The following is a 55,159-nucleotide window of genomic DNA, read 5'->3' on the forward strand; positions in this document are numbered from 1 at the left end:
TCACGGCGGGGCGCGTCTAATGCCCGTCCCAGAGCGCCTCAGTGCCAGTTCAGCTGCAGCGCTTCCTGCCAGGCGAAGCGTTCGAAGTGGCTGGCCATCACCTCCTTGAGTCGTTCCAGGCTGACAGCGTCTTCGGCTTCTACCCGAAGCGTCAGGCCGCCGGCCTCGGCCTGGAGCAGGCCGAGGCCGATGTCGAACTGGATGCGCCCCTGCTGTTCGTCATGGCTGACGGGGATGCGGTGGGCGAAGTGCTTGCACAGCCGGCTGATGTAGCGGGCCGGGGTTTCGGTGACGACGTGGGTGGAGGCGACGAGGGTCATTGAGGGACTCCTGAACGGTGGAAACGGGAGCAGGTCGCCGGAAAAACCGGCGACCTGATTGGGTAACGCAGGGCGGGCACCCGGCTTCAGTAGCCGACGGTGAAGCGCTTGTGCAGGTGCTGGGGGTTCTCCAGCTCGTCGACGATGGCCACCGCCAGGTCGGCCACGGTGATGCGCGCCGGGTGGTCGCCGTCCATCAGCAGCTCGTTGCCGCCAATGCGGAAGCGGCCCGTGCGCGCGCCCGGCTCCAGCAGCGCCGGCGGGGAGAGGAAGGTCCAGTCCAGGTCGGTCTCGGCCTGGATCAGGTTCAGCGCCTGGCGTGCGCCCTCGGCGCCTTCCTTGTACTCGGCGGGGAACTGCGGGGTGTCGATCAGTTGCAGGCCCGGCGCGACGTACAGGCTGCCCGCCCCGCCCACCACCAGCAGGCGACGGACACCGGCCTGGCGCACGGCGTCGAAGATGGCGCGGGTGCCCTGGATGAACTGCTCGCGGATGTCGGGGTTGCCCCAGCCGGGGTTGAAGGCGTGCACCACGGCGTCGTGCCCGGCGAGGACGGCGGCGGTGGCGGCCACGTCGTGGATATCGCCCTTCACGGCGGTCAGGCGTTCATGGGCCGGCAGTTTTTCCGGGTGGCGGACCAGGGCGGTGACCTGGTGGCCGCTTTGCAGGGCTTCCTGGACGACGGCGCTGCCGACGAAACCGGTGGCACCGAGGATGGCGATCTTCATGGCTGTCTCCTGTTGAGAATCGTTTGCGACGGTCGCCATCTTGCAGCTGGATAATCAGCGGAAAAAGTGGCAAAAACCGCTTTCACAATTAAGCAGGGCTTACGAATGGAGCAGCTCAAGCGCATGGCGGTGTTCGCCACGGTGGTGGAGAAGGGCTCGATGGTCGCCGCCGGCGAAGCCCTGGGCATGAGCGCGTCCGCAGTCAGCCAGCAGATCCGCAAGCTGGAGGACGCCACCCAGGTCAGCCTGCTCCACCGCACCACCCGCAAGCTCACCCTCACCGAGGCCGGCGCGCTGTTCTACCGCAACTGCGCCCAGGTGCTGGAACTGGCGCAGCAGGCCGAACAGCGCCTGGCGGAGCTGCGCGATGCGCCGGTGGGCGAACTGCGCATCGCCGCCCCGGTGGGCTTCTCCGATCGCATGGTCACCGAGGCACTGGCGCCCCTGCTGGCCGCCCACCCCGGGCTGACGCTGCGGCTGTTCTTCGACGACGAGCAGATCGACCTGGTGGAGCGGCGCATCGACCTGGCCATCCGCGTTGGCCGCCAGGATGACTCCAGCCTGGTGGCGCGGCACCTGGGGGACTGGCCGTCGCTGCTCTGCGCCGCGCCCGGCTACCTGGCGCGGCTGCCGGCCATCGTCCGTCCCGAGCAGCTGCTGGAGCTGGACTGGGTGACCCTGCATGCCGAGCGCGCCCTGGGGCCGATCACCCTGGTCGGGCCCGGTGGCGAGGTGCAGCGGCTGCGCATCGAGAGCCGCGTCAGCTGCAACAACATCCTCTCCGCGCGCAGCTTCACCCTGGCCGGCGCCGGCCTGTCCCTGCAGCCGGAACCGGAGATCCGCGAGGAGCTGGCCAGCGGCCGGCTGCTGCGGGTGCTGCCCGACTGGCGCCCGCCGGAGATCGGCCTGTACATCGTCACCCCACGGCGCGACGCGCAGCCGGCCAAGGTGCGCTATGCCATCGAGGCCTTGCGTCACAGCCTGTCGCGGCGCTGATGGTCCTGTCGGCGCGCATGCCGTATAAAGTCGGACCATTCCAGTCCCAACCCATTTTCCCGAGGAACGCCGGCAAGGCATGAAGACACCCAAGCGCATCGAACCCCTGGTGGAGGATGGCCTGATCGACGAAGTGGTCAGGCCGCTGATGAGCGGTAAGGAAGCATCCGTCTACGTGGTGCGTTGTGGCAGCGAGTTGCGCTGCGCCAAGGTCTACAAGGAGGCCAACAAGCGAGGCTTCCGCCAGGCGGCCGAGTACCAGGAAGGGCGCAAGGTGCGTAACAGCCGCGACGCCCGGGCCATGGCCAAGGGCTCCAAGTACGGGCGCAAGGAGCAGGAAGAGAACTGGCAGAACGCCGAAGTGGCCGCCCTGTTCCGCCTGGCCAACGCCGGCGTGCGGGTGCCCAAGCCCTATGACTTCCTCGATGGCGTGCTGCTGATGGAGCTGGTCACCGACGGCTACGGCGACGCCGCCCCGCGCCTCAACGACGTCGACCTGACCCCCGAGGACGCCCGCGAATTCCACGCCTTCATGATCGGCGAGATCGTCAAGATGCTCTGCGCCGGCCTGGTCCATGGCGACCTGTCCGAGTTCAACGTGCTGCTCGACCCCTACGGCCCGGTGATTATCGACCTGCCCCAGGCGGTGGACGCCGCCGGCAACAACCACGCCTTCCGCATGCTCGAGCGCGACGTCGGCAACATGGCCGCGTACTTCGGCCAGTTCGCCCCCGAACTGCGCTACACCCGTTACGCCAAGGAAATGTGGGCGCTCTACGAGGACGGCAAGCTGACCCCGGATACCCGGCTCACCGGCCAGTTCACCGAGCCCGAGGAAGCGGCCGACGTGGATGCGGTGATGCGCGAGATCAAGGCCGCCCTCGCCGAGGAGGAGCGCCGCCAGGCACTGCTGAAGGACACCAGCGACGAACCGCCGACCCCGCCCTGGATGAAGGAGTGAGGGTGTGGCATCGGGCTGCTTGACCGGGCGGTTCCCGAGGACGACCATTGCGCCCTCGGATCACCGCGTTTGCAGGGGAGAACACAGATGAAAGGGCAAGCGGAAGTCGTCGAATACCTCAAGGATCTGCTGCGAGGTGAGCTGGCCGCACGCGACCAGTACTTCCTGCACTCGCGCATGTATGCCGACTGGGGCTTCACCAAGCTCTACGAGCGCATCAACCACGAGATGGAGGAAGAGACCGAACACGCCGATGCCCTGTTGCAGCGCATCCTCTTCCTGGAAAGCACCCCGGACATGACGCCCAAGGCCATCCACCCCGGCGCCACCGTGCCGGAGATGCTGCGCTCGGACCTCAACCTCGAATACGAAGTGCGCGCCGCGCTGAGCAAGGGCATCACCCTGTGCGAGCAGCATGGCGACTACGTCAGCCGCGACATCCTCGCCCTGCAGCTGCAGGACACCGAGGAAGACCACGCCTACTGGCTGGAACAGCAACTGGGGCTGATCGACCGGGTCGGCCTGCAGAACTACCTGCAATCCCAGAGCTGATCGGCCTCGCAACCGTTCATGTAAAAGCCCCCGGAGAGATGCCTCTCCGGGGGCTTTTTCGTGGCGGCGGGCCGGTCTTCTGTTGCGGCCCTGTACGGTCCTGTAGCCGCCCCTGTATCCCCCGAATCCCCGGAATCTGTATCCATACAGCCTCCCTGTGACCTGCTAGCGTGGCCCACCCGCTCCCGGAATCCCTGCCATGCCGTTGCCGCACATCCTCCTTGCCCTGCTGGTCACCCTGGTCTGGGGCGTGAACTTCGTCGTCATCAAGCTCGGGCTCGGCGAGTTTCCGCCGCTGCTGTTCTGCGCCCTGCGTTTTGCCCTGGCGGCGACGCCCTTGCTGTTCCTGCGCGGGCCGCTGCCGGCGCCGTTGTGGCGGATCGTGCAGATCGGGCTGCTGCTGGGGGTGTTCAAGTTCGGGGTGCTGTTCATCGGCATGAAGCTGGGCATGCCGGCCGGGCTGACCTCGCTGGTGCTGCAGAGCCAGGTGTTCTTCACCGTGCTGATCGCGGCGCTGGTGCTGGGCGAGCGGCCCACGCTGCGGGCGTTGGCGGGCCTGGCGTTGGCGGCTTCGGGGCTGGTGCTGATCGGCCTGGAACGGCCCCTGGGCGACAGCCTGCTGGCCTTCGTGCTGGTGCTGGTGGCGGCCCTGGCCTGGGCCTTCGCCAACATCGCCACCAAGCGCGCCGGTGCCAGCGACATGCTGCGGCTGATCTGCTGGGTGAGCCTGGTGCCGCCCTTGCCGCTGCTGGCGCTGTCCTGGGTGTTCGAGGGGCCGCAGGCGATGGCGGCGGCCTTTGCCCACGCCAGCCTCACCGGCTACCTGTCCCTGGCGTTCGTGGCCTTCGGTGCCACCACCCTGGGGTTCGCCCTGTGGAGCTTCCTGCTCAGTCGCCACCCGGCGAGCCTGGTGACGCCCTTCGCCCTGGCGGTGCCGATTTCCGGGCTGCTGTCCGGCTGGTTGCTGCTGGGCGAGGCCCTCAGCCCGTCGGCGCTGGCGGCCTGTGCCCTGGTGTTCGTCGGCCTGGCGATCACCGTGTTGCCGAAGGACCTGCTGGGGCGCCTGTTGCCCCGCAGCAACCGCCCGATGCCAGGTCCTTGAGGATCGGGCAATCGGGGCGGTGATCGCCCTGGCAGTGGTCCACCAGCTCCTGCAGGGTGTCGCGCAGGCCCACCAGCTCGGCGATGCGCTGGTTCAGTTCGTCGATGTGGGCATTGGCCAGGGCCTTCACGTCGGCGCTGGCACGGCCCCGGTCGCGCCACAGGGTGAGCAGGCGGCCCACTTCCTCCAGCGAGAAGCCCAGGTCCCGTGAGCGGCGGATGAAGGCAAGGCTGTGCAGGTCCTGCTCGCTGTACTGCCGGTAGCCGCTGTCGCTGCGGCCGGCCTCGGGGAGCAGGCCGATGGACTCGTAGTAGCGGATCATCTTCGCGGTGAGCCCGCTCTTCTTCGCGGCCTGGCCGATGTTCATGCAGCTGTCCTCTTGGGTTGAGGTATCCGGGCGCCCCTTGTGGGGCACTTGGCGAGTGGATTTGCCCCTGCCAGAACGGCGTCCTGGCATCAGTCTTCCGTGTGTTTCTCCCCGGCCGGTTTCCAGGTCTTCAGCAGGAGGGCGTTGCTCACCACGCTGACGCTGGAGAGGGCCATCGCGGCGCCGGCGACCACCGGGTTGAGCATGCCGGCGGCGGCGAGCGGGATGCCCACCAGGTTGTAGATGAAGGCCCAGAACAGGTTCTGGCGGATCTTGCCGTAGGTGCGCCGGGCGATGTCGAGGGCGGCGGGGACCAGGCGCGGGTCGCCGCGCATCAGGGTGATGCCGGCGGCGTGCATGGCCACGTCGGTGCCGCCGCCCATGGCGATGCCCACGTCGGCGGCGGCCAGGGCGGGGGCGTCGTTGATGCCGTCGCCGACCATCGCCACCACCGCGCCGCCGGCCTTCAGCCGGGCCACCTCGGCGGCCTTGTCGGCGGGCAGCACTTCGGCGTGCACGTCGTCGATGCCCAGTGCTTCGGCCACCACCCGGGCGCTGCCGCGGTTGTCGCCGGTGATCAGGTGGCTGGCGATGTGGCGTCCGCGCAGGGCCTGCACGGCATCGCGGGCACCCTCCTTGAGGCTGTCGCCGAAGGCGAACAGGCCGAGTACCTGTGCCTGGGGTTGCAGCGCCAGCAGCCAGGACAGGGTGCGGCCCTCGGCTTCCCAGGCCTGTGCGGAGGCCAGCAGGGCGCCGCCGTCGAGGCCGTGCTCGTCCAGCAGGCGGCGGTTGCCCAGGGCCAGCAGGCGGCCCTCGACCCGGCCCTGGATGCCACGCCCGGTGAGGGACTGGCTGTCGCCCACCTCGGGCACCGCCAGGCCGCGCTCGTTGCAGGCATCCAGCACCGCCTTGGCCAGCGGGTGCTCGCTGCCGCGCTGCAGGGCGCCGGCCCAGGCCAGCAGGTGCGCGTCGTCGCCATCGGCAGCGGCGAGGTGGGTGATGCGCGGGCTGCCGGAGGTGAGGGTGCCGGTCTTGTCGAAGGCCACGGCGGTGACGGCGTGGGCCACCTCCAGGGCTTCGGCGTCCTTGATCAGGATGCCGTGGCGGGCCGCGACGCCGGTGCCGGCCATGATCGCCGTCGGCGTGGCCAGGCCGAGGGCGCAGGGGCAGGCGATCACCAGCACGGCGACGGCGTTGATCAGCGCCGTCTCCAGCGCCGCGCCTGCCAGCAACCAGCCGCCGAGGGTGGCCAGGGCGATCAGCAGCACTGTCGGGACGAACACCTGGCTGACCCGGTCCACCAGCTTCTGGATCGGCGCCTTGGCCGCCTGGGCGTCTTCCACCAGGCGGATGATCCGCGCCAGCACCGTCTCGCCGCCGAGGGCGGTGGTGCGCACCCGCAGGCGCCCCTCGCCGTTGATGGCGCCGCCGGTGACACGGTCGCCCGGGGCCTTGGGCACCGGCAGGCTCTCACCGCTGATCAGCGCCTCGTCGGCGTGGCTCTGACCTTCCAGCACCTCGCCGTCCACCGGGAAGCGCTCGCCGGGTTTCACCAGCACCTCGTCGCCCAGCTGGAGTTCGGCAATGGCCACGTCTTCCTCGCGACCGTCGCGCAGGCGGATGGCACGCTCGGGGCGCAGGGCTTCCAGGGCGCGGATGGCGGCGCTGGTCTGGCGCTTGGCGCGGCTCTCCAGGTACTTGCCCAGCAGCACCAGGGCGATGACCACCGCCGAGGCTTCGAAATACAGGTGCGGCACGTGGCCGGGGTGGGCGGTGGCCCACTGGTAGAGGCTCAGGCCGTAGCCGGCGCTGGTGCCGATGGCCACCAGCAGGTCCATGTTGCCGGCGCCGGCGCGCACGGCCTTCCAGGCGGCGCGGTAGAAGCGCGCGCCGAGGATGAACTGCACCGGCGTGGCCAGGGCGAACTGCACCCAGGCCGGCAGCATCCAGTGCAGGCCGAAGGGTTCCACCAGCATCGGCAGCACCAGCGGGGCCGCCAGCAGCAGGGCCAGTGCCAGGGCCAGGCGCTCCCGTTGCAGCGCCTGGCGGGCGCGGGCCTCGCTGTCATCGGCGTGCTCGGCCTGGTGCAGCCGCGCCTGGTAGCCGGCGCGGGTCACGGCCTGGATCAGCGCCTGGTCGTCCACCCCGTCCAGCCGCTGCACGCTGGCCCGCTCGCTGGCCAGGTTGACGCTCACCTCCAGCACCCCTGGCACCTTGGCCAGGGCACGCTCCACGCGGCCGGCGCAACTGGCGCAGGTCATGCCGCCGATCTCCAGTTCCAGGCGCCCCTGGGGCACCTCGTAGCCAGCCCGCTGCACCGCCTCGCGCAGGGCGGGCAGGGCATCGGCGGGAGCCTGGACCCGGGCCTGCTCGCGGGCCAGGTTGACGCTGGCGGACTCCACGCCAGGCACCTTGGCCAACGCGCGCTCCACGCGGCCGGCGCAGCTGGCGCAGGTCATTCCAGTGATGGGCAGGTCGAACGATACGGTCATGGCTGATCCTCCTCGTGGGGCACAGGATCAACCTTGACCCCGTGGCAAGGTCAAGAGGGGAGAGGGCTGCTGAGGAAAAGCCGGTGGGTTTTCGATGGCGATGTTCCAGTGCCCTGTTTCAACGCCAAGCTGGTTATCGAGTTCTGCGGATGTTTCTTGTTTCGCCCTCCCGGGCGAGCCCCTTTTGGCAGTCGCCCCAAAAGGAGCCAAAAGGGCTTGCCCCTGCATACGGGTCCCGCGTTGCGGGACTCCCCTCGCTCCATCATCGTTCCAGGGGCCCGCGCTGACGGGCCATCCCTGGCCCGGCAGCGCTCTCGCGACATCCATGTCGCTCAACCCCTTCCACGATGACTTCGCTCGGCCTCCTGAAGGGGCGGCTTTCCCCGCCTCACCTTTCTCGACCAGGCATGAATCCAGAGTGCGCTCGAAAATTGCTCATCGAGCGAGAGCAGTCTGCAGGTCTGGTTCTAGAACGGCGGAACAGAACGTCGTTGAGTGCCCTTTCCAAAGACGTGTCAGGGCAACGGCACCGACGGAATCAGATACAACCCATGGTCGTTCATGCCCAGTTCATAGCGGCTGACCATTCCGGCCTGCAGGGTGATGGTCTGCGGCTCCTGCACGCCCATGCCGGCACGGCAGGGAGCGGCGTCGAGCAGGCCGAGGCGCACCGAAACCCGGCCCGGAGGCAGGTTCAGCTCCACCGACTGGCCCTGCACCAGGCGCGCAATGAGACGGTCCTGAACGTAGAGGGCCACGTCGCAGCCGGTGGCCAGCTGCATCCGCTCGCGGGAGACCACGAGCATGCCGTAGTTGAGCGGCGCTTCCGCACGGGCCAGGCCGGGCAGGGCGAGCAGGGCCGCGAGCAACAGGGTGAGGGCTTTCATGACAGGGCTCCGGAGGGGCAGTGGAGCAAGTGTAGGTGCGCGGGGCTTGACCTTGCCACGGTGGCAAGGCGGACACTGCGGGCCGTTCATCCAGCCATCACGAGGAGTCGATCATGCAAGTGTTCAAGGTCCAGGGCATGTCCTGTGGTCATTGCGTACGCGCCGTCACCGAGGCGGTGCAGGCCCGCGACGCGGCGGCGGAGGTCCAGGTGGACCTGGGCGCCGGTGAAGTGCGAGTGGCCAGCCGCCTGGCGGCCGAGCAGGTACTGGAGGCCATCCGCGAGGAGGGCTACCCGGCAGAGCTGGCCTAGCGTTCAAAGCCCCCGAAAACTGCCTGTGTTGTCATCGCTGCGTTGCGCTGATGACCTCGACCAGGTTTTCGAGCCCCTTTAGGCCGACGCGCTGCGCAGCACTTCATCCCAGTCACGGATCAGCCCACGGAACACCGCGTCCAGCAGCGGCGCGGTGTCCTGCTGCGGGTCGAACAGGGAGATGTCGCGGGTCCAGTCGGTGAACAGGCCGAGGATCTGTGCATGCAGCCCGCGCGAGGCCAGGCGCGGGGTGAGCCCCGGGTGCAGGCGCTCGACGCAGCCGGGCAGCGCGAACAGTGCCTCGCACAGGTCGATGAACTGGTTGACGAAGGCGTTGTGGCGGTCCTCCGCCTCGCGCAGTTCCTCGGTGAACTCGCAGCGGTGCAGGAGGATGGTGAAGATGCGCTTGCGCTGAGCGTCCACCGCCAGTGAGGTGATCGCCTCGATGGACAGGTTGCGCAGCGACAGCAGCGCGTCGCGGCCGCTGTAGCCGCAGAGGCGTTCGGTCATCTGCTCCGGGGGCAGGCGCACCTGGTTGAGCATCTCGTGGAACAGGTGGGCCTTGTTCTGGAAGTGCCAGTAGACGGCGCCCCGGGTCACGCCCGCAGCCCGGGCGATCTGTTCCAGGGAGGTATGGGCCACGCCGTTCTCGAGGAACAGCAGCTCGGCGGCGGCCAGGATGTCGGCGCGGGTTTTCTCCGCTTCTTCTTTGGTTCTGCGCATAGCAGTCAGGTGAATAGTGTCTAGGCTTCTTCTCGGGAGTCGGATTCTAGCGACATTGCTGCCGCCCCGGCGCTTCGGCTTCCCCTCTTTTCGTCCTCTCAATCGAAATGCCATTCCACCCGTCCTGGCAGGAATGGCCGTGGAGAATCGCCATGCCGCTCGCTCGCCGCCTGCCCTTGCGCCACGCCCTGCCGGTCGTCGCCTGCCTGCTGTCCGGTCCCCTGGCCGCGGCGGACGCCCCCGCCGGAGGGGGCGCACCGGCGCCCGAGGTACTGGTGGAGACGGTGCGCGAGGGGCCCCTGCCGCTGGTGCTGGAGTACGCCGGGCGTACCGCCGGCTACCGCGAGGTGGAGGTGCGCGCGCAGGTCAGCGGCATCCTCCAGGAGCGCACCTACCAGGAGGGCGCGCGGGTGCAGAAGGGCCAGGTGCTGTTCCGCATCGACCCGCGCACCTACCAGGCCGCCCTGGGCAGCGCCAAGGGCGCGCTGGCCCAGGAGCAGGCGCGCTACCGGCAGACCGAGCGCGACCTCCGGCGCGTGCGCGAGCTGCAGAAGAAGGGCTTCGCCAGCGAGAGCGAGCTGGACAACGCCATCTCCAACTTCGAGCAGAGCAAGGCCAACGTGCAGGCCGCCGAGGCCAACGTCCAGGCCAAGCAGATCGACCTCGACTACACCACGGTGAAGGCGCCCATCAGCGGCATCACCAGCAAGGAGACCCGCTCCGAGGGCAGCCTGGTGGTGGCCGGCGACCCAAACTCCAGCCTGCTGACCCAGCTCACCCAGCTGGACCCGCTGTACGTCAACTTCGGCTACCCCGACACCGAGGCCGAGCGCCTGCGCGAGGGCGTGCAGAGCGGCCGCCTGACCTTGCCGGCCGACGGCAAGCTGACCGCCGTGCTGAAGTTCGGCGACAGCTCCACCTACCCGCTGGAGGGCCGGGTGGACTTCACCGACAGCTTCGTCAACACCGGCACCGGCACCGTCAGCGCCCGCGCGGTGGTGCCCAACCCCGAGCAGAAGCTGCTGCCGGGCCAGTTCGTGCGGGTGCTGATTAAGGGCATCACCCGCCCCGGTACCATCACCGTGCCGGAGCGCGCGCTGTCCCAGGGGCCGCGCGGCACCTTCGTGTTCGTGGTGGACAAGGACGGCGTGGCGCGCATGCGCGAGGTGAAGACCGGCGACACCACCGAGGGCCGCTGGGTGATCCTCTCCGGCGTCTCCGCCGGGGACCGGGTGATCGTCGAGGGCCTGCCCCGGGTGCGTCCGGACGCGCCGGTGAAGGCGGTGGAAGCCCCCGCCGATGGCACCCCGCCGAAGCAGTCCTGAGGAGGGCGCGCCGTGATCTCGCGATTCTTCATCGACCGGCCGGTGTTCGCCGCGGTCATCTCCATCGTCATCATGCTCGGCGGCCTGGCCGCCATGCGCGCGCTGCCCATCGCCCAGTACCCGGAGATCCTCCCGCCGCAGGTCTCGGTGACCGCCAGCTACCCCGGCGCCAGCTCCCAGGTGATCGCCGAGACGGTGGCGGCGCCGCTGGAGCAGGGCATCAACGGCGTGCAGGGGATGATCTACCAGCTGTCCAACTCCGACAGCAACGGCGCCATGAGCCTGACCGTGTACTTCCAGGTGGGCACCGACCCGGACCAGGCCACCATCGACGTCAACAACAAGGTCCAGGCGGCGCTGGCGAAGCTGCCCGAGGAGGTGCGCCGGCAGGGCGTGAAGGTGGAGAAGAAGTCCTCCGACATCCTCCAGGTGGTGACGCTGTTCTCCCCGGACAATTCCCGCGACCCGATCTACATCAGCAACTACGCGCTGATCAACGTGATCGACGAGCTCAAGCGCATCCCCGGCGTCGGTGATGCCAGCCAGTTCGGCTCGAAGAACTACTCCATGCGCATCTGGCTGCGGCCGGACAAGCTGGCCCAGTACAACCTGACGCCCACCGACGTGGTCAAGGCGATCCAGGAACAGAACTCCCAGTTCGCCGCCGGCAGCTTCGGCAAGCAGCCGCTCAACCAGCCCCAGGACTTCACCTACACCGTCACCACCCAGGGCCGCTTCACCGACCCGAAGGAGTTCGAGAGCGTCATCCTGCGCACCGACGCCACCGGCGCCAGCCTGCTGCTCAAGGACGTGGCGCGGGTCGAGCTGGGGGCTCAGGACTACTCGCTGATGACCTCGCTGAACGGCCAGCAGAACGCTGCCTTCGGCATCTACCTGCAGCCCGGCGCCAACGCCCTGGACACCGCCGAGGCGGTGCGCCAGACCATGGACCGCCTGGCCAAGCGCTTCCCCCAGGGCATCGACTACAAGATCCCCTACGACACCACCAAGTTCGTCAAGGTCTCCATCGAGGAGGTGATCCACACCTTCGTCGAGGCCCTGGTGCTGGTGATGCTGGTGGTCTACCTGTTCCTGCAGAACTGGCGCGCCACGCTGATCCCGGTGCTGGCCATCCCGGTGTCGCTGATCGGCACCTTCGCCGGCATGTACCTGCTGGGCTTTTCCATCAACCTGCTGACGCTGTTCGGCATGGTGCTGGCCATCGGCATCGTGGTGGACGACGCCATCGTGGTGCTGGAGAACGTCGAGCGGGTGATGCGCACCGAGAAGCTCGGCCCGCGCGAGGCGGCGATCAAGGCCATGGAGGAGGTGACCGGGCCGATCATCGCCATCGTGCTGGTGCTCTGCGCGGTGTTCGTCCCGGTGGGCTTTCTCGGTGGCCTGGCGGGGCAGATGTACAAGCAGTTCGCGATCACCATCGCGGTGTCGGTGGTGATCTCCGGCATCGTCGCGCTGACCCTCTCGCCGGCGCTCTGCGCCCTGCTGCTCAAACCCACCCATGAGGAGCCGGCAGCGCCGTTCCGCTGGTTCAACCGGGCCTTCGACCGCGCCACCGACGGCTACACCGCCGGGGTGCGCTTCTTCCTCAAGCGCAGTGCCATCGGCTTGCTGCTGTTCGGCGGGATGATCGCGCTGATGGTCATGCTGTTCGGCCGGGTGCCCGGCTCCCTGGTTCCCGACGAGGACCAGGGCTACGTGATCAACGCCTACTTCCTGCCGCCGGCCGCCTCCCTCACCCGTACCGAGGAAGTCACCAGCGCCGTCACCGAGCAGCTGATGAAGCACCCGGCGGTACAGGACGTGGTCACCTTCGCCGGCTTCGACGTGCTCACCTTCGGCACCCGCAGCAACGCCGGGGTGTCGTTCATCCCGCTGAAGGACTGGAAGGAGCGCACCACCGCGGACCTCGACGCGCGCAACCTGCCGCGCGCGTTCATGGCCATGGGCGCCGGGCAGAAGGACGGCGTGGTGATGACCTTCAACCCGCCGCCGATCACCGGCATGAGCACCACCGGCGGCTTCGAGGCCTACCTGCAGGACCGCTCCGGCGGCTCCATCGCGCAGCTGCAGGCGATCGTCGGCAAGTTCATCGCCGCCGCCGCCAAGCGCCCCGAACTGGCCGGCGTCAGCACCACCTTCAATGCCAACGTGCCGCAGTACTTCCTCGACCTGGACCGCACCAAGGCCCGCGCCCTGGGGGTGGCGGTGAACGATGTGTTCACCGCCATGCAGTCCACCTTCGGCAGCTACTACGTCAACGACTTCACCCTCTACGGACGCACCTGGCAGGTGAGCCTGCAGGCCGAGGCGGACTTCCGCCGCAAGCCCGAGGACCTCAGCCAGGTGTACGTGCGCTCCGCCTCCGGCGACCTGGTGCCGCTGTCGTCCCTGGTGCGGGTGCAGCGCATCCTCGGGCCGGACTCCTACGCGCGCTTCAACGTCTACCCGGCAGCCAAGATCCTCGGCGGCCCGGCGCCGGGCTACAGCTCGGGGCAGGCGCTGGCGGCCATGCAGGCGGTGGCGGACGAGGTGCTGGGCGAGGACTACAGCCTGGGCTGGGTCGGCTCGGCCTACCAGGAGCTGGCCACCCAGGGCTCGGGGGGCACCGCCTTCCTGTTCGGGCTGATCATCGTGTTCCTCATCCTCGCCGCCCAGTACGAGCGCTGGACGCTGCCCATCGCGGTGGTCACCGCCGTGCCCTTCGCGGTGTTCGGCGCCATCCTCGCGGTGTGGCTGCGCGGGTTGTCCAACGACGTGTACTTCCAGGTGGGGCTGGTGACGCTGATCGGCCTGGCAGCGAAGAACGCCATCCTCATCATCGAGTTCGCCGTGCTCTGCCGGCAGCAGGGCATGGGCATCTTCGAGTCGTCCCTGGAGGCGGCGCGCCTGCGCTTCCGGCCCATCGTGATGACCTCCCTGGCCTTCATCCTCGGCTGCGTGCCGCTGGCGATCAGCAGTGGTGCGGGCTCGGCGAGCCGACATTCCATCGGCACCGGGGTGATTGGCGGTATGCTAGCGGCCACGGTGCTGGCAACCTTCCTCATCCCGATGTTCTACCTGCTGGTGGAATCCGCTGCCGACAGGTTGGGGCGCAAGAAGAAGGCACCGGCCGCCGAGTGACGTCCGGCGCCCTCCGGACATCGAACCGCACGCCCGCTCCACGGTCTCTTTTGCAGTCAACGGCGCCGCCCTCGGGGCGGCGCCCTGTTTTCAGGTGAACCATGAATTTCCGCATCCTGCTGATCCTGGGGGCGCTGAGTGCCTTCGGCCCCATGGCGATCGATTTCTACCTGCCCAGCTTCCCGGCCCTGGCCAAGGCGTTCGCGACCGACGTCGAGCACGTCCAGCTGAGCCTGGCGGCCTACTTCGTCGGCCTGGCCATCGGCCAGTTGCTCTACGGGCCCATCGCCGACCGCTTCGGCCGGCGCCCGCCGCTGCTGGCTGGGGTGACGCTGTTCACCCTGGCCTCGGTGGCCTGCGCCCTGGCACCGAGCCTGGAGTGGCTGATCGCCGCGCGCTTCATCCAGGCCCTGGGTGGCTGTGCGGGGATGGTGGTGTCGCGGGCGGTGGTGCGTGACCTGTGCGACCCGGTGTCCTCGGCCAAGGTGTTCTCCCAGCTGATGCTGGTGATGGGGCTGGCACCGATCCTCGCGCCCCTGGGCGGCGGGCTACTGCTGGAGAGTTTCGGCTGGCCGTCGATCTTCTACGCGTTGACCCTGTTCAGCGCGCTGGTGCTGGCCGGGGTCTGCGCCTGGCTGCCGGAAACCCTCACCCACGGTGACGAGCGCCCGCCGTTGCGCGGTGCCCTGGGGCAGTACCGGCGCCTGCTGGGGGACGGGGTGTTCATCGGCTATGCGCTGTCCGGCGGGTTGGCCATGGCCGGCATGTTCGCCTACATCGCCGGTTCGCCCTTCGTCTTCATCCAGCTCTATGGCGTGCCGGCCGAGCACTACGGCTGGTTGTTCGGCAGCAACGCGCTGGGCTTCATCCTGGCGGCCCAGGTCAACGCCTGGCTGATGCGCTTCCACGGCCCGGCCTATTGGCTGCGGCGGATGGTCTGGGTGCTGCTGGGCTTCGCCGTGGCGATGCTGGTGGTGGCCCATGCCCACACCGAGGCGCTGTGGCCGCTGCTGGTGCCGCTGTTCTGCGCCACCGCCTGCCTGGGCTGCATCATCCCCAACGCGTCGGCCTCGGCCATGGCCGGCCAGGGTCGCCACGCCGGCAGCGCCTCGGCGCTGATGGGCAGCCTGCAGTTCAGCGTCGCCGCCGGTGCCGCGGCCCTGGTGGGCGTGCTGCACGACGGCACGGCGGTGCCCATGGCGACCGTCATCGCGCTCTGCGCAACGGGGGCGGTGAGCGCGTCCACCTTCACCTGGTGGCGGACGCGCGGGCAGCCTTCAGTGCTGGGCTAGCAGTCTCAGGGGTCAGCCGACGGCTCGTCGGGGCTGTTCGGGCAGGACGTGGGGCGCCTTGAGGCGGGCCTCCAGCACGGCGACGAAGCGTTGCGCCTCGGCCTCGGTGCGGAAGCTGACGGCGTGCTGATCGATGCACACCTGCCAGCTGGGGCCCTGGGCGGTACGGGTAGGACGGACGAGCACTTTCATGGTGGTCACCTCCCTGGTTCGAAAAATTCGAGCACCCAGTGTAGAGCGCGGAGATGGCCCGGAAATGACATCGGTCAATGGCCCGACTGGCGGTCGGGCCATTGACCATCGAGGCGACCGACGGGCACCCCGGTGACAGGGTGCCCGGCGCGGCCTCAGAAGCCTTCGAGCACGATCTTGCCCTTGGCCTTGCCGCTCTCCAGCAGGGCGTGGGCGCGCTTGAGGTTGGCCGCCTCGATGCGCCCGTAGTGCTCGCCGAAGGTGGTCTTCAGCACGCCCTGGTCGATCAGCTCGCTGACGCGGTTCAGCAGCTTGTGCTGCTCGATCATGTCGGCGGTCTCGAACATCGAGCGGGTGTACATGAACTCCCAGTGCAGCGAGATGCTCTTGCGCTTGAGCTTGAGCACGTCGAGGCCGGCCGGGTCGTCGATCAGCGCCAGCTTGCCCTGGGGCGCCAGGGCTTCCACCAGTTGCTCCAGGTGCTGGTCGGTCTGGGTCAGGCTGGCGACGTGGGTGACGCTGTCGAGGCCGATGCGCTTGAGTTCGGCCGCCAGCGGCTGGCTGTGGTCGATGACGTGGTGGGCGCCCAGCTCGCGGGCCCAGGCCTGGGTTTCCGGGCGCGAGGCGGTGCCGATCACCGTCAGCCCGGTGAGCCGGCGGGCCAGCTGCACGAGGATGGAGCCGACGCCACCGGCCGCGCCGACCACCAGCAGGCTCTGGCCCTGGTCAGCCTGGCCCTCGGCGATGCCGAGGCGGTCGAACAGCAGCTCCCAGGCGGTGATGGCGGTCAGCGGCAGGGCGGCGGACTTGGCGAAGTCCAGGCTCTGCGGGCGCTTGCCGACGATGCGCTCGTCCACCAGGTGCAGCTCGGCGTTGCCACCGGGGCGGGTCAGGGCGCCGGCGTAGAACACCTCGTCACCGGGCTGGAACAGGCTGACGTCACCGCCCACCGCCTTGACCACGCCGGAAACATCCCAGCCCAGTACGCGGGGCTGGCCGTTCTCGGGGGCGGCGTTGCGGCGGATCTTGGTGTCCACCGGGTTCACCGAAATGGCGCGGACCTCCACCAGCAGGTCACGCGGGCCCGGGGTCGGCTCGGGCAGGTCGATGTCCTGCAGGGCGTCGGGGTGGTCGATGGGCAGGTTCTGGAAATAGGCAACGGCTTTCATCGGGGGCTCCTGGGTTCAGGCGAGGTGTTCGAGAAGGGTGAGGGTGACGCCCTTGAGGCGGCTGCCGTGGGCATCGCCGAAGTGGCGGTAGTGGGCGGTGGCCTGGTGCGCAGCGAGTGCGGCGTCGTCGCGCCAGGTCTCCAGCATGACGAAGCGCAGGGCGTCGGCACGGTCCCGGTGCAGGTCGTACTGCAGGCAGCCGGGTTCGCTGCGGCTGGCGGCGACCAGCTCCCGCAGCGCGGCTTCCACGGCCTCGGCCTGGCCGGGTTGGGCGTCGATGTGGGCGATCAGGTGCAGGGGCGAGGTCATGGTGGCTCTCCGGGAACGATGGCGCATAGGTTGGGCTATTTCGCGGCGTGGAGAAATCCGCTAGAAGGCGACAGTCTTTCAAAGGAATTTTGAAAATGCTGCGCCTCGACGACCTCAGCCTGTTCGTCTGCACTGCCGACCGGGGCAGCCTCTCCGCTGCAGCCCGCGAGCTGGACATCTCCCCGGCCGTGGCCAGCGCCGCCCTGAAGCGCCTGGAGGCCAAGCTGGAGACGCGCCTGCTGATCCGCTCCACCCGCAGCCTGCGCCTGACCCCGGAGGGCGAGCAGTTCCTGGTCCACGCCCGCGAGGCGCTGCGCAGCCTGGAGGAGGGCCGGCGGCAGCTGGCCGGCGGCCGCGAGGGCATCAGCGGCACCCTGCAGCTGTCGGCACCCTCGGACTTCGGCCGCAACGTGCTGCTGCCCTGGCTCGACGCCTTCCAGGCCGAGCACCCGCGCCTGGCCCTGCGGTTGTACCTGAGCGACCGCACCGCCGACCTGTTCCGCCAGCCGGTGGACATCGCCCTGCGCTACGGCGAGCCGGAGGACTCCAGCCTCGTCGCGCTGCCCATCGCCCCGGACAACCGCCGGGTGCTCTGCGCCGCCCCTGAATACTTCGCCCGCCACGGCCGCCCGGCCCAGCCCGAGGACCTGACCGGGCACACCTGCCTGCTCTACCTGCTGGGCGGCCGCGCCCACGACCGCTGGAGCTTCGAGGACGGGCGCCGCACCCACCTGGTCAGCGTGGCGGGCGACCGCCTCTGCGACGACGCCGACGTGGTGCGGCGCTGGGCGGTGGCCGGGCGCGGGCTGACCTACAAGTCCTGGCTGGACGTGGCCGGCGACGTGGCCGCCGGGCGCCTGCAACTGGCCCTGGAGCGCTACCGGGGCGAGCCCACGCCGCTGAACCTGGTGTGCGCCCACCGCGACCAGCTGGGCAAGCCGGTGAAGCTGCTGCGGGAGTTCCTCCGCGAGCGCTGCGACGAGCTGCTGCGCCGCGCGCCCTGGACGCGCTGACGGAAAGCGCGCCCGCAGGGTTGCTCATGGCCCGGCTTCGGCTATCGTGGGCGCCTGCAGGGCACTTCCAGACGTGGCTTGCCGGGTGAAACACGGGCTCGTGCGCGAGTCCGATCAACATGCTCATCGACACCGCGTAAACTGCACTTTTTTCGCTTGTTTGATCTTGCGCTGACCGGCTCGCCTACCTTTTCAAAGGCGCCCTGCAGCGCCGCGACTGCACCCAGGGAGACCTCCTTGCTGCCCCCCGATCCCCGCCCGCCCTCGCGAGGTTTCCCGCTCGACCTGACGCCACCCCGGCTCGGTCTCCACCTGCTGGTGCTCTTCGTCGGCTACCTGCTGCTCGCCCTCGGGGCGGCGTGGCTGTCCCGCCAGCCGGGCACCATCTCCACCCTGTGGTACGCCAACGCCTTCGGCATCGCCTTCCTGTGGAACCAGTCGCCGCGCCGCTGGCCCGTCCTGCTGGGGGTGATGGCGGGCGCCAACGTGCTGGCCGGCAGCCTGATCGGCGACACGCCGCAGATGTCCGCCTGCTTCGTCCCCGCCAACCTGCTGGAGATGAGCCTGGCCGCCTGGCTGCTGCGGCGCACCGGGGTGGCGGTGTACATGGACCGCAGCCCCCTGGCCTTCCTGCGCTTCATCCTGCTCGGCGTGCTGGTGCCGCCGCTGTTCAGCGCACCGCTGGCGGCCGGCCTGCTGCAATGGGCCGATTACGGCAGCTTCTGGCGCACGGCGCTGTCGTGGTTCGAGGGGGCGGTGCTCGGCACCGTGTCGATCCTGCCGTTGATGGTGCAGGTGCAGCTCCACGGCCTGCGCTCCCTGGATATCCGCCGCCGCCCCCGCGAGTTCGGCCTCTACTCCCTGGCGGTGCTGGTGATGACACCGGTGACGCTGCTCTACGTGCCGTTCCCCTTCGTCTACCTGTCCCTGCCGCTGCTGCTGGCGGCGGCGCGCCTGAGCTTCGGTGGCACCGCGCTGCTGGTGGGCTGCATGTCGCTGCTGGGCGGGCTGGTGATCGCCGCCGGCGAGCTGGATGCGCCGCGGGTCGACGGCGTGGCCCGCGAGCTGGCGATCTACCTGCCGTTGCTGCTGTCGCTGTTGCCGCCGCTGCTGCTGGCGGCGGCGGTGGAGCAGGGCCGGCGGCGTCGCCGTGACCTGGCGGCCAGCGAGGCGCGCTTCCGCTCGGCCATGGACGAGTCCGCCATCGGCATGGCCCTGGTGGACCTGGACGGCCGCTGGCAGGGGATCAACCGTGCCTTGTGCGAGATGCTCGACTACAACCGGGACGACCTGCTGCGGCTGTCGTTCCGGGAGATTTCCCACCCCGACGACCTGCCCCGGGACCTGGCCCTGCTGGACGAGCTGCTGGCCGGGCAGCGCACCAGCTATCGCCTGGAGAAACGCTACCTGCGCCGCGACGGCCGCGAAGTCTGGGCGCTGCTGGCGGTGTCGCTGGTGCGCGACGACGAAGGGCGGCCGCAATACTTCATCGCCCAGATCGAGGACATCGACCGCCGCAAGCGCGCCGAAGCCCGCGAGGCCGACCTGCTGCGGCGCTATTCCCTGGCCACCGAAAGCAGTGGCGTGGGCGTGTGGGAGTGGTACCTGGCCAGCGACCGCATCATGTGGGACGACAGCCTGTTCCGCCTCTACGGCCTGGCGCCCCGGCCCGGCGCGGTCAGCTACGGCGACTGGGCGCGCTACCTGCACCCGGCGGATGCCCCCGGCGTCCACTGCCAGCTGCAGCAGGTGCGCCAGGGCCAGGAGCAGGCGGACATCGAGTTCCGCGTCATCCACCCGGACGGCCAGGTGCGCGTGCTGCGTGCCCTCGGCAGCCTGGTGCGTGACGCCTCGGGCGAGCCGGAGCGGATGGTCGGCACCGCCTGGGACGTGACCGAGCTGCGCCAGCTGGCCGAGCGCCTGCGGGACGAGCGCGAGCGCCTGCAGGTGACCCTGAACTCCATCGGCGACGGGGTGGTGACCACCGACCTGCAGGGCCGGGTCAACTTCCTCAACCCGGTGGCGGTGCGCCTCAGCGGCTGGAGCAACGAGCGTGCCCTGGGCCAGCCCATCGAGACGGTGCTGCCCCTGGAGGGCGAGCACGGCGAGGTGCTGGAGAACCCGGTGCGGCAGTGCCTGGAGCAGGGCACCCACGCCAGCATTCCCGGCCTTTCCTCCCTGCGTCACCCGGCCGGCGGTCTGGTGGCGGTGCGCGGCCAGGCCGCGCCGATCCGCAGTGGCCAGGGCGAGTTGCTGGGCAGCGTGCTGGTGTTCACCGACGTCAGCGAGGCGCGGGCGATGCAGAAGCACCTGCGCTACGCCGCCACCCACGACGCCCTCACCGCGCTGCTCAACCGCTCCGCCTTCGAGAGCGCCCTGGCCGAGAGCTGCCACGACGCCGAGCAGAACGACCGCCACAGCGTGCTCTGCTTCATCGACCTGGACCGCTTCAAGCATGTCAACGACACCGCCGGGCATGCCGCCGGCGACGAGATGCTGCGGCGCATCGCCCGGCTGATGCAGTCCCTGGTGCGCAGCGGCGATGTGCTGGCGCGACTGGGTGGCGACGAGTTCGCGCTGATCCTGCGCAACTGCCCGCTGGACCGCGCCCAGTTGCTGGGCAACCGGCTGATCGAGGGCATCACCCAGATGCCTTTCGAGTGGGAGGACCAGCCCTTCAGCGTCGGCGCCAGCCTGGGCCTGTCGCGTATCCGCCCGGGCAACAGCGACCCCGAGCAGCTGCTGCGCCAGGCCGACGCGGCCTGCTATCAGGCCAAGCGCTCGGGGCGCGGCTGCCTGGCGATCCACGCGGGGTCTTCGGCGGGGGCCTGAGGCCGTCGCGAAACGCTACAAGGGTTTCGCGCCTGGCAGCCACGGCGGCCGTGGCCTATACCTGCTGGACCCAAACCGAACCACGAGGACATTCCCATGCGCACGTTGCTGCTCTGCCTGGCCTTCGCCAGCCCCCTGGCCATCGCCGGGCCCCAGTGCACCACCGCCGACAAGGCCCAGTGGCAGGACCAGACCAAGTTCCAGGAGGCCCTCAAGGCCCAGGGCTACGAGATCAAGAAGTTCAAGGTCACCAGCGGCAACTGCTACGAGATCTATGGCTGGGACAAGGACAAGCGCAAGGTCGAGATCTATTACGACCCGGTCTCCGGCAAGGCCGTGAAGGAAAACGTCGAAGGCTGACATGACCGACGCCCGCATCCGCCTCTGGGACCCGCTGGTACGCATCGGCCACTGGACCCTGGTGACCGCCTTCGTGGCCAACTACTTCTTCACCGAGGCGGGCGAGGACTGGCACCGCTGGCTCGGCTACAGCGCCCTGGTGGCGGTGCTGGTGCGCCTGGTGTGGGGCTTCGTCGGCCCCACGCCGGCACGCTGGTCGGACTTCTGGCCCTGGCCCTCGCGGCTGGCCGAGCACGCCCGGGCGCTGGTCAGCGGGCGCCCCTACCATCGCCTGGGGCACTCGCCCATCGGCGCGCTGGTGATGGTGCTCATGCTGCTGCTGATGTTCGGCCTGGGCGTGAGCGGCTTCCTGATGGAGGAGGTGGACTACTTCTGGGGCGAGGACCTGCCCAAGGAGATCCACGAACTCATGGCCAACACCCTGGCCGGCCTGGTCTGCGTGCACCTGCTGGCGGCCGTGGTGGAAAGTGTGCGGCTGCGGGAGAACCTGCCGCTGTCGATGATCACCGGCCGCCGCCGCGCGCCCCACGCGCCCCACGACTGACGCCCGCCAGGTCGGCGACGGGCCCCCGCAGGTCGCATCCAGCCAATCGCCGCGCCGACCCTCCCTCCCATACTCGTGGCGGACACCGCACCGAGCCGCGAGGGACACCGCATGCACGCACCCGGATACACCGCCGCCGAGCGCCTGGAGCGCTTGCCCATCAGCGGTTACCACCGCCTCATCTTCCTGATCATCGCCCTGGCGTTCTTCTTCGACTCCATGGACCTGGCGATGATGACCTTCCTGCTCGGCTCGATCCGCACCGAGTTCGGCCTCAGCAGCGCCCAGACCGGGATGCTCGCCAGCGCCAGTTTCGTCGGCATGGTAGTGGGGGCCTCGCTGTCGGGGATGCTCGCCGACCGCTTCGGCCGCAAGCCGGTGTTCCAGGGCAGCATCGTGCTCTGGGGGCTGGCCAGCTACCTGTGTTCCACCGCCCAGGACGTGGAGAGCCTGACGCTGTTCCGCATCCTCCTGGGGATCGGCATGGGCATGGAATTCCCCATCGCTCAGTCGCTGCTCTCGGAGATGATTCCGGCCTCGCGGCGCGGTCGCTACATCGCCCTCATGGACGGCTTCTGGCCGCTGGGGTTCGTCAGCGCCGGGGTGCTCTCCTACCTGCTGCTGGAGCGCATCGGCTGGCGCGACATCTTCCTGGTACTGGCCCTGCCGGCGGTGTTCGTGCTGGTGATCCGCTTCTTCATCCCCGAATCACCCCGCTGGCTGGAGCAGGTGGGCCGACTCAAGGACGCCGACCGCGTGTTGCGCGACATCGAGCGGCGGGTGGCCGCTTCCCTGGGCCTGGCGCAGTTGCCCGAGCCCGCGCGGCTGCCGCGCCAGGCGGTGCGTGCGCCGAGCCTGTTCGCGGCCTTCGGCGAGTTGTGGTCGCCGCGCTTCCGCCATCGCACGCTGATGATCTGGAGCCTGTGGTTCCTCGCCCTGCTGGGCTTCTACGGCCTCACCTCCTGGCTCAGCGCCTTGCTGCAGCAATCGGGGTTCGCGGTGACCCAGTCGGTCTACTACACGGTGCTGATCTCCCTCGGCGGCATCCCCGGCTTCCTCGTCGCCGCCTGGCTGGTGGAGCGCTGGGGGCGCAAGCCCACCTGCGTGATGACGCTGCTGGGCGGCGGCGTCATGGCCTTCTGCTACGGGCAGAGCGCGGTGTTCGGCGGCAACCAGGCACTGCTGATCGGCACCGGCCTGGCCATGCAGTTCTTCCTCTTCGGCATGTGGGCGGTGCTCTACACCTGGACCCCGGAGCTGTACCCCACCTCGGCACGGGCCACCGGCTCGGGCTTCGCCTCGGCCGTGGGGCGCATCGGCTCGCTGCTGGGCCCGACCCTGGGCGGGCTGCTGATCCCGCTGGCGGGGCAGGTCGGGGTGTTCGCCCTCGGGGCGCTGTGCTTCGGCCTGGCCGCGCTGGTGGTGGCGCTGTTCGGTGTGGAGACCCGTGGGCAGACCCTGGAGGCGCTGTCCGGGGAGGGCGGCTGAGCAGACGAAGCGCCTTTTGTTGACGCGCGGGTCAAGTTAGAATGCGCGTCGCTGTGGCATAGGGCCATGGCATGGGTTCCCTCACCCCATCAGCCAAAAAGGATGACCTCCATGTCCGTCGCGTTTCCCGCGGCCTGGCGCCCTGCGCTGGCCGGCCTGATCGTTTTCCACATCCTCATCATCATCGCCAGCAACTACCTGGTGCAGCTGCCCATGACCCTGTTCGGCTGGCAGACCACCTGGGGCGCCTTCAGCTTCCCGTTCATCTTCCTCGCCACCGACCTGACGGTGCGGCTGATGGGCAAGCAGGCAGCGCGGCGGGTCATCGCCCGGGTCATGGTGCCGGCGCTGGCGGCCTCCTACGTCGTCTCGGTGCTGTTCCAGGATGCAGCGTTCCAGGGCTTCGGCGCCCTGGGCGAATTCAACCTGTTCGTCGCCCGCATCTCCCTGGCGAGCTTCCTCGCCTACGTGCTCGGGCAGGTGCTGGACATCCAGGTGTTCGACCGCCTGCGCAAGATGCGCCAGTGGTGGATCGCCCCGGTGGTCTCCACCATCGCCGGCAACCTGCTGGACACCTTCACCTTCTTCTCCGTCGCCTTCTGGCAGAGCGACAACCCCTTCATGGCCGAGCACTGGGTGGAGATCGCCACCGTCGACTACGGGGTGAAGCTCAGCGTCAGCCTGCTGCTGTTCGTACCGCTGTACGGCGTGCTGCTGGCCGGCATCCTCCGCGCCATCACCCCCCGCAGCGAACGCACCGCCTGATATCCCCCGCCGGTGCATCGGTGGAGACTCACCAGAGTCTTGCCGGTGTTCCGCTTCAGCCCACCGCTCTGCCATGTCCACTCGCAAGAAGGGCCGCTTCGCGGCCCTTTTCGTTCACTTCACCAGCCGTGCATCCAGGCTGTTCTGCGCCAGGCGCTGGGCCTGGTCCTGGGTCATGCCCAGGTGTTCGTGCAGGGCGAAGAAGTTCTCGGTGACGTAGCCGCCGAAGTAGGCCGGGTCGTCGGAGTTCACCGTGACCTTCACGCCGCGTTCGAGCATGTCGAGGATGTTGTGCTGGCTCATGTGGTCGAACACGCACAGCTTGGTGTTGGACAGCGGGCAGACGGTCAGCGGGATCTGCTCGTCGATGATGCGCTGCATCAGGCGTTCGTCCTCGATGGCGCGCACGCCGTGGTCGATGCGCTGGATCTTCAGCAGGTCCAGGGCTTCCCAGATGTATTCCGGCGGGCCTTCCTCGCCGGCGTGGGCGACGGTGAGGAAGCCTTCGGCGCGGGCGCGGTCGAACACGCGCTGGAACTTGCTCGGCGGGTGGCCTTGCTCGGAGCTGTCCAGGCCCACGGCGACGAAGGCGTCACGGAAGGGCAGGGCCTGGTCGAGGGTCTTCTGCGCTTCGTCCTCGGAGAGGTGGCGCAGGAAGCTGAGGATCAGCCCGGAGCTGATGCCGAGCTGCTTGCGGCCGTCGTCCAGGGCGTGGCGGATGCCGTTCAGCACCACCTCGAAGGGGATGCCGCGATCGGTGTGGGTCTGCGGGTCGAAGAAGGGCTCGGTGTGGATCACGTTCTGCGCCTTGCAGCGCTGCAGGTAGGCCCAGGTCAGGTCGTAGAAGTCCTGCTCGGTGCGCAGCACGTCGGCGCCCTGGTAGTACAGGTCGAGGAACTCCTGCAGGTTGTTGAAGGCGTAGGCGCTGCGCAGGCTCTCCACGTCGCCCCAGGGCAGGGCGACCTTGTTGCGTTCGGCCAGGGCGAACAGCAGCTCGGGCTCCAGGGAACCCTCCAGGTGCAGGTGCAGTTCGGCCTTGGGCAGGGCGTTGAGCCAGTCGTACATGGTGTTTTCTCGTGATCAGGCGGGGTTGTGGCGGGCAAGTTTAACTTCCCGGACAGGTTTTCGCCGTACCCGCGCCCGAACACCCGGGCCGCGCGGCACGGCCCCTGACGAATGGCCCTGTTCCGCCGAGGGCCGGCCACTGGTCAGGCCGTTTCCTCCCGTCGGTAGGCGTAGGTGTCGGCAAAGCGCGAGAGCAGGTACTCGGCGCTGGTCACCGGTGGGTACTTCGGCGGGTTGTCGGCGCTGGAGCAGTTGGGCAGGCAGCTGATCTCGGTGTCCGGGTGCGGTTCGGCGAAGAAGGGCATGGAGTAGCGGTGCACCCCCAGCGGGCTGATGACCCGGTGCGGGGTGGAGGTGTAACGGTCGTTGCTCCAGCGCGCCATCATGTCGCCGATGTTGACCACGAAGCTGCCGGGGATCGGTGGCGCGTCGATCCACTCCCCGTGGACGTTGCGCACCTGCAGGCCGCCGGCGTCGTCCTGGTAGAGGAGGGTGACGCAGCCGTAGTCGGTGTGGGCGCCGGCGCCCGGCTGGTCGGCGCTGCGGGCGGTGTGGCGCGGCGGGTAGTGGATCATGCGGAACACGCTGATGGGCTCGGCGAAGCGCGCATCGAAGAAGTCGCGCTCGATGCCCAGGGCCAGGGCGATGGCCCGCAGCAGGGTCTGCGCCAGGGCCTGCATGTCGGCGTAGTGCTGCTCCATGAGCGGCGCCCAGCCGGGCAGGTCGGGGTGGCGGTTGGGCCCGCGCAGGGGCTTGCCGGCCAGCACCTCGGGGTGGTCGGCGGCCATGTGGAAGCCCATGTCGAAGGTTTCCTTCAGGTCGCTGGGCTGGGTCGGGTCGAGCTGTTCGGTGGCGATGGCGCCGTAGCCGCGGTGGTGGGCGGTGCGGGTGATGTCGATCTTCAGCTTCTCGGCCTCGGGCTGGGCGAAGAAGGCCTTGGCCGCTGCCAGCAGCGCGTCGATGCGCTCGGGCGGGATGCCGTGTCCGGTGATGTAGAAGAAGCCCCAGTCGCGGCAGGCGGCGTCGATCTGGGTGGCGACATCGCGCCAGGCGGTGCTGTCTGTGCCATAGAGCGGGGCGATGTCGATGAGGGGAAGCGTGTTCATCGGGGTGTCCTTCGGGTATGCGGGTCAGCACCCTCTCCCCGCGCACGGGGAGAGGGCGGGGCTTACTTCGGCAGTTCCGCCTTGATGCCTTCGACGTAGTAGTTCATGCCCGCCAGGTCGGCGTTGGTGGCGACCACGCCGTCGGCCAGCTTGAGGGCGCCGCTCTGGTCCTTGATCGGGCCGGTGAAGGGGTGGAACTCGCCGCTCTTGATGCGGGCGATGATTTTCTCCGCCTCGGCCTTCACGTCGGTGGGCACCAGGTCGCTGATGGGCAGTTGGATAGTGTCCTCGGCCAGGCCGCCCCAGTAGTCCTGGGACTTCCAGGTGCCGGCCATCACGCCTTCGGCGGCCTGGATGTAGTGCGGGCCCCAGTTGTTGACGATGGAGGTGAGCACGGCCTTGGGCCCGAAGTGCGCCATGTCCGAGGCGTAGCCCACGGAGTACACGCCACGGCGTTCGGCGGCCTGGATCGGCGCCGGGCTGTCGGTGTGCTGGAAGACCACGTCGACGCCCTGGTCGATCAGCGCGTTGGCGGCGTCGGCTTCCTTGCCCGGGTCGAACCAGGAGTTGACCCAGACCACCTTGATCTCGGCCTGCGGGTCGTACTTGTTCAGCGCCAGCTGGATGGCGTTGATGTCGCGGATCACCTCGGGGATGGGGAAGGAGGCGATGTAGCCGATCTTGTGGCTCTTGGTCATCTTCGCGGCGAGGAAGCCGCCGACGTAGCGGCCCTCATAGGAACGCGACAGGTAGGTGCCGAGGTTCTTGTCCTGCTTGTAGCCGGTGGCGTGTTCGAAGGTGACCTTGGGGAACTGCTTGGCCACCTTGGCGGTGGGGTTCATGTAGCCGAAGGAGGTGGTGAAGATCAGGTCGTAGCCGCCCTTGGCCATGTTGCGGATGACCCGCTCGGCGTCGGCACCCTCGGCGACGTTTTCCACGTAGGTGGTCTCCACCTTGTCGCCCAGCTTGGCCACCAGGGCCTTGCGACCTTCCTCATGCTGGTAGGTCCAGCCATGGTCGCCGATGGGGCCGACGTAGACGAAGCCGACCTTCAGCGGGTCGGCGGCGGAGGCGCCGAGGGTGGCGCTGAAGCCGATGGCGGCGACGAGGGTGCGCAGCAGGTTCTTCTTGGAATGGAACATGGGGGATGGGGCTCCTGGTCTGTTGTTCTGTGCTGTGCCCTGTGGGCTGACCAGGCGATTGCAAAAAATTGACCAACTGGACAGGCGGCGCGCAAAGCCCCGTACCAGGCCGGTTGGTGCAGGCGGGCGGCGCCGTCCGCGAGCGCGGATGGTGCACGGCGGTGCCGCCGCGCCGCCTGCTGGTGCGTCACCAGGGCAGGGCCTGGCCCTTGTAGTCGAGGTAATGCTGGCCGCCGCGACCGGCGTGAGCTTCGATCTGGCGCAGGAGGCCGGCGGTGCTGGTTTCCACGTCGATGTCGGCGGCGTCGCCGCCCATGTCGGTCTTCACCCAGCCCGGGTGCAGGTTGAGCAGGGTGGGGCGCGGGCCCTGCCATTCCGCCAGCAGGCTGCGGGTGAGGGAGTTGAGCGCGGCCTTGCTGGCGCGGTAGAGCGCCAGGCCACCGCTGTCGTTGCCGGCCACGCTGCCGAGGGTGGAGCTCATGAAGGCCAGGGTGCCGCCGTCGCGCAGCTGGCCCTTGAGGCGCTCGGCCAGGCGCACCGGGGCGACGGCGTTGGTCATGAACAGCTGGGCGACCTCGGCTTCGCTGACCTGGCTGGCCGACTGGTGGGCGGGGCCGTAGATGCCGGCGTTGACCAGGATGAGGTCGAAGCGGCGACCTTCCAGCTGGCGGGCCAGGGCGTCCTGGCTGTCGGCCTGGGTCAGTTCCAGGGTGGCCAGCTCGACGCCGGGCAGGGCGGCCAGTTCACTGGCGCGGGCCGGGTCGCGCACGGTGGCGGTGACCTGCCAGCCGGCGCCGAGCAGCTGGCGCACCAGGCCCAGGCCGATGCCGCGGGATGCCCCGATGACCAGGGCGGAGTGTGGGGTGCTCATGGGCGGTCCTCCTTGGGATGAGGGGGCCAGCCTACTCGCTTCCGCCGTCGCCCGCGCGCTTCAGCTGGTGCCGGCCAGGGCGTCGAGGAAGCTCTCCAGCACCAGGTGCGGGCGCCGGCCCTTGCGGGTCACGGTGGCCAGGCTGAGGTCGTAGAAGCGGCTCGCCGGCTTGAGGGCGCGCAGGCGGCCCTGCTGCACCCAGAAGGTGGCGTAGTGGTCCGGCAGGTAGCCGATGTAGCGCCCGGTGAGGATGAGGAAGGCCATGCCTTCGCGGTCCGACGCGCTGGCGGTGCAGTTCAGCGCCTGGTACAGGGCCTGGATCTCGGCCGGCAGGCGGAAGGTGGGGGCGATGGCTTCCTGGTCGTTCAGGCGGGCATCGTCCAGCTGGGTGTCGTCGACGTAGAACAGCGGGTGCCCGACAGCGCAGTAGAGCAGCGAACGTTCCTCGTACAGCGGCTGGTACTCCAGCCCGGACAGCGCCGCCGTCTGCGGCACCACGCCGACGTGCACACGGCCGTCCAGCACCCCTTGCTCCACCTCGCTGGGGGGCGTCATGCGGATGTTGATCACCACGTCCGGCCCGCGTTCCTTGAGCCGTGCCAGGGCGTGGGTGATGCGCATGTGCGGCAGGGTGACGAGGTTGTCGGTGAGGCCGATGTTCAGCTCGCCGCGCAGGTGCTGGTGCAGGCCGTTGACCTCGGTGCGGAAGGTCTCCAGGGAGGCCAGCAGCTGCTGGGTGGACTGGTAGACCTCGCGGCCTTCCTCGGTCAGCGCGAAGCCGGCCCGGCCGCGCTGGCACAGGCGCAGGCCGAGGCGCTGCTCCAGGTCGCTCATCTGCTGGCTGATGGCCGAGCGGCCGATGCCCAGCACCGTTTCCGCAGCGGAGAAACCGCCGCACTCGACCACGCTGCGGAAGATCCGCAGCAGGCGGATATCGAAGTCACTGACCTGGCCGAGAGGCTCTGGGCGGCGGGTGCTCATTGTTTAGTGAACCCTGAAGTGAAGTTTTCAAAAGTTGGATTTTCCTGACTTTATGCCCGTGGCAATGTCGACTGCAAGAACCCCTCGGTTCCACCCATGACCTGAATTGCGAGGCAGACAGGAATGAACATGCCGCAGACCACCACCCCGTCCCTGGCCAGCCAGCTGAAGCTGGATGCCCACTGGATGCCCTTCTCCGCCAACCGCAACTTCCAGCGCGATCCCCGTCTGATCGTGGCCGCCGAAGGCAGCTGGCTGATCGATGACCAGGGCCGTCGCGTGTACGACAGCCTGTCGGGCCTGTGGACCTGCGGCGCCGGTCACTCCCGCAAGGAAATCCAGGAAGCCGTGGCCAAGCAGCTCGGCACCCTCGACTACTCCCCCGGCTTCCAGTTCGGCCACCCGCTGTCCTTCAAGCTGGCCGAGAAGATCGCCAGCCTGACCCCCGGTGAGCTGAACCACGTGTTCTTCACCGGTTCCGGCTCCGAGTGCGCCGACACCGCCATCAAGATGGCACGCGCCTACTGGCGCCTGAAAGGCCAGCCGCAGAAGACCAAGCTGATCGGCCGTGCCCGTGGCTACCACGGTGTGAACGTCGCCGGCACCGCCCTGGGCGGCATCGGCGGCAACCGCAAGATGTTCGGCCAGCTGATGGACGTCGACCACCTGCCCCACACCCTGCAGCCGGGCATGGCCTTCACCAAGGGCATGGCCGCCACCGGTGGCGTGGAGCTGGCCAACGAACTGCTCAAGCTGATCGAACTGCACGACGCCTCCAACATCGCCGCCGTGATCGTCGAGCCGATGTCTGGTTCCGCCGGGGCCATCGTCCCGCCGGTGGGCTACCTGCCGCGCCTGCGGGAGATCTGCGACCAGCACAACATCCTGCTGATCTTCGACGAAGTGATCACCGGCTTCGGCCGCATGGGTAAGTGGACCGGCGCCGAGTACTTCGGTGTGACCCCGGACCTGATGAACGTCGCCAAGCAGATCACCAACGGTGCCATCCCGCTGGGCGCGGTGATCGCCAGCCGCGAGATCTACGAGACCTTCATGAACCAGGCCACCCCGGAATACGCGGTGGAGTTCACCCACGGCTACACCTACTCCGGTCACCCGGTCGCCTGCGCCGCCGGCCTGGCCGCCCTGGAGGTGCTGGAGAAGGAGAACCTCATCCAGCAGTCCGCCGAGCTGGCTCCGCACTTCGAGAAGGCCCTGCACGGCCTGAAGGGCGCCAAGCACGTGGTCGACATCCGCAACTGCGGCCTGGCCGGTGCCCTGCAGATCGCCCCGCGTGACGGCGACGCCATCGTCCGTCCGTTCGAGGCCGGCATGGCCCTGTGGAAGGCCGGCTTCTACGTCCGCTTCGGCGGCGACACCCTGCAGTTCGGGCCCACCTTCAACGCCAAGCCGGAAGACCTCGACCGCGTGTTCGACGCCGTCGGCCAGGCCCTGCAAGGCGTCGCCTGATGAGCGGGCGCCCGCAGGCCGTGCCCACCGTGCAGGTGGACAACGCCGAGGTGATCGTCACCGAGTGGCGCTTCGCCCCGGGCGCCGAGACCGGTCGCCATCGGCATGGCTACGATTACGTGGTCGTGCCCATGACCGACGGCACCCTGCTGCTCGAAACCCCGGAGGGCGAGAAGCTCGCCCCCCTGGTGGCCGGGCAGGCCTACTTCCGCAAGGCCGGCGTCGAGCACAACGTGATCAACGCCAGCGACCACGACGTGGTCTTCGTGGAAACCGAACTCAAGTAATGCACGGTCCGCAGCGCCCGCTGCGGACCCACCGGACAAGAACCTGCAAGAGACCCCACCCATGAGCCTCATCCCGCACCTGATCAACGGCGAACGCGTCGCCGACCAAGGCCGCACCGCCGACGTGTTCAACCCGTCCACCGGCGAAGCCATCCACAAGGTCGGCCTGGCCAGCCGCGAAACCCTGCAGAAGGCCATCGACGCCGCCAAGGCCGCCTTCCCCGCCTGGCGCAACACCCCGCCGGCCAAGCGCGCCCAGGTGCTGTTCCGCTTCAAGCAACTGCTGGAGCAGAACGAGGCCGAGATTTCCCGCCTGATCAGCCAGGAGCACGGCAAGACCCTCGAAGACGCCGCCGGTGAACTCAAGCGCGGCATCGAGAACGTCGAGTACGCCTGCGCCGCCCCCGAGATCCTCAAGGGCGAGTACAGCCGCAACGTTGGCCCGAACATCGACGCCTGGAGCGACTTCCAGCCGGTGGGCGTGGTCGCCGGCATCACCCCGTTCAACTTCCCGGCCATGGTGCCGCTGTGGATGTACCCGCTGGCCATCGCCTGCGGCAACACCTTCATCCTCAAGCCCTCCGAGCGCGACCCCAGCTCCACCCTGTTCATCGCCGAACTGTTCGAGCAGGCCGGCCTGCCCAAGGGCGTGCTGAACGTGGTGAACGGCGACAAGGAAGCCGTGGACGGCCTGATCGAAGCGCCGGAAGTGAAGGCCATCAGCTTCGTCGGCTCCACCCCCATCGCCGAATACATCTACAGCGAAGGCACCAAGCGCGGTAAGCGCATCCAGGCCCTGGGCGGCGCCAAGAACCACGCCGTGCTGATGCCCGATGCCGACCTCGACAACGCCGTCAGCGCACTGATGGGCGCCGCCTACGGCTCCTGCGGCGAGCGCTGCATGGCCATCTCCGTGGCCGTGTGCGTGGGCGACCAGATCGCCGATGCGCTGGTGGAGAAGATCGTTCCGCAGATCAAGGGCCTGAAGATCGGCGCCGGCACCACCTGCGGCCTGGACATGGGCCCGCTGGTCACCGCCGCCGCCCGCGACAAGGTGGTTGGCTACATCGACGACGGCGTCGCAGCCGGCGCCAAGCTGGTGGTGGACGGCCGTGGCTACCGCGTCGCCGGTCATGAAGACGGCTACTTCGTCGGCGGCACCCTGTTCGACAACGTCACCGCCGACATGCGCATCTACCAGGAAGAGATCTTCGGCCCGGTGCTCTGCATCGTTCGCGTCGGCAGCCTGGAAGAAGCCATGCAGCTGATCAACGACCACGAGTACGGCAACGGCACCTGCATCTTCACCCGCGACGGTGAAGCCGCCCGCCTGTTCTGCGACGAGATCGAAGTGGGCATGGTCGGCGTCAACGTGCCGCTGCCGGTCCCGGTCAGCTACCACAGCTTCGGTGGCTGGAAGCGTTCTTTGTTCGGCGACCTGCACGCCTACGGCCCGGACGGCGTGCGCTTCTACACCCGCCGCAAGGCCATCACCCAGCGCTGGCCGCAGCGCGCCAGCCACGAGGCCGCGCAGTTCGCGTTCCCCAGCAACGGCTGATCCGTACAGGCAAGGGGCATGACCGGTGACGGTCATGCCCCTTTTTCTTTTACCCACGTCCAGAGGTCCCGCTCCGCTCGTCCCCGCTGTTGAACCGCACCACGTGCGCTCGACTCGAACCGACTGTCATCGCCCTTCCAGATGGCAGCGCCACCAAGAACAATCAGAGAAGGAATCGCCCATGCCCTCTTCACCGCTCCTCGCCTCGCAACTGCCCCGCGACACCTCCGCGGCCCTCGCGCCCGGTCTCAAGCAACGCCACGTGACCATGCTCTCCATCGCCGGGGTGATCGGCGCCGGCCTGTTCGTCGGCTCCGGCCACGCCATCGCCGCCGCCGGCCCCGCCGTGCTCCTGGCCTACCTGTTCGCCGGCACCCTGGTGGTGCTGGTGATGCGCATGCTCGGGGAGATGGCCGTCGCCTCGCCCGACACCGGCTCCTTCTCCACCTACGCCGACCGCGCCATCGGGCGCTGGGCCGGCTTCACCATCGGCTGGCTCTACTGGTGGTTCTGGGTGCTGGTCATCCCGCTGGAGGCCATCGCCGCGGCGGCCATCCTCAACGCCTGGTTCCCCGCCATCGACACCTGGATGTTCGCCTTGCTGGTGACCCTGGCGCTGACCGTCACCAACCTGTTCAGCGTGGCGCGCTACGGCGAGTTCGAGTTCTGGTTCGCCCTGCTCAAGGTGCTGGCGATCATCGCCTTCATCGTGCTGGGCGCCGTGGCCCTCGCCGGTGGCCTGCCGGAACGCGAGGTGAGTGGCTTGGGACAGCTGATGGCGACCCACGGCGGCTTCCTGCCCAACGGCTATGGCGCCGTGGTCGGGGCCCTGCTCACCACCATGTTCAGTTTCATGGGTACCGAGATCGTCACCATCGCCGCCGCCGAGTCACAGAACCCGGCTCGGCAGATCACCCGCGCCACCCGCTCGGTGATCTGGCGCATCGGCCTGTTCTACCTGGTGTCGATCTTCCTCGTCGTCTCCATCGTGCCGTGGAACGACCCGCAGCTCGCCGAAGTGGGCTCCTACCAGCGCGCCCTGGAGCTGCTGGCCATCCCCCACGCCAAGCTGATCGTCGACCTCGTCGTGCTGGTGGCCGTCGCCAGCTGCCTCAACTCGGCGATCTACACCGCCTCGCGCATGGTCTTCTCCCTGGCACGCCGGGGCGACGCGCCCGAGCGCCTGCAGCGCACCAACGCCAGCCAGGTGCCCCGTGCCGCCGTCCTGGCCAGCACCACTGTGGGCTTCCTCACCACGGTGCTGAACTACTTCGCGCCGGAGAAGGTGTTCGCCTTCCTCCTCGCCTCCTCGGGGGCGGTGGCGCTGCTGGTCTACCTGGTCATCGCCGTGTCCCAGCTGCGCATGCGCCGCCAGTTGCAGCAGGCCGGGGACTCCCCGGAGTTCCGCATGTGGCTGTACCCCTGGCTGACCTGGGCGGTGATCCTGTTCATCAGCGCTGCCCTCATCACCATGCTGGCCATGCCCGCCCACCGGCAGGAAGTGCTGGCCACGGCCCTGCTCAGCGTCCTCATCGTCTGCCTCGGGCTGCTCAATGCCCGGCGCAAGCGGCGCATCGAGGCCGGCATCCCCGCCAGCGCCTGACGGTCCGTCAGGCGTGCAACCCAAAAGCCCCGGCATGGCCGGGGCTTTTGCATTCAAAGGGGCGTTTCAGCGCTCTCCGGATCGGGTCTCCGCCATGTCCCCGCCGCCTGCCCAGTCCCTGGGCAACGTGCCGTTCTCCACACAGTGGTGGAAGGACGACCACGGCCAGTCCACCACCCGTGCCACATGACCATGCTTGCGCGGGTTGTGGTGGATGCAGGTTGTCAGATGCCGCGCTCCCGGCGTTGTTGGCGACTTGCTAGGGCAAGTCCGGCAGAAGTGCGTGGGAAAAATTACGCGAACTATGCAGCCGCATAATTTGTGTTTCCGAATAGAAAGTTTGAGTCAAGAGAAAGGCCAGTCGAGATACTGGCCTTTTATCGTCGCCTTAGTGCTTTCAAAGACCTTTCAATAGTGTGAACTCAATAAATGCGGTATCTGCCTTGTTCACGATAAACCTCGCTTCCTTGAAGGCGTATTCGGTACCAGGGCGATAATCGAGTGTTACGTCTTGGCTAAGAGTTGGCTTTGAAAATCCACCCTGAGTGAATTCGCGGTATACGAATCGAATCTGTCCGGAAGACAAGCCAGAATAAATCAGCACTTGTCTTGGGGTTTGGTGCTGGCCGTTATCAATATCTTCTTCGTAGTCCTCAAGGTTGAGTTTGACGGGCGTTTTGAGTGGGGCGGTATAGAAGGTGTTCTCATTGGACGGAAGCCAACGCCAATAAATTCTGGTGGCGATATTAGGTGTTTCATTGGGGGCAATTAGTCCGCCATATGCCTCTTTTCGAGCCAGACTGAAGAACGTACTCGGGTATTTGTAAAAGTGCCCTGCACTAGAGCTTCCTTCCTTGGCGAGTCTTGCAGGCGCGAGCCGGAAGTCGAAGGTCTTCCATTTATGCGTGACATGGGCAGAGGCATCTGAAGCCATGGTCGCGGTCTGGTGAGCGACCTTAGATGGCGTAATCGAGTATTCGCCAGCAGTCAGCATCTCCTCACCGACCGCAGCCTTGAGTTTAGTGGGTGATGTGAGGAGCTTCCCAGGAACCAACGTCCCTGTATAAGGCTCGGTTATCGATTCGTTCTTGATATCGCTGGCACAGCCTGACAGCAGAGCAGCAATAGCTACTGACGTCATGTATGCCTTGGGTAGTAGTGGGCGCACCGTTCTTTCCTTTGCTCTCCCCGAGAGAGGAGAGAACATACTGCGAACTGATGTCTAAGGGCTATTTTCTAAGCCGCAACGTGGCGGGGCGGTTCGCGGAACTCATTGCATTCGAAAGGGCCGGGCAGACCTCTCGTCAATCCGCTGGGGATTGGGTGCGGGCGAAGTCGATGATGGCCTGGATGGCGGCGCGGGCCTGGGGGCTGTTGTGCCAGCAGGTGGAGCCCATCATGCGGGCGATCTGCAGGGTCAGGTCGGCGGCTTCGCAGCGGGCCAGTTGCGCCAGGTCGCAGAAGCCGATCTGTTCCAGGCGGTTGACCACGGTGGGGCCGACGCCCTTGAGGGCTACCAGCTGGGCGCGGGTCTCGGGGGTGAAGCCTTGGGATTCGCTCATGGTCGGGCCTCAGCTTTCTGGTTGCTGTGTGGGCGCGTCTTCCATCTCGGCGATGCGCTTGCGTACGGCAGGGATGTCGCTGACCGGGACGACGAAGGTGAAGGCCCACATATCGCCCAGGCGCTGTGCATGGCTGGAGCACAGGACGGCGATGGCGGCAGGGATGGCGCCGATGACGAAGGGGTTGACCTCCACCAGGCGGAAAACGCTGCGAATCAGGACCTGGTTCAGGCTGGGCGGCTCGCCATTGGGGGCGATGACGCGGATGCGGCAGATCCACTTGCCGGGGGTGAAACCGCGCAGCAGCCACTCGCACAGCGGGAAGTACAGGACCATCGGTACGAGGAACATGAGCAGGTTCTGTGTCCACGTGATTAGCACGATGGACAAGGCGTAGATCGCTGCGCCGTCGAGGCCAGTAGCGATGGCACGCAGGATGAGCATGTGGATGCGGGAAACGTCCATGTTGGGTACCACGGTTGGAACTGAAGGTGCGCCAGTTTAAACGAGCCCCCTCGTTTCGACTGTGATCCGACCGAAAAGACGGCGTTGCGCTGCCCACAATTTCTGTGGGGCAAGCTGTGGATAACATTGGGGCGGATCGCTGCGGCCCCGGCCGCCCGTGGGGTTCAGGCGGCTGGTGGTTTTTCCGTCAGGCGCTGTATTCGCGGCACCAGGTCTCGCCGTATTCCGCGAGCAGGGCCTGGACCAGGCCGTTGGCCTTTGCGGCGTCGGCGAAGCGGAACAGCACCCAGACCAGGCTGCGCACCTGTTCGTCGCGGGTCTTGTAGTGGGGGATGTCCTGCAGGGCGTCGGTGGCCTGCCTGAACCAGGCGAACAGCAGGCGCTGGTCGGCGTCGTCGGCCCCGAGCAGGAAGATGAACAGCACGCCAATGAAGGCGAGGCTGAAATCCAGGTTGTCGCGGTCGAAGGCCAGCCGGGCGAACGGCACCGCCTGCAGCACGCGGGTGATTTCGCTGTGCAGCCAGGCGTCCTCGCCGAATTCGGCCTTGAGCTTGGTGGCCTTGGCCAGCATGCCGGGCTGGTGGGCGAAGCGGCCCACCTGGGCGAGCAGGGCCAGGCGGCGGGCGTGGGCCTCCAGGGTCATCTCGCCGCCGAACAGCAGGACCATCTCCCAGCGTTTGAGGCGGCAGCGCGGGTAGCCGTGTTCGGCCAGCACGCGGGCCGCGTCGGTCGCTGCGGCGGTGAGCAGGTCGAGGTGGCGCTGGCTCTCGGCGGGCGGTGTGCCGCCGTTCAACAGCAGGTGGTAGTAGAAGGCTTGCAAGGTGGCGTCATCGAGCTCCTTCGGCGGCTTCTTCACCAGCGGGGTGATGCTCGGGTGGTGGCTGCAGTAGTAGGCGTTGGAGCTGTTGGCGGCGGCGAAGTCGGCTTCGCCGGAGGCGATGAACTGCTGGATGATTTCCGTCTTGCTGGACATGGGCATTCCCCGGTTGGCGGCGCCTCGCAGCATAGAGGGCCAGGCGGGACATTTCTGCGGGGGCGGTGGCGTTCCCGGCAGGTGGTGGCCCGGCGGCGCTGGTTTTTCAACGGATGCTGTGCGCAAATGCCCGCCGGTTTCCCTTTCACGACGACCCCTGTCATGCGCAAGGCCGATCGCCTGTTCCAGGTGGTGAACCTGATCCGTGCCCACCAGCCCATCAGCGCCCGACGCCTGGCGGAGCGCCTGGGCGTGTCGGTGCGGACCATCTACCGCTACGTGGACGACCTGTCCCTGAGCGGCATCCCGATTTACGGCGAGGCCGGTGTGGGCTATGCGCTGGACGAGCACTTCGAGTTGCCGCCGCTGGCGCTCAATGCCGATGAGCTGGACGCGTTGCTGCTGGGCGTCGAGCTGCTGTCGCGCACGGTGGGCGCGGAGATGGCCGGGGCAGCGCGCTCGTTGCTGAGCAAGATCCAGGCGGCGGTGCCGGCCCACGGGCTGGACCCGCAAGCGGCGCCGGTGCGGGCCTTCGTCAGCCCGTTCACCCAGGAGCAGATGCGCCATTGGGATGCGCTGCGCCGGGCGATCCGCGACCGTGCGGCGCTGCGCATCGAGTACCTGAGCCTGGACGAGCGCGCCTCCCAGCGGGTGATCCAGCCGGTGGGGTTGTTCTACTGGGTGGGCAAGTGGACGGTGGCGGCCTGGTGCGACCTGCGTGGGGAATACCGCGACTTCCGCGTGGACCGCATCCAGGCACTGGCGCGCCTGCCCGCTGCCGCGCCCGCTGGCGAGGCGCCGAGCCTGGAGGCCTACATGCGCCAGCGCTGCGCGCCGGAGCCGGCCACTGACAGCACGCTGTCAGCAGGGGGCCTCTAGGCTGCGTCGTCCCACCCAGCGGAAGGCGATCAACATGCAAGAGTCATCGGTTCTGGAACTGGTGCTGTTCACCACCAAGCCCGGTCGCGAGGCGCGGGTGGCGGAGCTGCGCGAACAGGTGCGCGAGGCACTGCGGGATTTCGAGGGCTTCATCGGCCTGCGCGGCCTGGCCGCTGTCGAGGGCGCGCCGGTCTACGCCGACCTGGTGGAGTGGACTTCCCACGAGCAGGCCCTGGCTGCCGCGCGGGCCTTCAGCGAGCGGGACCTGCGCTTCCAGCCCTACCTGCGGGAGATCCAGGAAGTGATCTTCATGGGGCACTTCAGCCCGGCGTAGCCGCCAGCAGGGCTGCCAGGCGCTGGCGCAGGGCGGCCAGTTCGTCGTCACGCAGCGCCAGGCAGAATTCGTGCTGCAGCACCTCCAGCACCGCGTCCGGGTCGGTGAGGGTGCGTTGGTGTGCCTGGCCATCGGGCGTGCGGCGGGTGAACAGGCCGTTGCGCAGGGTCAGGCGCTGCCCGGGCTCGGTGCGGGCGGCCACCAGCATCTGGCAGAACAGGCTGTCCGGGTGGGTGGAGGTGTACCAGTTGCGCGGGGTGTAATCGATCCAGGGCTGGGGCTGCAGGTCGAAGTGGTAGACCGGCAGCCAGGCCTCGCCGATGCGGGTCTCCAGGTGGAAGTCGCCCTGCGTTTCGCTCGGCGGCAGCAGCCGGAAGGGCAGGTCGCCCAGGCCCTCGCGGCCTTCCAGGGGCAGGGCGCGGGTAGGGTTGGCGGAGCCGAAGCCGACATCGGCGAGGTAGGCGCCGTCGGCCAGGTCGATGCGCAGCATCAGGTGCGAGGTGAGGGTCAGCGGCGCCTCGGCGGGCAGCCCCCAGCGCACCCGTGCCACCAGTGGGGTGACGCGGAAACCCAGGCTCATTAGCAGCCGGCCGAACAGGCCGTTGAGTTCGAAGCAGTAGCCACCCCGGCCGCGTTCCACCACCTTGGCGAAGACCCGCTCGGCGTCGATGTGGATGGGCCGTGCCAGCAGCACGTCGAGGTTCTCGAAGGCCACCCGCGCCAGGTGCGCGGCGATCAGGGCATCCAGGGCCTCCCGATCCAGGCGTTGCGGTGCGGGGAGGCCGAGGTGGGCGAGGTAGGCGCGGGTCTGGTCGGGGGTGAGCGGGTGCATGCCGGGCTCCATGGGCGTGACCCGAGGATGCTAGCAGAGCGCCGTGAAGCTGCCGCTTGTTCTGGTTATGAAACGGGGCTGTGAAATATACGCAACGTTGCCCGCCAAATTGTCTGACAAACTCCTGATTTATCAATTGCTTGTGTCGCGCCTACGACTATCGTTTGTCGCTTTTTGCGATCACCGGGCGCGTATCTGTTTGACATATTTGACGGGTTTGGCAGACTGCTCGCCCGTTGCGGCAGGTGGCCACGACCCCGGCAAGGCCTGCGCCTTCAGGGGGAGCACTCGCCGGTCGTGACGCGCCACGAAAACAAAAATTCTGTCAGTCCCGGCGGCCTAGCGGGCCCAGCCCACGCCGGATGACGGGCGAGCCACTGGTATTCATCCCATGCTGATCTGGTTTGTTGCGGTCTACCTGCTGATCACCGTCGGTGTCGGCTTCTACGCATCCACTCGCGTCAAGAACTCCAAGGATTTCGCCGCCGGCGGCAGGAGCATGTCCTTCCCCCTGGTCGCGGCGATGGTGTTCGCCACCTGGTTCGGTTCCGAGGCCCTGCTGGGCATCCCCGCCACCTTCATCGAGGAAGGCTTCGCCGGCATCATCGAGGACCCGTTCGGTTCCTTCGGCTGCCTGATGCTAGTGGGCCTGATCTTCGCGCGTCCGCTGTACCGCATGAACCTGCTGACCATCGGCGACTTCTTCCGCAAGCGCTACGGCCCGCACGTCGAGATCTTCACCAGCCTGGTGATCATCGGCTCCTACCTGGGCTGGGTGGCGGCGCAGCTGACCGCCCTGGGCGTGGTATTCAACGTGCTCTCCGACGGTTCCATCAGCACCACCCAGGGCATGCTGATCGGCACCGGCATCGTGCTGCTCTACACCCTGTTCGGCGGCATGTGGTCGGTGGCGCTGACCGACTTCATGCAGATGATCATCATCGTGGTCGGCCTGGTGTACCTGACCTGGCTGATCGGCGGCATGGCCGGCGGTGCTGATGTGGTCATCAGCCACGCCGCAGCCGAGGGCAAGTTCACCTTCATCCATGGCTTCGAGCCACGGGACATCGTGGCCTTCATCGCGGCGGCGGTGACGCTGATGCTGGGCTCCATCCCGCAGCAGGACGTGTATGCCCGCGTCATGTCGGCCAAAACCGAGAACATCGCTGCCCGCGCCTCCATGGCCGGTGCGGTGTTCTACCTGTCGTTCTGCATGCTGCCGATCTTCCTCACCTACGCGGCCTCGCTGATCGATCCGGCGATGGTGCAGAAGTGGCTGGCCGAGGATTCGCAGATGATCCTGCCGCACCTGATCATGGAGCGGACCCCGCTGTTCGCTCAGGTGATGTTCTTCGGCGCGCTGCTGTCGGCGATCATGTCCACCGCTTCCGGCACCCTGCTGGCGCCGTCGGTGACCTTCACCGAGAACATCCTGAAGAACTTCGTGCCTGCCATGAGCGACCGTCAGTTCCTGCTGGCCATGCGCGTGAGCGTGGTGCTGATGACCATCGCCACCTCGGTGTTCGCGCTGAACTCCAACGCCAGCATCTACGAGATGGTCGGCAACGCCTACAAGGTCACCCTGGTGGCCGCCGTGGTGCCGCTGTTCGCCGGGCTGTTCTGGAAGCGTGCGACCACCCAGGGCGCGCTGTTCGCCATTGCCTTCGGCCTGCTGAGCTGGGTGTCCCTGGAGCTGACCTACCAGGAAACCGACTTCTGGCCGCCGCAACTGGCCGGCCTGCTGATGAGCCTGCTGGGCATGGTGATCGGCTCGCTGATCCCGCAGTTCAGCCGTGACCGTGGCCAGAGTGTGCAGGGCATCACCGCCTCTGCATCGGCCCGCGCCTGACCCCGGGCGCCCTCCCCGGACAGGGGAGGGCGCTTTGCCTGCCCGCCCGCGTTACCCCTTCCTCTTCGTACTGACTGACTCCGCGTGCCAGGCGGCGGCCCTGTGCTGCCCGATGTGCAGCCGTGCCGAATCCGTGCCCTGGACGGGCCGACGGGTGTGTGGGGGGAATGTGGTGGGGGAGGTGAAGAGCGCAGAGGGGGGGCCGGGACCCGAGGCGCGCCGGCAGGACGCCGGCGCGCGGATGGATCAGAAGTGCACCTTGACCAGCAGGCTGGCGGTGTTCTGGTCGGTGCCGCCGAGGATTTTGTCGCCCAGGAAGCTGTTGTCGTCGATGCCGTACTTGTTGCTCCAGTAGTCGTACTCGACACCCACGTAGAGCTGCTTGGCGCCCAGGTCCAGAGCCTTGCCCAGGTCGTACTTGATCTGCGGGTTGAAGTGCAGGTTGGCGTGCAGGTCGTTGGGGCGGTTGGTGGTGGCGTCCTTGTTGTTCCAGACCCAGTCCATGAAGCCGTCGATGAGGATATCGGACTTGCCCACCGGCACGGTGTAGGACCACACCGGGGTGACCTGCCACTGGCCGGACGGGTTCTTGGTGATGCCGTCGGGCTTGCGGTAGTAGAAGTTCAGCTGGAAGTAGTCGAAGCCGGGCAGGGCCAGGTCGAAGCCCGGGCCGAGCAGGTAGTTCTGGTTGCGGTTCTCGCCACGCTCATAGGTGGCGGCAAGCAGCACGTCGGTCACCGGGCCGAAGGCGATCTTCTGGTCGAACAGCTTGCCGAAGGACAGGCGCGGGGAAATCTCGCCGTAGTAGGTGTTGTTGCCGGCGTTGGCGTCGGCCTTGCCGTTGTAGTTGATCTGGTCGACGAAGAGGAACAGGTCGCCCCAGGTCCAGCCGCTGGCGTGCTCGAAGGTGAAGGTCTGCTGGATCTCGGGGTTGACCTTGAAGTCTTGCCCGTAGAGGTAGGTGACGCTGTTGTTCTGCCACAGCAGGGGACCGTCGGCCAGGGCTTGGCCAGCGGTCAGCAGGCCGCCGGCGAGCGCGAGAGCGGAGAGGGTACGGTTCATTCGGGATGGGCTCCTGGTGCTGGTTTTATTGGCTTCCCTCTGTGTGGAAGCTGTCTGATTGGTCAGGCTTGCCTGCCAGAGCAAGAAAGGAGCCAGTTTTTCGCGACGCCTTCCCCGGGCGCGGGATTATCGGGATAGGCCCCGATGTTTCAAGGGGTTATCGGTGTTTCGAGGTCAAATTCCGACTTGTGGAGGGGCGGGGGCTGCACGGTTATGGGCGGCCGGAGCTGACCGATCGAACAGGCCTGCATCAGTTTGGGGCGACCCTCCGACGACCTCCGTCACCCCGCAGGGTGGGCTTCAGCCCACGCGGGCAGAGGCATCGCAGTGGATCGTGCTCCACCGATCCACCAAGCCCTGGCACCCAGACCTTGGGGATAACCCCCTGGCTCGATGCTCACCGGATGGCGCCGAGGCACCCGTAGGATGGGCTGAGCTGTGCGAAGCCCATCATGGTGGGCCGGGCCTGGATTGATGCGGTTCGCCGAGCTCACCGCATCCTACGGACTCCACCGATCCACCAATGGAGTCCGGCATGGCACCGCTGGTGGATGGAAGAACCGCCATCAGGGCCGTTTCCACCACGCCACCGACGTGACCCGCCGTGGCGCTTCCGGTGAACGGGAAACGTGGCTTCCGTGCGCGCATAAAAAAGCCCCCGCCATGGGGCGGGGGCATCGCGCAGCAAGGGTGGCCGCTTCCGTCGGCCGATACACGCGAATCAGGATTTCGGTGCCGCCGGGGTGGTGCTGGCGGTGCGCTCGTTCCAGCCGCCGCCGAGGGCCTTGTACAGGTTGACCTCGCTGGTGAGCTGTTTGAGGCGGGCGCTGATTAGCTGCTGGCGGGCGCTGAACAGCTGGCGCTGGGCGTCGAGCAGGGTCAGGTAGCTGTCCACGCCGGTGCGGTAGCGGCGTTCGGCCAGGCCGTAGTACTCCTCGGAGGTGCGCACCAGATTGCGCTGGGCGTCCAGTTCCTGTTCGTAGGTGGTGCGGGCGGCGAGGCCGTCGGCGACTTCCTGGAACGCGGTCTGGATGGCCTTCTCGTACTGCGCCACCTGGATGTTCTTCTGCACCTCGGCGTAGTCGAGGCTGGCCTTCAGCCGGCCGGCGTTGAAGATCGGCAGGCTGATCTGCGGCTGGAACAGCCAGCTGCCGGAGCCGGCGTCGAACAGCCCGGACAGCTCGGCGCTGCGGCTGCCGGCGTTGGCGGTGAGGGTGATGCGCGGGAAGAACGCTGCCCGTGCCGCGCCGATGCTGGCATTGGCGGCCTTCAGCTGGTGCTCGGCCTGGAGCAGGTCGGGGCGCCGCTGGAGAATCTCCGAGGGCAGGCCGGCGGGCACTTCGGCCAACTGGTCGTCGCTCAGCACTTCGCCCTGGGGCAGGTCGTTGGGCAGCGGGCCGCCCACCAGCAGGGTGAGGGCGTTGCGGTCCTGGGCCACCTGGCGGGTGTACTGCGCCAGGGTCACCTGGGCGCTTTCCACGGCGGTGCGGGCCTGGCTGAGGGACAGCGCGTCGGCCACGCCCACGTCGAAGCTGCGCTGGGTGAGGGCGTAGCTTTCCTGGTAGGTCTTCAGGGTGTCGCGGGTCAGCCGCAACTGGGCCTGGTCGGCCTGCAGGGTGAGGTAGGCGTTGGCGACGCTGGCCAGCAGGCTGATCTGCGCGCTGCGCTGGGCTTCCTCGGTGGCCAGGTACTGTTCGAGCGTCTGCTCGGTCAGGCTGCGCACGCGGCCGAAGAAGTCCAGCTCCCAGGCGCTGACGCCCAGGGTGGCGGCGTAGGAGCCACTGGTGGTGGCGCGACCGCTGCCGGAGAGGTCCGCCGGCATGCGCTGGCGGGTGCCACTGCCATCGGCGCTGACGCTGGGGAACAGGTCGGCACGCTGGATGCTGTACTGGGCGCGGTAGGCCTCGACGTTGAGGGCTGCCACGCGCAGGTCGCGGTTGTTGGCCAGGGCGCTTTCCAGCAGGCGTTGCAGGGCCGGGTCCTGGAAGAACTCGCGCCAGCCGAGATCGGCGGCGGCCACCCGGGACTGGGCGCCGCTGTCGCTGGCGGTATAGGCCTCGCCCTGGGGCCAGGCGGCATCCACCGGGGCCTCGGGGCGCTGGTAGTCGGGGATCAGGGAGCAGCCGCCGAGCAGGACGCCGGCGACCGCGAGGGACAGCAGGGACGGCCTCATTCGGCGGCCTCCTTGGTCAGTTCGTCTTTGCTGCGCTTGTCCTTGAACAGCGAGCAGACCAGTACATAGAAGAGCGGCACCCAGAAGATCGCCAGGATGGTCGCGGTGAGCATGCCGCCGATCACGCCGGTACCGATGGCGTGCTGGCTGCCCGAACCGGCGCCGCTGGAGATGGCCATGGGCACCACGCCGAGGATGAACGCCAGCGAGGTCATGATGATCGGGCGCAGGCGCATGCGGCAGGCTTCCACGGCGGCGTCGAACAGGCTCTTGCCCTGTTCGTGCAGCTCCTTGGCGAACTCCACGATGAGGATGGCGTTCTTCGCCGAGAGGCCGATGGTGGTGAGCAGGCCGACCTGGAAGAACACGTCGTTGGACAGGCCGCGCAGGCTGGTGAACAGCAGCGCACCGATCACCCCGAGCGGGACCACCAGCATCACCGAGAACGGGATCGACCAGCTCTCGTAGAGCGCCGCCAGGCAGAGGAACACCACCAGCAGCGAGAGGGCGTACAGCGCCGGGGCCTGGGAGCCGGACAGGCGCTCCTCGTAGGAGAGGCCGGTCCAGGAGTAGCCGACGCCCGCCGGCAGTTGCTTGGCAATGCGCTCGACCGCGGCCATGGCTTCACCGGAGCTGTGGCCCGGGGACGCCTCGCCGAGGATCTCCACCGCCGACACGCCGTTGTAGCGGGCCAGCTTGGGCGCACCGTAGGTCCACTCGCCGCTGGCGAAGGCGCTGAACGGCACCATCTGGCCCTGGTCGTTGCGCACGTACCACTTGTTCAGGTCCTCGGGGTTCATCCGCGCGTCGGCTTCGCCCTGCAGGTAGACCTTCTTCACCCGGCCACGGTCGATGAAGTCGTTGACGTAGCTGGCACCCCAGGCGATGGACACGGTGTTGTTGATGTCGGAGAGGGAGACGCCGTGGGCACGGGCCTTCTCGTCGTCGATCAGCAACTGGTATTGCGGCTCGTCGCGCAGGCCGTTGGCCCGCACGCGGGTGAGCACCGGGTCCTTCGAGGCGAGGGCGAGGAACTGGTCGCGGGCGGCGTTGAGGGTTTCATGGCCGACGCCGGCACGGTCCTGGAGGAAGAAGTTGAAGCCGGTGGCGTTGCCCAGCTCCATCACCGCCGGCGGGGCGAAGGCGAACACCATGGCGTCGCGGAAGCTGAAGAAGTGCATCTGCGCGCGGTTGGCCAGGGCGAACACGCTGTGCTCGGCGCCGGGGCGCTCGTTCCACGGCTTGAGCATGATGAAGGCCATGCCCGAACTCTGGCCGCGACCGGCGAAGTTGAAGCCGGTGACGGTGAACACCGATTTGACTGTGTCCTTCTCCTGGGTCAGCAGGTACTCGCGCATCTGGTCGACCACCACCTGGGTGCGCTCGGCGCTGGCGCCGGACGGGGTCTGCACCTGGGCGAAGAGCACGCCCTGGTCTTCCTCGGGGAGGAAGGCGGTGGGGATGCGGGTGAACAGCCAGGCCATGACGCCGAGGATCACCACGTACATCAGCAGGTACGGCAGCTTGCGGGTGAGGATGCTGCGCACGCCGCGCTCGTAGCCGCGCACGCTGCGGTCGAAGGTGCGGTTGAACCAGCCGAAGAAGCCGCGCTTCTCGTGGTGGCCGCCGTGCACCGGCTTGAGCAGGGTGGCGCACAGCGCCGGGGTGAACACCAGGGCCACCAGCACCGACAGGGCCATGGCCGAGACGATGGTGATGGAGAACTGCCGGTAGATCACGCCGGTGGAGCCGCCGAAGAAGGCCATCGGCAGGAACACCGCCGAGAGCACCAGGGCGATACCCACCAGGGCGCCCTGGATCTGGCCCATGGACTTGCGGGTGGCTTCCAGCGGCGAGAGGCCTTCCTCGGCCATCACCCGCTCGACGTTCTCCACCACGACGATGGCGTCGTCCACCAGCAGGCCGATGGCCAGGACCATGGCGAACATGGTCAGGGTGTTGATGGTGAAGCCGAACGCGGCGAGCACGCCGAAGGTGCCCAGCAACACCACCGGCACCGCGAGGGTGGGGATGATGGTGGCGCGGAAGTTCTGCAGGAACAGGAACATCACCAGGAACACCAGTACGATGGCTTCGCCCAGGGTGTGGATCACGCCCTCGATGGAGGCGCTGACCACCGGGGTGGTGTCGTAGGGGAACACCACCTTCATGCCCGGCGGGAAGAACGGCTCCAGCTCGGAGATGGTCTGGCGGATGGCCTTGGCGGTGTCCAGCGCGTTGGCGCCGGTGGCCAGCTTGATGGCCATGCCGGAGGCGGGGTTGCCGTTGAACTGGGCGCTGATGCTGTAGTTCTCGCCGCCCAGCTCCACGGTGGCGACGTCACGCAGGCGCACCTGGGAGCCGTCGCGGTTGACCTTGAGGAGGATCTCGCGGAACTGCTCGGGGGTCTGCAGGCGGGTCTTGCCGACGATGGTGGCGTTGAGCTGCTGGCCGGGGGAGGCGGGCAGGCCGCCGAGCTGGCCGGAGGAGATCTGCACGTTCTGCGCCTGGATGGCGGTCTTCACGTCCACCGGGGTCAGCTGATAGTTGTTCAGCTTGGCCGGGTCGAGCCAGATGCGCATGGCGTACTGGGCTCCGAACACCTGGAAGTCGCCCACGCCCTTGGTCCGCGAGATCGGGTCCTGCATGTTGGAGACGATGTAGTTGGCCAGGTCGTTCTTGTCCATGGAGCCGTCTTCGGAGACGACGCCGATCACCAGCAGGAAGTTCTTCACCGCCTTGGTGACACGGATGCCCTGTTGCTGGACCTCCTGGGGCAGCAGCGGGGTGGCCAGCTGCAGCTTGTTCTGCACCTGCACCTGGGCGATGTCGGGGTTGGTGCCCTGCTCGAAGGTGGCGGTGATGGTCATGCTGCCGTCGGAGTTGCTCTCCGAGGCGATGTAGCGCAGGCCGTCGATGCCGTTGAGCTGCTGCTCGATGACCTGCACCACGGTGTCCTGCACCGTCTGCGCCGAGGCGCCGGGGTAGCTGACCTGGATCGCCACGGCGGGCGCGGCGATGCTCGGGTACTGGTTGATCGGCAGCTTGAGGATGGACAGGCCGCCGGCCAGCATGATCACCAGCGCGATCACCCAGGCGAAGATCGGCCGGTCGATGAAGAATTTCGACATGGAACGGGCTCCTTATGAGCGCTTGGCCGGCTCGGCTTCGGCGGGCTTGGCCTGGGCCACGTTGGTCGCCGGGGCGGGCTTGACCTCGATGCCGGGCTGGACGAACTGCAGGCCTTCGGTGATCAGGCGATCACCCGGGTTCAGGCCCTTGGTCACCAGCCAGCGGTCACCCACGGCACGGTCGGCTTCCAGCGGGCGCATCTCCACCTTGTTCTCGGCATTCACCACCATGGCCACGGCCTGGCCCTTGAGGTCGCGAGTCACGCCCTGCTGGGGCGCGAGGATGGCCTGCTGGTTGACGCCGGAGCTGAGCTGGGCGTGCACGAACATGCCCGGCAGCAGGGTGTGCTCGGGGTTGGGGAACATGGCGCGCAGGGTCACCGAGCCGGTGCCTTCGTCCACCGACACCTCGGAGAACTCCAGGGTGCCTTCGTGCTCGTAGGTGCTGCCGTCTTCCAGGGTCAGGCGCACCTTGGCGGCGTTGTCGCCGGCCTTCTGCAGCTGGCCGCTCTCCAGGTCACGGCGCAGGCGCAGCAGCTCCTTGGTGGACTGGGTGACGTCGACGTAGATCGGGTCGAGCTGCTGGATGGTGGCCATGGCGGTGGTCTGGCCGTTGTTGACCAGCGCGCCCTCGGTCACGGCGGAACGGCCGATGCGGCCGCTGATGGGGGCCAGCACCTTGGTGTAGCGCAGGTCGATGCGGGCCTTCTCCAGTGCCGCTTCGGCGGTCAGCTGGGCGGCGCGGGCCTCGTCGTAGGACTGGCGGCTCACGGCCTGGTCGCTCACCAGGGCCTTGTAGCGGTCGGCCAGGGAGCGGGCGGAGGCGAGGGTCGCCTCGGCGCTCTTCAGCGATGCCTGATAGACGGACGGGTCGATCTGGTACAGCTGCTGGCCGGCCTTCACCTCGGTGCCTTCCTGGAACAGGCGCTTCTGGATGATGCCGTCCACCTGCGGGCGTACCTCGGCGATGCGGAAAGCGCTGGTGCGGCCCGGCAGCTCGGTGGTCAGCGTGTAGGGCTCGGCCTGCAGGGTCACGATGCCCACCTGGGGCGTCTGCTGAGGCGGCGGTGCCGAGGCCTCCTGGCACCCTACGAGCGTGAACGTAGCCAGAGCGACGGCGGAAACCATGGCGGCGAAGGCTGGCTTCTTCTGCATCTGTGTAAGACCTCGTTGTGAGAATTCGTGTGCCCGAACGGGCGAAACCCTCACTGGGAGTGAGGGTAGATTCTTTAGGTTGCTAACGAATATACTTACATGCGTGAACGTTTGTAAATGATTCTTCCTGTATCTCTGTCAGAGAATGTGTCGATAGAGATGTGGGATTTCTCCTATTCGCCCTTTTCATGTGAAGCACCTGTAGGCATGGCCAGACGAACCAAGGAAGAAGCCGAGGAAACCCGCATCCAGATCCTGGATGCCGCCGAGCGCGTCTTTTATGACAAGGGCGTCTCCCGCGCCTCGCTGGCGGAGATCGCCTCGGATGCGGGGGTGTCGCGGGGCGCCATCTATTGGCACTTCGAGAACAAGGTCGACCTGTTCCAGGCCCTCTGCGAGCGCCTGCGCAGCCCGCTTGAGGAGCTGGCCCGCGCCAGCGAGAGCGAGCGCGAGAGCGACCCCCTCGGGCGCATGCGCCAGCTGCTGGTGCGCCTGCTGCTGCGCCTGGTGGATGACCCGCAGAGCCGTCGCATCACCGAAATACTCCAGCACAAGTGCGAATACACCGACGACCTGGGCGACCTGCGGCGCCGGATGCAGGAATTCGGCATCGAGTGCGACCAGCGCATCGCCCGCACCCTGGCCAATGCCGTCGGCAAGGGCCAGTTGCCGGCCGACCTCGACTGCCCGCGTGCCGCCGTGGCGGTGCATGCCTACATCGACGGGCTGCAGGCCAACTGGCTGCTGGTGCCGGAAGGCCTCGACCTGGAGCACCAGGCCGAAGCCATGGTGGATGCCCTGCTGGACATGCTCCGCTTCAGCCCCGCCCTGCGCCGCTGAGCCTCAGCCGGCCAGGCGCGCCTGGAGGAAGTCGAGGAAGCACTGGATGCGCAGGGCCAGCTGGGTGTTGCGGTAGTACACCGCGTGGATCGGCTGGCGATAGTCGCTCATGGCCTCCCCCAGCAGCTTCACCAGCCGCCCCTCGGCCAGGTCCCGATCACTCATGAAGCTCGCCAGGCAAGCGATGCCCTCGCCGGCCAGGGCCAGCTGGCGCAGCGTCTCGCCGGAGGAGGCGCTGAGGCTCGGGGTGATCCGCCACTGCTCGCCCCCCGCGTGCCGCAACGGCCACAGGTTCAGGCTCTCCGGCTGGGTGAAGCCCAGCAGGCTGTGCCCGGCCAGGTCCTCCACCCGCTCGGGCCGGCCCTGGCGGGCCAGGTAGTCGGGGCTGGCCAGCAGGTGCAGGCGGCTGGCCCCCAGCGGGCGGGCGTGGAGGCTGGAATCCCCCAGCGGGCCGATGCGGATGGCCACGTCGGTGCGCTGCTCCAGCAGGTCGATGATCTGGTCGTTGGTGTTCAGCTCCAGCTGGATGTCCGGGTACAGCGCGCGGAAGGCGCCGACGTGGGGCACCACCGCGTGCAGCATGAAGGGCGAGGCGGCGTTGACCCGCAGGCGCCCGGCGGGGCGTTGGCGGCGCAGGGCCAGGCGCTCTTCGAGGCTGTCCATGCGCTGCAGGATGTCCCGCGCCTGGTCGAGGAAGAAGCGCCCCTCCTCGGTCAGCTCCATGCGCCGGGTGGTGCGGTTGAGCAGGGTGGTGGCGAGCTTGCCCTCCAGCCGCGCGAGGCTGCGGCTGATGGCCGAGGGCGTCAGGTGCAACTGTTCGGCAGCGGCGCTGATGGAACCGCAGTCGACGACCGCGACGAAGTGCAGGAGCTCATCGGAAGTGGCTTTCATGGCGGCTCATTCGTGAACGGGGCGCAAATGCCGGGCAAGCATAGCGCCCCTTCGGGCACGAATGAGCGGCTGTCAGGGCGAGCGCCGGGGCAGGTGCGCCACGCACGGGTGGTGCGGCGCCGGCTCCTGCAGGCTGTCCGGCGCCAGGGCTTTCAGCGCCTGGTACTGGCTGAGGAACACCTGCCCGCCGAAGGTGCGCAGGAAGGTGCTGCGACCGAGCTGGTCCATCACCGGGCCCTTCACCTCGGACAGGTGCAACTGCACGTCGCTGGCCCGCAGGCGCTCGACGATGGCCTCCAGGGAATCCAGCGCACTGGCGTCGATCAGGTTCACCCCCGAGCACATCAGCACCAGGTGGCGCACCTGGGGCCGTTGGGCGATCAGCTCGACGATGCGCTCCTCCAGATAGCGGGCGTTGGGGAAGTACAGGCTCTCGTCCACCCGCAGGGACAGCACCGTCGGGCTCTCGTTGACCGCATGGCGCTCGACGTTGCGGAAGTGTTCGCTGCCCGGCACCTGGCCCACCACCGCCATGTGCGGCCGGCTGGTGCGCCAGAGGAACAGCAGCAGCGACAGGCCCACACCCAGCAGGATGCCGCTCTCCACCCCCATCAGCAGCACGCCGGCCATGGTGGCCAGCTGCGCGGCGCCGTCCTGCCAGGCGTAGCGCCAGGTGCGCAGCAGCGAGCCCAGGTCCACCAGGCTGAGCACCGCGACGATGATGGTGGCGGCCAGCACCGCCTGGGGCAGTTCGTGCAGCAGCGGCGTCAGCAGCAGGGTGCCGAGGGCGATGCCGCCGGCGGTCATCACCCCGGCCAGGGGCGTCTGCGCGCCGGCGTCGTGGTTCACCACCGAGCGGGCGAAGCCGCCGGTGACCGGGAAGCCGCCGCTGAAGGCCGCCGCCACGTTGGCCGCACCGAGGCCGAGCAGCTCGTTGTCCGGGCCGATGCGCTGGCGCCGGGTGGCGGCCAGGGTCTGCGCCACCGACACCGATTCGACGAAACCCACCAGGCTGATGAGCAGGGCGGAAGGCAGCAGCTTGGCTGCCAGCGCCGGGTCCAGGCTGGGCAGGGTGAACCCGGGCAGCCCCGAGGGAATGTCCCCCACCACCTTCACCCCGTGGGCGCCGAGGCCCAGCAGGCTGACGGCGAGGATCGCCACCACGATGGCCAGGGCCGGCGCCGCCCGTGCCAGGGCGCTGGCCAGGCCGGCGGGCAGGCCGAGGCGGAGCAGGGTGGCCTTGGCCCGGCTGCGCGCCCACCACAGCCACAGCAGGCTGAGCCCGCCGATCAGCAGCGTGGTGGGGTTCAGCGAGGGCAGGTGCTGGACCAGCGAGGGCAGCAGCTCCGGCAGGGTGTCGCCGCCGGCCTGCACACCCAGGAGGTGCTTGAGCTGGCCGCAGGCGATCAGCAGCCCGGAGGCGCTGATGAAGCCGGAGATCACCGGGTGGCTCAGGAAGTTGGCGAGAAACCCCAGGCGCAGCACCGCCATGCCCGCCAGCAGCAGGCCGCTGAGCAGGGCCAGCAGCAGGGCGGCGCTGGCGTACTCGGCACTGCCGGCGGGGAACAGCGGCTGCAGGGTGCTGGCGGTCATCAGCGACACCACCGCCACCGGCCCCACCGCCAGGGTGCGGCTGGAGCCGAACAGCGCATAGGCCAGCAACGGCAGGATGCTGGCGTAGAGCCCGGCGATGGGGGGCAGCCCGGCGAGCATGGCGTAGGCCAGGCTCTGGGGCACCAGCATCAGGGTCACGATCACTGCGGCGAGGGCGTCCTGGCCGGCGGCGGCGCGGTCGTAGCCACGCAGCCAGTCGGTGAAGGGCAGCCAGTGCTTGAGGCTCACTTCTGTTCCCGCTCGAAATCGCAGGCGGCCGGGGCCTCCACCGCCAGGGGTTCATGGGGCAGGTGCCTGGGCTCGGCCAGCCACTCGCGGCCTCGCAGCATCATGTCGAAGTAGATGCCGGGCATGGCCCGCACCTTCAGGTCCCAGGCCAGGCGGCGTGGCACCCGTGGGTCGAGGGGGAAGGTGGGCAGCAGCTTGCCGCCGTAGCCGAACTCGGCCAGCACCACCTTGCCGCGTTCCACGGTGAGCGGGCAGGCGCCGTAGCCGTCGTAGAGCGCCCGTGGCCCACGGCCGGCCAGCACCGCCAGGAGGTTCTCCGCCACCACCGGGGCCTGCTTGCGCACGGCGGCGGCGGTCTTGGCATTGGGCGCGGCGCAGACGTCACCCAGGCTGAAGATGTTGCCGAAGCGCGGGTGGCGCAGGGTCTCGTGGTCGGCCTCGACCCAGCCCTCGGCGTTGGCCAGCACGCTGTCGCGGATGAAGCGCGGGGCCTTCTGCGGCGGCACCACATGGAGCAGGTCGAAGGTCTTCTCCAGCTCATGGACCTGGCCGTCCTTGTCGGTCTGGCGGAACCAGGCGCGCCGCGCCGGGCCGTCCACCTTCACCAGTTGCGTGGTCAGCTGCAGGTTCACGCCGTAGCGCTCGATGTAGCCCATCAGCGTCGGAACGAAGTCGGCCACGCCGAACAGCGCGGCACCGGCGCTGCAGAACTCGGGCTGGATGGCGCCCAGCCGACCCTCGCGCTGCCACCAGTCGCAGGACAGGTAGAGCGCCTTCTGCGGTGCGCCGGCGCATTTGATCGGCATCGGCGGCTGGGTGAACAGGGCGCGCCCTTCGCGCAAGTCCTGCACCAGGCGCCAGGTGTAGGGCGCCAGCTCGAAGCGGTAGTTGGAAGTGACGCCGTTGCGGCCGAGGGTTTCCTCCAGGCCGTCGATGGCGCCCCAGTCCAGGCTCAGCCCCGGGCACACCACCAGGGCCCGGTAGGCGAGGCGGGTGCCGTCTTCCAGCACCACGCACTGCTGCTCCGGCTCGAAGGCGGCCACGGCGGCGTGCACCCACTGCGCCTGGGGTGGGATGCACTGGGCCATGGGGCGTTCGGTGCGGGCGCGGTCGAACACCCCGGCGCCCACCAGGGTCCAGCCGGGCTGGTAGTGGTGCTGGTCGCGGGGCTCCACCACGGCGATGCGCAAGCCGGGCTGGCGCTTGAGCAGGCTGGCGGTCACCGCGCAGCCGGCGGCACCGCCGCCCACCACCACCACGTCGTAGCGCTGGCCGGGGCTGGCGTGGCTGGGTTCGGCACGCGGTGCGTCCTGCCAGCGCTGCTCCAGGCGCGGGGCCAGGCCGCTGAGGTCGTAGCCGGCCTCGCGGGCGTTGGCCAGCAGGGCCAACGGGTCGAGGTGATGGGCTTCGCTGAGGGCCCACAGGCTGCAGGAGCGGGTGCCGGTCCTGCAGTAGGCCAGCACCGGGCCACGCACCTGGGCGAGGAGGACGTTGAAGGCCTCGACGTCGGCATCGCGGATCTGTCCGGACACCACCGGCAGGTGGTGGTAGTCGAGGCCGTTGGCCTGGGCGGCGGCCTGCATCTCGGCGGAGCTGGGCTGCTGCTCGCCCTCGTTGTCCGGACGGTTGTTGATCACGCAGCGGTAGCCCGCGGCGGCCAGGGTGCCCATGTCCGCCGGCTGCAACTGGGTGGAGACGGCGATGAAGGGGGTGAGGCGCTTGATGCTGTCCATGGTCGGCCTCTCAGAGTGCGTTCAGGGGAATCTTCAGGTAGCGGGTGCCGTTGGCCTCGGCCGGCGGCAACTGCCCGGCGCGCATGTTCACCTGCACCGAGGGCAGGATCAGGGCGGGCATGCCGAGGGTGGCGTCGCGGGCCTGGCGCATGGCGACGAACTCGTCTTCGCTGATGCCTTCATGCACGTGCACGTTGTGGGCACGTTCCTCGCCCACGCTGGTCTGGTAGAGGAAGTGCTCGCGCCCCGGGGCCTTGTAGTCGTGGCACATGAACAGGCGGGTGGTGTCCGGCAGGGTGAACAGCCGGCGGATGGAGCGGTACAGGGTGCGCGCGTCGCCGCCGGGGAAGTCGCAGCGGGCGGTGCCGTAGTCGGGCATGAACAGGGTGTCGCCGACGAACGCGGCGTCGCCGATCAGGTAGGTCATGCAGGCCGGGGTGTGGCCGGGGGTGTGCAGCGCCTGGGCCTGGATGCCGCCGACGCTGAAGCGGTCGCCGTCCTTGAGCAGGTGGTCGAACTGGCTGCCGTCGGTGGCGAAGCCGCTCTCGGCGTTGAACAGCGTGCCGAAGGTCCGCTGCACCACGGTGATGTGCTCGCCGATGGCCAGCCTGCCGCCCAGCTGGCGCTGGATGTAGGGTGCGGCGGAGAGGTGGTCGGCGTGTACGTGGGTTTCCAGGATCCACTCCAGGGTCAGCCCCTGTTCGCGCACGTAGGCGATCAGGCGGTCGGCGCTGGCGGTGCGGGTGCGACCGGCGGCGGGGTCGTAGTCGAGCACCGAGTCCACCACGGCGCAGCGCCGGGAGGCCGGGTCGCTCACCACATAGCTGTAGGTGAAGGTGGCGGGGTCGAAGAAGGGTTCAACGTGGGCAGTCATGGTTCAGCTCTCCTTAAATACCCCTTGGGGTATTTGTATGATGCTGAGCATAGCTGCCATCCAGTTATATATTTATATTTTTTTGATATATGCGGCGGCGCGCTGAAACCTTCGGGTATTCAACCCAGGTCGGCGCGGTAGCGATTGGGCGACATGCCGAACCAGCGCAGGCAGGCCTTGTGGAAACTGCTCTGGTCGTTGAAGCCGAGGGTGGTGGCGATGTACTTGATGCTCCGCGTGGAGCGCCTCAGGTAGTCGTGGGCCAGGCGCAGGCGGCAATCGTCGGCGATGGCCTTGAAGTGGGTGTCCTCGCGATCCAGCGCGTTCTGCAGGCTGCGCGGGCTGAGGCCCAGGCGCTCGGCGATGTCCGGCAGGGTAGGGCGGGCCTGGGCGGCGATCAGCTCCATCAGCAGGCGGCGCACCCGGGCCGCCACCGAACCGTTGAGGATCTCGTGGGCCATGTGCTGGGCGCGCTCGGCATGCAGGGCGTCCAGCGCTTCGTCGGCGGTGGGCAGCGGCAGCTCGGCGATGGACGGGCAGAACACCAGGGCATTGGTGCGCGCGGAGAACACCAGGTCCGGGCCGAACAGGCGCGCCAGGCGGGCGGTGTTC

Annotated in this window: 50 protein-coding genes (1 of these 50 cut by a window edge); 22 read left to right on the forward strand and 28 right to left on the reverse strand. The window is 68.2% G+C overall.

Annotated elements, in window-relative coordinates:
- Positions 1-38: 38 nt before the first annotated feature.
- Positions 39-320, reverse strand: a complete 282-nt coding sequence (locus FBY21_RS23400; protein ID WP_074970460.1) for a DUF2218 domain-containing protein — start codon at positions 318-320, stop codon at positions 39-41.
- An 86-nt stretch (positions 321-406) separates the two neighbouring features.
- Positions 407-1,048 carry an NAD(P)-dependent oxidoreductase gene (locus FBY21_RS23405; RefSeq protein WP_074970458.1) on the reverse strand — a complete coding sequence of 214 codons (642 nt, stop codon included), beginning with the start codon at positions 1,046-1,048 and terminating at the stop codon, positions 407-409.
- A 105-nt stretch (positions 1,049-1,153) separates the two neighbouring features.
- Between FBY21_RS23405 and FBY21_RS23410 the strand changes: the two genes are divergently transcribed.
- From FBY21_RS23410 to FBY21_RS23425, 4 genes are all read left to right on the forward strand, one after another.
- Entirely contained in the window at positions 1,154-2,044 is an 891-nt protein-coding gene (locus tag FBY21_RS23410) for a LysR family transcriptional regulator (RefSeq protein WP_074970456.1), read from the forward strand.
- Positions 2,045-2,123: 79 nt separating this feature from the next.
- Entirely contained in the window at positions 2,124-3,005 is an 882-nt protein-coding gene (locus tag FBY21_RS23415; RefSeq protein ID WP_074970455.1) for a PA4780 family RIO1-like protein kinase, read from the forward strand.
- An 87-nt stretch (positions 3,006-3,092) separates the two neighbouring features.
- Positions 3,093-3,557 carry a bacterioferritin gene (gene bfr / locus FBY21_RS23420; protein ID WP_044401369.1) on the forward strand — a complete coding sequence of 155 codons (465 nt, stop codon included), beginning with the start codon at positions 3,093-3,095 and terminating at the stop codon, positions 3,555-3,557.
- A gap of 199 nt (positions 3,558-3,756) precedes the next feature.
- Positions 3,757-4,659 (forward strand): EamA family transporter, encoded by a 903-nt coding sequence (locus tag FBY21_RS23425; RefSeq protein ID WP_044401373.1) that lies wholly within the window; start codon positions 3,757-3,759, stop codon positions 4,657-4,659.
- Here the strand turns inward: FBY21_RS23425 and cueR are convergent.
- From cueR to FBY21_RS23440, 3 genes are all read right to left on the reverse strand, one after another.
- Positions 4,589-5,026: a Cu(I)-responsive transcriptional regulator gene (gene cueR / locus FBY21_RS23430; RefSeq protein WP_044401376.1), complete on the reverse strand. Its 438-nt coding sequence runs from the start codon at positions 5,024-5,026 to the stop codon at positions 4,589-4,591. The genes FBY21_RS23425 and cueR overlap by 71 nt on opposite strands.
- 89 nt (positions 5,027-5,115) lie before the next feature.
- Complete coding sequence (locus tag FBY21_RS23435) at positions 5,116-7,518, reverse strand: heavy metal translocating P-type ATPase (RefSeq protein ID WP_142014029.1); 2,403 nt, start codon at positions 7,516-7,518, stop codon at positions 5,116-5,118.
- A gap of 515 nt (positions 7,519-8,033) precedes the next feature.
- Positions 8,034-8,405: a hypothetical protein gene (locus FBY21_RS23440; protein WP_074970449.1), complete on the reverse strand. Its 372-nt coding sequence runs from the start codon at positions 8,403-8,405 to the stop codon at positions 8,034-8,036.
- A 113-nt stretch (positions 8,406-8,518) separates the two neighbouring features.
- Between FBY21_RS23440 and FBY21_RS23445 the strand changes: the two genes are divergently transcribed.
- Entirely contained in the window at positions 8,519-8,716 is a 198-nt protein-coding gene (locus tag FBY21_RS23445) for a heavy-metal-associated domain-containing protein (protein ID WP_069563211.1), read from the forward strand.
- Positions 8,717-8,794: 78 nt separating this feature from the next.
- On the opposite strand, the gene FBY21_RS23450 is transcribed toward FBY21_RS23445, so the two are convergent.
- Positions 8,795-9,439, reverse strand: a complete 645-nt coding sequence (locus FBY21_RS23450) for a TetR family transcriptional regulator (RefSeq protein WP_142014031.1) — start codon at positions 9,437-9,439, stop codon at positions 8,795-8,797.
- A gap of 152 nt (positions 9,440-9,591) precedes the next feature.
- Here FBY21_RS23450 and FBY21_RS23455 point away from each other — a divergent pair, with 152 nt between their 5' ends.
- The 3 genes from FBY21_RS23455 to FBY21_RS23465 all read left to right on the forward strand — a co-directional run bounded on the left by FBY21_RS23455 (position 9,592) and on the right by FBY21_RS23465 (position 15,197).
- The gene (locus FBY21_RS23455) at positions 9,592-10,764 is read left to right on the forward strand and encodes an efflux RND transporter periplasmic adaptor subunit (RefSeq protein ID WP_044413011.1); all 1,173 of its coding nucleotides are present in this window, start codon (positions 9,592-9,594) and stop codon (positions 10,762-10,764) included.
- A gap of 12 nt (positions 10,765-10,776) precedes the next feature.
- Positions 10,777-13,905: an efflux RND transporter permease subunit gene (locus FBY21_RS23460; RefSeq protein WP_142014034.1), complete on the forward strand. Its 3,129-nt coding sequence runs from the start codon at positions 10,777-10,779 to the stop codon at positions 13,903-13,905.
- 101 nt (positions 13,906-14,006) lie between these two features.
- Entirely contained in the window at positions 14,007-15,197 is a 1,191-nt protein-coding gene (locus tag FBY21_RS23465; RefSeq protein WP_142014038.1) for a multidrug effflux MFS transporter, read from the forward strand.
- A 12-nt stretch (positions 15,198-15,209) separates the two neighbouring features.
- Here the strand turns inward: FBY21_RS23465 and FBY21_RS23470 are convergent, their stop codons facing one another.
- From FBY21_RS23470 to FBY21_RS23480, 3 genes are all read right to left on the reverse strand, one after another.
- Positions 15,210-15,389 carry a hypothetical protein gene (locus FBY21_RS23470; protein ID WP_044413002.1) on the reverse strand — a complete coding sequence of 60 codons (180 nt, stop codon included), beginning with the start codon at positions 15,387-15,389 and terminating at the stop codon, positions 15,210-15,212.
- Between the two features lie 155 nt (positions 15,390-15,544).
- Entirely contained in the window at positions 15,545-16,558 is a 1,014-nt protein-coding gene (locus FBY21_RS23475; protein ID WP_142014041.1) for a zinc-binding alcohol dehydrogenase family protein, read from the reverse strand.
- A gap of 15 nt (positions 16,559-16,573) precedes the next feature.
- Positions 16,574-16,867 carry a putative quinol monooxygenase gene (locus tag FBY21_RS23480; protein WP_044412996.1) on the reverse strand — a complete coding sequence of 98 codons (294 nt, stop codon included), beginning with the start codon at positions 16,865-16,867 and terminating at the stop codon, positions 16,574-16,576.
- Between the two features lie 95 nt (positions 16,868-16,962).
- Here FBY21_RS23480 and FBY21_RS23485 point away from each other — a divergent pair, with 95 nt between their 5' ends.
- The 6 genes from FBY21_RS23485 (at position 16,963) to FBY21_RS23510 (ending at position 23,869) form a co-directional block, all read left to right on the forward strand.
- Complete coding sequence (locus FBY21_RS23485) at positions 16,963-17,880, forward strand: LysR family transcriptional regulator (RefSeq protein ID WP_142014044.1); 918 nt, start codon at positions 16,963-16,965, stop codon at positions 17,878-17,880.
- 237 nt (positions 17,881-18,117) lie between these two features.
- Positions 18,118-20,712: a PAS domain S-box protein gene (locus FBY21_RS23490; protein WP_142014048.1), complete on the forward strand. Its 2,595-nt coding sequence runs from the start codon at positions 18,118-18,120 to the stop codon at positions 20,710-20,712.
- 96 nt (positions 20,713-20,808) lie between these two features.
- Positions 20,809-21,072, forward strand: coding sequence for a PepSY domain-containing protein (locus FBY21_RS23495; RefSeq protein ID WP_074970432.1), 264 nt, complete (start codon positions 20,809-20,811; stop codon positions 21,070-21,072).
- A gap of 1 nt (position 21,073) precedes the next feature.
- On the forward strand, positions 21,074-21,616 hold the full coding sequence (locus FBY21_RS23500) for a cytochrome b/b6 domain-containing protein (RefSeq protein ID WP_142014051.1): 543 nt from the start codon (positions 21,074-21,076) through the stop codon (positions 21,614-21,616).
- A gap of 111 nt (positions 21,617-21,727) precedes the next feature.
- A complete protein-coding gene (locus FBY21_RS23505; protein ID WP_142014054.1) occupies positions 21,728-23,104 on the forward strand; it encodes an MFS transporter in 1,377 nt (458 codons plus the stop codon).
- A gap of 111 nt (positions 23,105-23,215) precedes the next feature.
- A complete protein-coding gene (locus tag FBY21_RS23510; RefSeq protein WP_044412983.1) occupies positions 23,216-23,869 on the forward strand; it encodes a 7-cyano-7-deazaguanine/7-aminomethyl-7-deazaguanine transporter in 654 nt (217 codons plus the stop codon).
- Between the two features lie 114 nt (positions 23,870-23,983).
- Here FBY21_RS23510 and FBY21_RS23515 read toward each other — a convergent pair whose 3' ends face one another.
- The 5 genes from FBY21_RS23515 to FBY21_RS23535 form a co-directional block, all read right to left on the reverse strand.
- Positions 23,984-24,934, reverse strand: coding sequence for an adenosine deaminase (locus tag FBY21_RS23515; protein ID WP_044412980.1), 951 nt, complete (start codon positions 24,932-24,934; stop codon positions 23,984-23,986).
- A 143-nt stretch (positions 24,935-25,077) separates the two neighbouring features.
- Positions 25,078-26,040, reverse strand: a complete 963-nt coding sequence (locus tag FBY21_RS23520; protein ID WP_142014057.1) for a 2-oxoglutarate and iron-dependent oxygenase domain-containing protein — start codon at positions 26,038-26,040, stop codon at positions 25,078-25,080.
- A gap of 62 nt (positions 26,041-26,102) precedes the next feature.
- Positions 26,103-27,182: a BMP family ABC transporter substrate-binding protein gene (locus FBY21_RS23525; RefSeq protein ID WP_142014061.1), complete on the reverse strand. Its 1,080-nt coding sequence runs from the start codon at positions 27,180-27,182 to the stop codon at positions 26,103-26,105.
- Between the two features lie 187 nt (positions 27,183-27,369).
- Positions 27,370-28,053, reverse strand: a complete 684-nt coding sequence (locus FBY21_RS23530; RefSeq protein WP_142014064.1) for an SDR family oxidoreductase — start codon at positions 28,051-28,053, stop codon at positions 27,370-27,372.
- Positions 28,054-28,113: 60 nt separating this feature from the next.
- Positions 28,114-29,034 carry a LysR family transcriptional regulator gene (locus tag FBY21_RS23535; protein WP_044412968.1) on the reverse strand — a complete coding sequence of 307 codons (921 nt, stop codon included), beginning with the start codon at positions 29,032-29,034 and terminating at the stop codon, positions 28,114-28,116.
- A gap of 123 nt (positions 29,035-29,157) precedes the next feature.
- On the opposite strand from FBY21_RS23535, the gene FBY21_RS23540 reads away from it, so the two are divergent.
- From FBY21_RS23540 to gabP, 4 genes are all read left to right on the forward strand, one after another.
- Positions 29,158-30,504 carry an aspartate aminotransferase family protein gene (locus tag FBY21_RS23540; RefSeq protein WP_044412965.1) on the forward strand — a complete coding sequence of 449 codons (1,347 nt, stop codon included), beginning with the start codon at positions 29,158-29,160 and terminating at the stop codon, positions 30,502-30,504.
- Positions 30,504-30,791 carry a cupin domain-containing protein gene (locus FBY21_RS23545; protein ID WP_044412962.1) on the forward strand — a complete coding sequence of 96 codons (288 nt, stop codon included), beginning with the start codon at positions 30,504-30,506 and terminating at the stop codon, positions 30,789-30,791. Before FBY21_RS23540 ends, FBY21_RS23545 begins: the two co-directional genes overlap by 1 nt.
- Before the next feature lie 61 nt (positions 30,792-30,852).
- Positions 30,853-32,349, forward strand: coding sequence for a CoA-acylating methylmalonate-semialdehyde dehydrogenase (locus tag FBY21_RS23550; protein WP_142014067.1), 1,497 nt, complete (start codon positions 30,853-30,855; stop codon positions 32,347-32,349).
- A gap of 181 nt (positions 32,350-32,530) precedes the next feature.
- Positions 32,531-33,952 (forward strand): GABA permease, encoded by a 1,422-nt coding sequence (gene gabP / locus FBY21_RS23555; RefSeq protein ID WP_142014069.1) that lies wholly within the window; start codon positions 32,531-32,533, stop codon positions 33,950-33,952.
- Positions 33,953-34,349: 397 nt separating this feature from the next.
- On the opposite strand, the gene FBY21_RS23565 is transcribed toward gabP, so the two are convergent.
- The 4 genes from FBY21_RS23565 to FBY21_RS23580 form a co-directional block, all read right to left on the reverse strand.
- Positions 34,350-35,120, reverse strand: a complete 771-nt coding sequence (locus FBY21_RS23565; RefSeq protein ID WP_142014072.1) for a hypothetical protein — start codon at positions 35,118-35,120, stop codon at positions 34,350-34,352.
- Between the two features lie 136 nt (positions 35,121-35,256).
- On the reverse strand, positions 35,257-35,514 hold the full coding sequence (locus FBY21_RS23570; RefSeq protein ID WP_142014075.1) for a helix-hairpin-helix domain-containing protein: 258 nt from the start codon (positions 35,512-35,514) through the stop codon (positions 35,257-35,259).
- Between the two features lie 9 nt (positions 35,515-35,523).
- Complete coding sequence (locus tag FBY21_RS23575; protein ID WP_142014078.1) at positions 35,524-35,979, reverse strand: RDD family protein; 456 nt, start codon at positions 35,977-35,979, stop codon at positions 35,524-35,526.
- 187 nt (positions 35,980-36,166) lie between these two features.
- Positions 36,167-36,952 carry a hypothetical protein gene (locus FBY21_RS23580; protein ID WP_142014081.1) on the reverse strand — a complete coding sequence of 262 codons (786 nt, stop codon included), beginning with the start codon at positions 36,950-36,952 and terminating at the stop codon, positions 36,167-36,169.
- Between the two features lie 162 nt (positions 36,953-37,114).
- Between FBY21_RS23580 and FBY21_RS23585 the strand changes: the two genes are divergently transcribed.
- Together FBY21_RS23585 and FBY21_RS23590 are read left to right on the forward strand one after the other, a co-directional pair.
- A complete protein-coding gene (locus FBY21_RS23585; RefSeq protein ID WP_069563186.1) occupies positions 37,115-37,831 on the forward strand; it encodes a helix-turn-helix transcriptional regulator in 717 nt (238 codons plus the stop codon).
- A 34-nt stretch (positions 37,832-37,865) separates the two neighbouring features.
- A complete protein-coding gene (locus FBY21_RS23590) occupies positions 37,866-38,165 on the forward strand; it encodes an antibiotic biosynthesis monooxygenase family protein (protein WP_044412937.1) in 300 nt (99 codons plus the stop codon).
- Here the strand turns inward: FBY21_RS23590 and FBY21_RS23595 are convergent.
- Positions 38,152-38,997 carry an arylamine N-acetyltransferase family protein gene (locus FBY21_RS23595; protein WP_142014084.1) on the reverse strand — a complete coding sequence of 282 codons (846 nt, stop codon included), beginning with the start codon at positions 38,995-38,997 and terminating at the stop codon, positions 38,152-38,154. The genes FBY21_RS23590 and FBY21_RS23595 overlap by 14 nt on opposite strands.
- A gap of 391 nt (positions 38,998-39,388) precedes the next feature.
- On the opposite strand from FBY21_RS23595, the gene FBY21_RS23600 reads away from it, so the two are divergent.
- On the forward strand, positions 39,389-40,846 hold the full coding sequence (locus FBY21_RS23600) for a sodium:solute symporter family protein (protein WP_044412932.1): 1,458 nt from the start codon (positions 39,389-39,391) through the stop codon (positions 40,844-40,846).
- Positions 40,847-41,092: 246 nt separating this feature from the next.
- Here the strand turns inward: FBY21_RS23600 and FBY21_RS23605 are convergent, their stop codons facing one another.
- From FBY21_RS23605 to FBY21_RS23620, 4 genes are all read right to left on the reverse strand, one after another.
- Positions 41,093-41,908: an outer membrane protein OmpK gene (locus tag FBY21_RS23605; RefSeq protein ID WP_142014087.1), complete on the reverse strand. Its 816-nt coding sequence runs from the start codon at positions 41,906-41,908 to the stop codon at positions 41,093-41,095.
- A 721-nt stretch (positions 41,909-42,629) separates the two neighbouring features.
- A complete protein-coding gene (locus FBY21_RS23610; RefSeq protein WP_142014090.1) occupies positions 42,630-44,081 on the reverse strand; it encodes an AdeC/AdeK/OprM family multidrug efflux complex outer membrane factor in 1,452 nt (483 codons plus the stop codon).
- The gene (locus FBY21_RS23615) at positions 44,078-47,212 is read right to left on the reverse strand and encodes an efflux RND transporter permease subunit (protein WP_044412925.1); all 3,135 of its coding nucleotides are present in this window, start codon (positions 47,210-47,212) and stop codon (positions 44,078-44,080) included. Before FBY21_RS23615 ends, FBY21_RS23610 begins: the two co-directional genes overlap by 4 nt.
- Before the next feature lie 12 nt (positions 47,213-47,224).
- Positions 47,225-48,367, reverse strand: coding sequence for an efflux RND transporter periplasmic adaptor subunit (locus FBY21_RS23620; RefSeq protein WP_139233723.1), 1,143 nt, complete (start codon positions 48,365-48,367; stop codon positions 47,225-47,227).
- A 207-nt stretch (positions 48,368-48,574) separates the two neighbouring features.
- Here FBY21_RS23620 and FBY21_RS23625 point away from each other — a divergent pair, with 207 nt between their 5' ends.
- Complete coding sequence (locus FBY21_RS23625) at positions 48,575-49,207, forward strand: TetR family transcriptional regulator (protein ID WP_142014093.1); 633 nt, start codon at positions 48,575-48,577, stop codon at positions 49,205-49,207.
- Positions 49,208-49,210: 3 nt separating this feature from the next.
- On the opposite strand, the gene FBY21_RS23630 is transcribed toward FBY21_RS23625, so the two are convergent.
- The 5 genes from FBY21_RS23630 to FBY21_RS23650 form a co-directional block, all read right to left on the reverse strand.
- Positions 49,211-50,098 (reverse strand): LysR family transcriptional regulator, encoded by an 888-nt coding sequence (locus FBY21_RS23630; RefSeq protein WP_074973987.1) that lies wholly within the window; start codon positions 50,096-50,098, stop codon positions 49,211-49,213.
- 72 nt (positions 50,099-50,170) lie between these two features.
- The gene (locus tag FBY21_RS23635) at positions 50,171-51,940 is read right to left on the reverse strand and encodes a SulP family inorganic anion transporter (protein WP_142014096.1); all 1,770 of its coding nucleotides are present in this window, start codon (positions 51,938-51,940) and stop codon (positions 50,171-50,173) included.
- Positions 51,937-53,673 (reverse strand): bifunctional protein tyrosine phosphatase family protein/NAD(P)/FAD-dependent oxidoreductase, encoded by a 1,737-nt coding sequence (locus tag FBY21_RS23640; protein ID WP_142014100.1) that lies wholly within the window; start codon positions 53,671-53,673, stop codon positions 51,937-51,939. The genes FBY21_RS23635 and FBY21_RS23640 overlap by 4 nt, the downstream gene beginning before the upstream one ends.
- A 10-nt stretch (positions 53,674-53,683) precedes the next feature.
- Complete coding sequence (locus tag FBY21_RS23645) at positions 53,684-54,547, reverse strand: MBL fold metallo-hydrolase (protein ID WP_142014103.1); 864 nt, start codon at positions 54,545-54,547, stop codon at positions 53,684-53,686.
- 119 nt (positions 54,548-54,666) lie between these two features.
- On the reverse strand, positions 54,667-55,159 hold the final stretch of the coding sequence (locus tag FBY21_RS23650; protein WP_044412906.1) for an AraC family transcriptional regulator. 509 nt of this gene lie beyond the right edge of the window; 493 of the gene's 1,002 nt are visible here — the last part of the coding sequence; its start codon lies beyond the right edge, outside the window; the stop codon is at positions 54,667-54,669.

The sequence above is a fragment of the Pseudomonas sp. SLBN-26 genome (assembly GCF_006715895.1).
GTDB classification, from domain to species: Bacteria; Pseudomonadota; Gammaproteobacteria; order Pseudomonadales; family Pseudomonadaceae; genus Metapseudomonas; species Metapseudomonas otitidis.

Bases quoted from the DNA above. Each gene is read 5' to 3' on its own strand.
- FBY21_RS23530 (WP_142014064.1), bottom strand. From the start codon at position 28,053: ATGAGCACCCCACACTCCGCCCTGGTCATCGGGGCATCCCGCGGCATC.
- FBY21_RS23585 (WP_069563186.1), top strand. From the start codon at position 37,115: ATGCGCAAGGCCGATCGCCTGTTCCAGGTGGTGAACCTGATCCGTGCC.
- FBY21_RS23495 (WP_074970432.1), top strand. From the start codon at position 20,809: ATGCGCACGTTGCTGCTCTGCCTGGCCTTCGCCAGCCCCCTGGCCATC.
- FBY21_RS23465 (WP_142014038.1), top strand. From the start codon at position 14,007: ATGAATTTCCGCATCCTGCTGATCCTGGGGGCGCTGAGTGCCTTCGGC.
- FBY21_RS23605 (WP_142014087.1), bottom strand. From the start codon at position 41,908: ATGAACCGTACCCTCTCCGCTCTCGCGCTCGCCGGCGGCCTGCTGACC.
- FBY21_RS23405 (WP_074970458.1), bottom strand. From the start codon at position 1,048: ATGAAGATCGCCATCCTCGGTGCCACCGGTTTCGTCGGCAGCGCCGTC.
- FBY21_RS23510 (WP_044412983.1), top strand. From the start codon at position 23,216: ATGTCCGTCGCGTTTCCCGCGGCCTGGCGCCCTGCGCTGGCCGGCCTG.
- FBY21_RS23475 (WP_142014041.1), bottom strand. From the start codon at position 16,558: ATGAAAGCCGTTGCCTATTTCCAGAACCTGCCCATCGACCACCCCGAC.
- FBY21_RS23450 (WP_142014031.1), bottom strand. From the start codon at position 9,439: ATGCGCAGAACCAAAGAAGAAGCGGAGAAAACCCGCGCCGACATCCTG.
- FBY21_RS23520 (WP_142014057.1), bottom strand. From the start codon at position 26,040: ATGAACACGCTTCCCCTCATCGACATCGCCCCGCTCTATGGCACAGAC.
- FBY21_RS23620 (WP_139233723.1), bottom strand. From the start codon at position 48,367: ATGCAGAAGAAGCCAGCCTTCGCCGCCATGGTTTCCGCCGTCGCTCTG.
- FBY21_RS23445 (WP_069563211.1), top strand. From the start codon at position 8,519: ATGCAAGTGTTCAAGGTCCAGGGCATGTCCTGTGGTCATTGCGTACGC.
- FBY21_RS23570 (WP_142014075.1), bottom strand. From the start codon at position 35,514: ATGAGCGAATCCCAAGGCTTCACCCCCGAGACCCGCGCCCAGCTGGTA.
- FBY21_RS23485 (WP_142014044.1), top strand. From the start codon at position 16,963: ATGCTGCGCCTCGACGACCTCAGCCTGTTCGTCTGCACTGCCGACCGG.
- FBY21_RS23575 (WP_142014078.1), bottom strand. From the start codon at position 35,979: ATGGACGTTTCCCGCATCCACATGCTCATCCTGCGTGCCATCGCTACT.
- FBY21_RS23515 (WP_044412980.1), bottom strand. From the start codon at position 24,934: ATGTACGACTGGCTCAACGCCCTGCCCAAGGCCGAACTGCACCTGCAC.
- FBY21_RS23480 (WP_044412996.1), bottom strand. From the start codon at position 16,867: ATGACCTCGCCCCTGCACCTGATCGCCCACATCGACGCCCAACCCGGC.
- FBY21_RS23400 (WP_074970460.1), bottom strand. From the start codon at position 320: ATGACCCTCGTCGCCTCCACCCACGTCGTCACCGAAACCCCGGCCCGC.
- FBY21_RS23540 (WP_044412965.1), top strand. From the start codon at position 29,158: ATGAACATGCCGCAGACCACCACCCCGTCCCTGGCCAGCCAGCTGAAG.
- FBY21_RS23470 (WP_044413002.1), bottom strand. From the start codon at position 15,389: ATGAAAGTGCTCGTCCGTCCTACCCGTACCGCCCAGGGCCCCAGCTGG.
- FBY21_RS23455 (WP_044413011.1), top strand. From the start codon at position 9,592: ATGCCGCTCGCTCGCCGCCTGCCCTTGCGCCACGCCCTGCCGGTCGTC.
- FBY21_RS23525 (WP_142014061.1), bottom strand. From the start codon at position 27,182: ATGTTCCATTCCAAGAAGAACCTGCTGCGCACCCTCGTCGCCGCCATC.
- cueR (WP_044401376.1), bottom strand. From the start codon at position 5,026: ATGAACATCGGCCAGGCCGCGAAGAAGAGCGGGCTCACCGCGAAGATG.
- FBY21_RS23580 (WP_142014081.1), bottom strand. From the start codon at position 36,952: ATGTCCAGCAAGACGGAAATCATCCAGCAGTTCATCGCCTCCGGCGAA.
- FBY21_RS23410 (WP_074970456.1), top strand. From the start codon at position 1,154: ATGGAGCAGCTCAAGCGCATGGCGGTGTTCGCCACGGTGGTGGAGAAG.
- bfr (WP_044401369.1), top strand. From the start codon at position 3,093: ATGAAAGGGCAAGCGGAAGTCGTCGAATACCTCAAGGATCTGCTGCGA.
- FBY21_RS23625 (WP_142014093.1), top strand. From the start codon at position 48,575: ATGGCCAGACGAACCAAGGAAGAAGCCGAGGAAACCCGCATCCAGATC.
- FBY21_RS23425 (WP_044401373.1), top strand. From the start codon at position 3,757: ATGCCGTTGCCGCACATCCTCCTTGCCCTGCTGGTCACCCTGGTCTGG.
- FBY21_RS23615 (WP_044412925.1), bottom strand. From the start codon at position 47,212: ATGTCGAAATTCTTCATCGACCGGCCGATCTTCGCCTGGGTGATCGCG.
- FBY21_RS23505 (WP_142014054.1), top strand. From the start codon at position 21,728: ATGCACGCACCCGGATACACCGCCGCCGAGCGCCTGGAGCGCTTGCCC.
- FBY21_RS23535 (WP_044412968.1), bottom strand. From the start codon at position 29,034: ATGAGCACCCGCCGCCCAGAGCCTCTCGGCCAGGTCAGTGACTTCGAT.
- FBY21_RS23630 (WP_074973987.1), bottom strand. From the start codon at position 50,098: ATGAAAGCCACTTCCGATGAGCTCCTGCACTTCGTCGCGGTCGTCGAC.
- FBY21_RS23415 (WP_074970455.1), top strand. From the start codon at position 2,124: ATGAAGACACCCAAGCGCATCGAACCCCTGGTGGAGGATGGCCTGATC.
- FBY21_RS23645 (WP_142014103.1), bottom strand. From the start codon at position 54,547: ATGACTGCCCACGTTGAACCCTTCTTCGACCCCGCCACCTTCACCTAC.
- FBY21_RS23545 (WP_044412962.1), top strand. From the start codon at position 30,504: ATGAGCGGGCGCCCGCAGGCCGTGCCCACCGTGCAGGTGGACAACGCC.
- FBY21_RS23435 (WP_142014029.1), bottom strand. From the start codon at position 7,518: ATGACCGTATCGTTCGACCTGCCCATCACTGGAATGACCTGCGCCAGC.
- FBY21_RS23500 (WP_142014051.1), top strand. From the start codon at position 21,074: ATGACCGACGCCCGCATCCGCCTCTGGGACCCGCTGGTACGCATCGGC.
- FBY21_RS23595 (WP_142014084.1), bottom strand. From the start codon at position 38,997: ATGCACCCGCTCACCCCCGACCAGACCCGCGCCTACCTCGCCCACCTC.
- gabP (WP_142014069.1), top strand. From the start codon at position 32,531: ATGCCCTCTTCACCGCTCCTCGCCTCGCAACTGCCCCGCGACACCTCC.
- FBY21_RS23590 (WP_044412937.1), top strand. From the start codon at position 37,866: ATGCAAGAGTCATCGGTTCTGGAACTGGTGCTGTTCACCACCAAGCCC.
- FBY21_RS23600 (WP_044412932.1), top strand. From the start codon at position 39,389: ATGCTGATCTGGTTTGTTGCGGTCTACCTGCTGATCACCGTCGGTGTC.
- FBY21_RS23610 (WP_142014090.1), bottom strand. From the start codon at position 44,081: ATGAGGCCGTCCCTGCTGTCCCTCGCGGTCGCCGGCGTCCTGCTCGGC.
- FBY21_RS23640 (WP_142014100.1), bottom strand. From the start codon at position 53,673: ATGGACAGCATCAAGCGCCTCACCCCCTTCATCGCCGTCTCCACCCAG.
- FBY21_RS23440 (WP_074970449.1), bottom strand. From the start codon at position 8,405: ATGAAAGCCCTCACCCTGTTGCTCGCGGCCCTGCTCGCCCTGCCCGGC.
- FBY21_RS23550 (WP_142014067.1), top strand. From the start codon at position 30,853: ATGAGCCTCATCCCGCACCTGATCAACGGCGAACGCGTCGCCGACCAA.